We start from the raw sequence: 57,671 nt of genomic DNA, 5'->3' as shown, positions 1-57,671 counted from the left end.
ACGGCGGTGGCGGGCCCACCCGCTCGATGCTGGAGAAGGCCCGCCGCCTGCGCGACCTCGAAGGCTCGCCCAAGGTCGTGGTCGAGGCACCCGACGCGTTCTTCGCGACGGCCCGTGCCGAGCGTGACCAACTCCCCGTATGGCGAGGCGAGTTGTACCTGGAGAACCATCGCGGCACCTACACCAGCCAGGCCCGCACCAAGCGCGGCAACCGACGTGGCGAGGCACTGCTGCGTGAGGCCGAACTCTGGGCCGCCACCGCCGCCGTCCAGGCCGGCGCGCCCTACCCGTACGAGCGGCTGGAATCGCTGTGGCGGCGAGTCCTGCTCAACCAGTTCCACGACATTCTGCCCGGCTCGTCCATCGCCTGGGTGCACCGGCAGGCCGAGCGCGAGTACGCGGAGATCCACGCCGAACTCGAATCGCTGATCGGCGACGCGGTCGGCCGGCTGCCCGGAGGTCCCGCGCTCCTCAACTCCGGACCGTACGCACGCCGCGAGGTCGCCGTCGTCGCGGACGGCGTGTTCACCGGTGGGCAGCGCCTCGCGGACGGGCGCACGGCGATCCTCGCCGAGGTCGCTCCCCTCGCGTCCGGCGGCACCGCGGACGCGCCCCGGGCCGCCGTCACCGCCACGGCCCAGGACGGTGGATTCGTCCTCGGCAACGGGGTGCTGACCGTCGTCGTGGACCGGCGCGGCCTGCTCACCTCGGTCTACGACCACTCGGCAGAGCGGGAGGCGATCGCTCCCGGCGCCGCGGGCAACCTCCTCCAGCTCCACCCCGACGACCCCAATCTGTGGTCGGCGTGGAACATCGACTCGTACTACCGCGACACCGTGCGCGACCTGGACGAGGCCGAGTCGGTGACTCTCGTGGACGAGGGACCGCTGCTGGCGTCGGTACGGGTCGAGCGCGCGCACGGATCCTCAACGTTCGTCCAGCACATCGAGATCGCCGCCGAGAGCCGGCAGGTGACCGTCCGCAATGACATCGACTGGCAGGAGCGCGACACCGTGCTGAAGGCGGCCTGGCCGCTCGACGTCCACGCGGAACGGGAGAGCGCCGAGATCCAGTTCGGTCATGTGCAGCGGCCCACCCACGAGAACACGAGCTGGGACGCGGCACGCTTCGAACTGTGGGCGCACCGCTGGGTGCACGTCGGCGAGCGGCACTGGGGCGCCGCGCTGCTCAACGACTCCACCTACGGACACGACGTCCGCCGCGACACACGGGACGGCGGCGGAACCACCACGACAGTGCGGCTCTCGCTGCTCCGCTCACCGCACAGCCCCGACCCGGAGGCCGACCGCGGCCGGCACAGTTTCAGTTACGCGCTGCTGGCCGGGGCGGGGATCGAGGAGGCGATCGCCGGCGGCTACGCGCTGAACCTGCCCTTGCGCCCCGCCCAGGCCGAAGCCCGGTCCCTGGTCGAAGTCGACACCAATGACGTCGTGGTGGAGTCGGTGAAGCTCGCGGACGACCGCAGCGGCGACATCGTGGTCCGGTTGTACGAAGCGTGCGGCGGGGCGGTCTCGGCGCGCCTGTCCGCCGGCTTCCCCTTTACCGCCGCCTTCGACTGCGACCTGTTGGAGAAGCCGGATCAGGAGCTCGCACGCGCGTCAGTCGAAGGGTCCGTGGACCTCGGGTTCCGGCCCTTCCAGATCCGTACCCTGCGTCTGCGTCCCGCCGGGGAGCAGGCGACGCCAGTTGATCCATCGGGCGGCTGACCACGCCGCGTCCCCGCGTCGTACGATTCCATCGATCTGTTGCCTCCGGAGCGGCGGCTGCGCGGCACAGCCGCCGCTCGTCCGAGGCCGGGAGAGACACGTTGACCACTAAAGCGGTGAGACCCGAGAAGCGCAGGATCCGGCGCGGCACCAATCTGCCGCGCATGGGGGACTTCAACGAGTCCGTGATTCTGGACGCGATCCGCAGGCACCCGGCGGGCCTGAGCCGGGTCGAACTCGCGCAGGCCACCGGCCTGTCCGCGCAGACCGTTTCGAATATCACACGCCGGCTGCTCGACCAGGGCGTGGCCCGTGAATCGGGCAAGCAGAACACCGGCAGTGGGAAACCCCGCACCCTCCTCGAAATCGTCCCGACATCTCGCTACGCGGTAGGAGTCCACCTCGACCCCGCCGTCATCACCTGCGTCCTGGTGGATCTTCTCGGCACGGTCGTCGGCCATCGCAGCCGGCGGACCCCGAGCGGCGGTGACACGGACGGGACCGTCGCGGACATGGCCGCCTCGGTGCGCTCGCTCGTGGCGGAGTCGGGGATCGACGAGGCGCGGGTGCTGGGCCTGGGCATCGCCGCGCCGGGGCCCATAGACGCGTCCGCCGGCTGGGTGGTCGATCCTCCGGAGTTGCCCGGCTGGGGCCGCTACCCGCTCCGTGACCGCCTCAGCGAGGCGACCGGATTCCCGGCGCTCCTCGACAAGGACGTCACGGCCTCGGTCGTCGCGGAGCGCTGGGCCGGGGCTGCCACCGAGAGCCGCAACCTTCTCTTCTTCTACCTCGGCACGGGCTCCGGGATGGGGCTGGTGGTGGACGACACCGTGCTGCGCGGTGTCTCCGGAAACGCGGGCGAGGTCGGCGGACTCGGCGCGGCCTGCTCGACGCGGACGCTCGTCGACGAGGCCATCGCGCTGGGTGTTCTCGGTGCCGAGTACACGGTGCTGGATCCGGCCGACGCCCAGCGCGGTCTGGAGCGGTTGGCGCGGCTCGCCGCCGAGGGGAACGCACAGGCGGACGGCATCATCGAGCGCCTTGCCATCCGCATCGGCCGGGGAGTCTGTGCGGCGGCGACGCTCCTGGACGTCGACGCCATCGTCTTCGGCGGACCGACGTGGCTCCTGCTCGCCCACCGTCTTCTCGCGACCATCGAACCGATGGTCGCACGCTCCCCGTTCGTCAAGGCGACCCATCCGACAGCGGTCGTCTCCACCACGCTGGGCGAGAACGTGGCCGCGGTGGGAGCGGCGTCCCTGGTCCTCGACCAGGCCCTGTCCGCCCAGCCCAGGTCCTTGCTGCTGGGGTGAACCCACGCCGCTCAGAAGGCTCCGTGCCGGTGGGTACGGCAACGCCGTTCGCACGCCCTGGCCCGTACCGCCCGGGGGCCGGGCGATCGCCGGTTGAGCTGTACGCGGGGACCCTGCCGGTGGAACGCCGCCAGGGCGTGGAGGGAGATCAGACGCCGCGCTGGACCGGACCGATGAGAGTGCCGGTGGCCACCTTGAGCCTGCCCTCGGCGAAAGACGTGCCGGGGATCCGCCCGCCCGGAGCCTGGAGTGTGAACGATGCCTCGTCCGCGGGGGTGCCGCGACCGCCACTCGGAACCTGGATGTCGAAGTGCACCGGGTGGTTTGGTCCGAAAGTCACCACGGTCTCCTGGCCGCCGTAGCGGCCGGCGGTGACCCCGCTGTCCGAGCCGTGGTTCGAGAACCGCACGTCGGTGGGCGAACCGGCCAGCTCGCACGGCTCGTACCCGCTCGGCGCGGTCAGGGTGACGCGGTAGTGACGGTGCCCCGCGCTGTTGGCCGCCTCAGTGATCTTCGCGGTGTGGTTGGCCGGACGGCAGGCGGACGGGGCAACGCTCCCGCCCGTCGCCGGTGAAGCCTGCGCGAATCCCGCACCGGCGGCGCCCGCCAGCACAGTGGCAGCGAGGGTGACGGCGATCTTCTGGTTGGTACGCATCATGGCGCTCCTTGCCTTGCTCAAATGGCCCTGCGGGTGTTCACCGTCAGAACCATGGCCAGCACCATTCCTGCCCGCCCGCCCTCGCGGAAAATGTCCCAGGACGGCCACAGCCGATTCGCCCGCGCGCGGGTCCGACGTGCGAACGGACAAGCTGGCCACCGTCTTCCAAGCCGCACTCCACCTCGCCGCCATCCTGATCCGGACAGTCGATGAAGCGGCCCGGCGCACGCCTCGCAGCGGACGACCGGGCCGGGTAACGGATGTAGGTCCTGTCCGGTCGTCACTTCACGACGACCTTGCCCTTCTCCATGGAGATGTGGCCGGGGAAGGTGCGGGAGAACGAGTCCGCTCAGCGGCTCAGCGCTCAGCCGCAGTGGCGGAAGGCGTCCGTGGTGCCGCCGGTGGTGACCAGGCCGGAGCTCTGGTCGAGGACCACGATGGTGGCCGGCTGCGTCTGTCCTCCTCGGCACCTGAGGTCCGCGACGTACTGCCACCCGGGCAGGGTGCCGGAGGCGCTGACACTCAGCGAGCCCAGCGAGTACGGCGCGCTCGTGTTGATCCCGACCGCGTAGAACCGCACGACGCCGTTCGGACTGAGTCCGCTGCCGGTGGCGTACAGGTAGCCCCCCAGTTGGTGGAACGTGGTGGAGACAGACACCCCGCCGCGCGGCGTCGCACCCGGGTCCGCCAGTCGCCACGGTGCGTTGGCGTTGTCAGTGCGGGCCTGGTCGCGGCTGGCCGGTGGCACGCAGACACGGTCCGACGGCCGCGTTTCGCGCCACACGAAACCCGGCTTGCAGGTGTCCGGCCCGTAGACGCCGCCATTCGGTTCCCGGCGGGACGGGCCCAGCGTGTTCTCCGTCGTGATCTGCGAGCGGATCTGCGGCGTCACACAGACCAGGTCGGCCGGGACCGCCTCACGCCACACGAAGCCCGCCGCGCAGGTGTACGGACCGTACGGCAGGTCCGCGGCCATGGCCGAGGGACCCGTCACCACCAGACCCGTCGACAGCGCCACCGCCGCGATCAGCCCGGCCAGTACGCGCCGCAGGAAGCCGGAGCCGACTTCCCTGACGACACCGCGGGCCGTGTTTCTTCTGCCATTTCTTCCGCCAAGCATGTGTTCTCCTCGGTCGGTCCGTCAGCACAGTGACCAGATATTGGCCACTGGAGTCTCAGAACAGCGCTGAAGCGAGCTTCCGCCATTCAGCGAGGGGTGATTCAAGGGATGATGCACAGCCGGAACAGGTGATGCGCAATCGGTCGAATTCACTGGGGAGCACCGCTGGACGTCTCAATCCGGCAGCCATGCCCAGGTGTCATTCCGTACGTCGTACGAGGGCGGTGGGAAACCTACCTGTGAGGCGGTGTCATGTCGTGAGTAATGCGCTACTCACGTCCGACGACGCCGGGCCGCGGGCACGGCGGGCGGGGATCGATCCGGGTCTTGGGCGGAGAGGGGTCGGCGCTGTCGAACGCCTCGTCAAAGATCCGGTCCTGGCTCAGGCACCGGGCGATCTACGGCACCTGGAAGCGCGTGTGCACCGCCCTGCCTGGCCGGTCCGATGCTGATGAGGACCAGAGCCGGTGCCGCGCGGGGCGGACGCGGAGGAGGCCAGGGGGACGTCCGCCGATGAGCCCGCGCGGCTGCCCGTCATACCCGCCGAATCACGCGCTGCCGCCGAGGGCGGTCAGCGTCGCCTGGTAGGCCGCCTTCTTGTTGCCGTCGCGATCGAACAGCAGCGGGTTCTCCCCACTGCGCCAGGAGTCGCTGTCACGAATGCCCCATACGGTGATCCCGGTGCACCGTATGACGCTCACACACGCCCGGACGGTGTTCGCGTACGCGGTCGTCGGCGCCTGGGCGATGTCGAGTTCGGTTATCTGTACGTCCACAAGTGCCAGACCAGCGTGTGACCGCGCACGCGCTGGCCGCGCGCCGAGGCACGGTCGACGATCTGGTCGGCGGGAACGAAGTTGAATGAGCCGCGGGACCGCTCGATGGTGTCCCACTTCATCTCGTTCTCGGGCGTGACCGAGCTGAACTCACGGTCCAGGATCGTCGCGTACGTCCCGTCGCCCAGTTTGCCGGCCGCCACGGCGGTCCCGAAGTACCGTCCGGACTGGGCCGCCTGGGCGCCCAGGGTGCTCGCCTGGATCATTTCGGCGTCCGCGGCGGGCGCGGGTGCGGCGGCGACCCCGGTCGCCAGCAGCGCGGAGGCGGTCAGCAGTCCTAACGCCGAGGCGCGGGATCGGCTGCGTCGCATGGGGGGTTTCATGGTTCTCCTCGTACGGTCGGAGGCTGATTCGGAAGCGGAAGCGGAAGCGGAAGCGGAAGCGGAAGCGGAAGCGGATGCGGATGCGGTGTGCGTTGCGAAGAGGCGCGGTACGAGCCATGACATGTCGGGCGTTCCTCCTCGTGTGCGGATTCGAATCGTTTCGACAACGTCGCGCGAACTGCCGCCGGTTCTGGAGAACGGCATGGTGGACTGTCCGTCCCGCGCGGTGCCGTGACAGGCGCGGACCGCGTCGGATCGCTCGTGGTTCGAGAAGTGTGCGTTCGAAATATCGGACCCGCACCGGGGCTCCGGACAATCCGGATACGGCGGTGCCCACGCCGGTACGGGACACAGACGCCCTGCTGTCGGGCCGTTCCGGGACCGGCACGAGCCATGGGACACCAGGACCTGGACAGGTGATCGCCGCCCCTGGACGCCACCGCTGGACCGTGTGTTCCCCGCATGGTCCTCAAGCCAACGGAAAAGGCGGTACCGGACTTCTCCGGTACCGCCTGCGACCCGCGTACACGCTGAAGGCGTTCGACCTTTGCCTTTGTCGTGCCCCTCGGAGGGATGTGAACCGGCCCGCAGAGGAGGCCGGTTACGGGTGTTGTGCCGGTGGCGCCACCGGCGTCGGATGACAAGTGCGGCGGCGTTGTCCTCCGACGTGTTGCCGGCGCCCTCCTCCTGAAATCGGCTTGTCCACAGAGCGGGATCGAGAGGTGGCGCGGGCCGTGGAGTTCAGCAGGATTCGGTTCGCGGGGCGGAGAGTGCCTTCTCCAGCAGGGCGTACGGGGGGTTGTCGATGAGGTAGAAGTGATTCCCGGAGAAGCCGACCTCCTGGACGGGGACCGTGCTCAGCGCGCTCCACGGGCGGAGGTCCGTGTCGTCGTCCTGGTCGCCGACGATGGTGGTGACCGGACAGCTGAGCAGCGGCTCGGGCGCCATGGCGTAGCTGTGAAACATTCGGCCGTCGGCGATCAGATACGGCATGACCACCTCCTGGAAGATCGGGTCGGCCGCCATCTCCGCGTCGGTGCCGCCCATCCTCACCAAATCCATGAGCAGTTGGTCGGGGTCTTCCTCAGGGCCGGGGAGTGTGGGCAGCGGGGCGTCACGGGAGCCGGAGGCGAAAAGGTGCTCGATGCGGATGCCCCGGTGTTGCAGCGCCCGCGCCGTCTCCAGGGCCACGGGAGCGCCCAAGCTGTGCCCGAAGAAGGCCAGCGGAAGATCCGTCAGCGGTTCCAGCGCGTCGGCGATATCGGTGGCGAGCCGGACGAGGTCATTCGGGGGTTCCTCGTCCAAGCGGTCTGCGCGCCCCGGGTACTGGACGGCGTGCACCTCCACCTTGGTCAGCGACTGGCCCCAGGCGCGGTAGAAGGAAGCCGACCCTCCGGCGTGCGGGAAGCACACCAGACGGATACGCGCGTCGGGCCGGGCAGTGTCGCACACGAGCCAGCGCGAGGTGTATGTGGTCACTGTCCGGCTCCCTTGCGTGCGCGCTGCTGGCGAAGTCTGGCCGTACGGGCTCTGCGGACGGCTTCGGCGGAGCCTGACTCTCCCGTGTTCTTCCCCTGCTCACGACTGGCGCGGATGAACGTGACCTGTGCCGACACGGTGGATTCCTGGAAGAGGGAGACGATCGTCGGCCGCAGCCCGCAGTGCCGCTCCAGCGCCTCCTGCAACTTGAACATGGTCAGCGAATGGCCCCCGAGATCGAAGAAGTTGACGTCCAATGGCACCGTGGCCACACCAAGGACCTCCGCCCAGGCGGCCGTCACCTGCGCGGTGAGTGGATCACCGGTGACGGACGGGGCCGCGGGCGCGGGCCGGGAGGCGGGCGGCTCCGCTGCGAGTGTCCGCAGCAGCGCGCGATCGAGTTTTCCGTTGAGGTTGCGTGGCAGCTCCGGGAGTACCCGCAGTTCGCCCGGCACCATCACCGGGGGCAGCTTCTCCGCGAGGGCGCGGCGCAGCGGAACCGGGTCCGCGTCCTTCGACGAGGCGACGAAGCCGATCAGGCCCGTTCCCTGTGCGTCGGGCAGGACGACCGCTTCCTGGACGCCGGCCAGCAGGCGCAGCGTCTCCTCGACCGCACCGAGCTCGACACGGTGGCCGCGGACCTTGATCTGGTCGTCCTTCCGGCCGATGAAGTCCAGCCGGTGCTCCGCGTTCCAGCGCACGATGTCACCGGTCCGGTACATGCTTGCGCCGGGTTCGGGGGCGAAGGGGTCATCCAGGAAGGCCGCCGCCGTGGCCTCGGGACGGCCGAAGTAGCCGCGCGTCACCCCGGCCCCGCCGATGAACAACTCGCCTTCCGCGCCCGGCGGTGCGGCCTTGAGCTCGCTGTCGAGTACGTAGAGCCGAGCACCTGGGACCGGGCCCCCGATGCTGACCGGTCCGGTGTCGGTGAGGCGGTGGAAAGTGGCCCACACGGTCGCCTCTGTCGGGCCGTACTCGTTGACCAGATCCACCCCGGAGGACTGAACCGCGAAGTGCCGGTCGGCCAGGGCCTGCGGCAGGGCTTCGCCCGCCACGATCACCTGCCGCAGCGAGGCCAGTGGCGCTGTCCCGGCGCGTTCGGCGGCATCGAGCAGCAGCCCGTACAGCGTGGGCACACACAGGACGCGGTCCACGCGGTGGCGGCTGACGAGGGAGACCAGCGCTTCGGCGTCGCGCAGTTCGTCCGCGGACGCCACGACCAGGCAGCCGCCCGCGAGGAGCGTCCCCCATATACCGGCGACCGATGAGTCGAAGGCCAGCGGGGACAGCAGCAGGAACGTCGGGGTGCCCGGGTAGACCATGAGGCGGGCCTGCGTCGAGGCGGCGAGATTGCGGTGCCCGACGATGACGCCCTTGGGCTCGCCCGTACTGCCCGAGGTGTAAATGAGGTACGCCGGATCTTCCGGGCCGACCGCGGCGGGGAAGGAGTCGGAGGGGTCAAAGGGTGCGGCGTCCGGGGCGTTCGCGACCGTCACGACGGGCATCGGAAGGTCGGCCGCTCGCACCTCGGCCGCTTGCGCCGTTGCCACAACGATCTTCACCTGCGCGTCGTGGAGGATCGTCGCGAGCCGGGCAGTCGGTTGGGCAAGATCGACGGGCACATAGGCGGCGCCCGTGCCGAGGATGCCGAGCACGGACGCGATCATCGCGGCGGAGGGCTCGGCCAGGAGGGCGACCCGGTCTCCGGCACCGACCCCGGCTGCGGCGAGGCGATGGGACAACTGCCTGGCCCAGGAGACCAACTCGCCATAGGTGACGGCGACGTTGCCGCATCGCACGGCGGTCGCCGTGGGGCGGTCGGTGGCCAGTTGGGCCACCACTTCGTGAACGGGAACGAAGGGGGCTTCCGGTAGTGGTTCGCCGATGGTCGAGGCGGTCGCCTCCGGTGTCGCTCCGGCGCTGTCCTTCGGTCTGGACAGACTGGAATTCACGCGTTGTGAGGCCAGCATGAAGAGAAACTCCTCAAAGTCAGCAGTGGGATCCCTGGGGATGATGAACTCCTTGGTGTGAGTCCGCCTACTGCTCAATTGCTCGGTCAGGATCCGATGAGGAATGTGCGGTCTCTGCTGTCACGAGTGACCGCGCTGCGGTGGGAGTGATCATAGGAGGGCCGATTGGTCGACGCAATGGACCCAGGGCGGTTTCAAAGGGATCGGTGAGCGACTCGAACCAGGCGACCGGACCACGGACTTGGTCTCGTGCACCACCCCCGTCCAGCGCTTCCGGCCGGAGTGTGTCCAGGGCGGGCACGGTGGTGAGAGATGATGGCGGGACGAACACGGCACCTTCGTGGATCTTGAGGAGAGCTCCGTGCTCTCGGCGTCACCCGCGGAGACCGCACGGTTAACGGCATCTGTTAAGTTGTGGCCTCCACGGACAGGATGCCCGTAAGTCACAATCACCGCTTCGGCCACTTACGCATCCGCCTGATCCTGGGGGACCCATGCCACTCGCCGCCCTGAGACGCGTCGCCCGGGAAACCGTCTCCGGTCTGCCTCGGCAGTTCTGGTGGCTGTGGATCAGCACCCTCGTGAACCGGCTCGGCACCTTCGTCGTCACCTTCATGGCCCTCTATCTCACGGTCGAACGCGGGTATTCGGCCTCGTACGCCGGTCTCGTCGCCTCCCTGCACGGGCTCGGCGGGGTCGTGTCCGCGCTGGGGAGCGGAGTGATGGCCGACCGTCTCGGCAGGCGGCCGACCCTTCTCATCGCGCAGTCCGCCACCGCCGGCTCCATCGCGCTGCTCGGCTTCATGCGCGGCCCCGTGGCCATCGCCGCCGTCGCCTTCCTCGTCGGCATGGCCTCCAACGCCTCCCGGCCCGCCGTTCAGTCGATGGTGGCCGACATCGTCAGGCCCCAGGACCGGGTGCGGGCCTTCTCGCTGCACTACTGGGCCGTCAACCTCGGCTTCGCCGTCGCCTCCATGGCCGCCGGGTTCATCGTCGAGTTCAGCTATCTCGCCGGATTCCTCATCGAGGCGGGGATGACGCTGGCGTGCGCGGTCATCGTCTTCCTCAAGGTGTCCGAGTCCCGGCCCATGCCCAAGGCCGAACAGACAGAGGACGGAGTCAACCTCGGGACCGTGCTGCGGGACGGGCGGTACATGGCCGTCGTCGGACTGTCCTGCCTCGTCGCCATCCTCTTCCAGCAGGGCAACGTCGGACTACCGGTCGCCATGGGCCGCGCCGGGTTCACGCCCGCCGACTACGGCCTGACCATCGCCGTCAACGGCATCCTGATCGTCGCCCTGCAGATCCCGGTCACGCGCTTCATCGAACACCGCGATCCGCGCGCGCTGATGATCGCCTGCTCGCTCCTCGCGGGGTACGGCTTCGGACTCACCGCCTTCGCCGGGTCGGTCGGCTTCTTCGCGCTCACCGTGTGCGTGTGGACGCTCGCGGAGATCGGCTACACGGCGACGCAGGCGGGGCTCGTCGCCCGGCTGTCACCCGCTCAGGGGCGCGGACGATACCAAGGTATGAACACGCTGGCGTGGTCGGCCGCCATCCTGATCGCCCCGCTCATATCCGGCACCGTCATCGACCACTTCGGCCCGGAGTGGCTGTGGGGGTTGTGCGCGGTCGTGGGGACCTTGGCGGGGATCGGGTTCGGCGTCCTCATGCGGCGGCTGTCGGAGGCACGCACGCCGGCCGCGGCGGTTCCGGACGAGGCCGGGCCGGAGGTCCGTAGTGCCTGAGACCCGCCGCCGGCCGGGACCACATCACCAGCGCCTCCGCTCTGCCGGCCAGGCCCTGAGCAAGCCGTCACCACGTCGGCCAGACATGCCCCCGAACCGGAACACACCTCCAAGGACTCACTCAACCTGACAACGCCCGGCGGCCGTCTGACTCTCAGCGCCCCTGCGCGACGAGGCGCACGGTGGCGTGCGCCGGTCCGTTCACCGCGATCGAGCGCAGCGGCTCCATGTCTCCAGTCGGTTCGATGACGTCGACCAACTCCACAAGTGTCTCCAGGAGCATCCGCATCTGGTGGCGGGCCATGGAGCCCCCGATGCAGACGTGCTCGCCCGTGCCCAGGGCCAGATGGCGATTGGGCTGTCGGCCGAGGTCGAACCGGTCGGGTTCCGTGAACACCGACTCGTCCCGGTTGGCCGAGGGGATCCACAGCACGACGCGGTCTCCGGCCGCGATGCGCCGGCCTTGGACGACCGTGTCCACGGTGGCCGTCCGCATGCTGTGCGTGGCGCTGCTCGTCCACCGCAACAGCTCCTCCACCGCGGTCCTGACGAGCGCGCCGTCACGCTCCCGTACCAGCCGCTGCCACTGCCGCGGATGTGAGCCGAGGGCGAGGACTCCCGCGGCGATCGACAGACCGGCGTTCTCCGACGCTCCGACGAGGTTCTCGACGCCCAGCAGGATCTCGGTCTCGGTCAGCAGGTCGCCCTGCACCTCGTTGTTGACGAACATGCCCATCGCGTCGTCCGCGTCGATCTCCATCCGCGCGTACATCATGTCGATGAAATAGCGCATCAGCGCCACGTGGCTGGTGAGGGGTTTGCCGGACTCGAACGCCTCCGTGCTCCACCGCAGCAGCTGCTCGCGGTCGTCCGGCTCCACGCCGAGCAGCCTGGCGATGTTGTGGCTGGAGAGCCGGGCCCCGATGTCGTGAACCACGTCGCAGGTGCCCTTTTCGATGGCGAGGGTCACTACCGAGCGGATCTCGGCGCGCATCTCGTCCGCCATGGAACGGGCGCACCGTTCGGTGAACCGGTCGGCCACCTGCCCGCGCAGGGCACGGTGCCTGGGCGAATCGGTCAGGGCCATGGTCAGGCCGCTGCCGGGATCCTCCCCCAGAGCGGTCGGCCGCAGCAGGACGCCCTGCGCCGAGCTGAAGACGGCCGGATTCTGGTACGCGTGCCGGATATCGTCGTACCGAGTGAGGGACCAGAAGCCCGGTAGGTCGCCCGGCTCGTGCCAGTGCGCCGGGGCGTGCTGTCGCATCCAGCGCCACAGCTGGTGCACCTCCCCGGAGGCGTGCAGGTCCGGGTCGTTGAGGTCGGCAGGGGTGTACGCGGATACGGTCATGACGCAGCTCCCGCGGCGATCAGGGCAAGACGGTCATGGAAACCCTTGAGCAGCGTCAGCGCGGTGGTCTCGACGACGGCCTCGCGCCGGAACGAGAGCACCGCGTCGAGTGCGCCGTCCTCGTCCGGCCACACCTCAAGGTGCAGCTCCAACGGGAGGGCGGCGTACGGCTGGCGCAGATGCGTGGCGGCGACGCCAGGCAGGTCGAGCCGGGGTGGAGTGTTGTCCTGCAGAGCGAAGAGGGACTGAAAGCCCGGCGGCCGCCCGGGCGTTGCCGGCCTGAGGCCCTGTGCGAGGTCGGCGAAGGGGACTTCGCCGCGGCCGAAGGCCTGGTGGACCAGCCGGCCGACCTCCCGGATGCCGTCCCTGCCGCCGCCCACCGCATCGCCGCGCAGGCGCACCGGCAGCATATTGATGAGGCAGCCGATGGCCTGCTCCAGCTCCGGGACGGTGCGCTCGGCGACGGGCACGCCCACCGCGAAGTCCCGCTGCCCGCAGACCTCGGCCATGGTGCCCGCCCAGGCCGAGAGGAGCACCACGAAAAGGCTCCCGCCGAGCGCCGCGCCCCGCGCGTCGAGACGGGCCGCCACCGCCGCGGGAACAGTCACGGAGAGATGTCCGATTCCGGTCTCGCCCGGGTCGGGCCGTTCCGGCCAGCGGATCTGAGGGACGTCCTGGAACTCCGCCAGTATCCGCTCCATCCGCCCCGCCGAGTCCGTCATCGTCGCGGCTGCCGTCATCAGTCGGGCCCGCTCGGCCAAGGTGGGCGGGGCGGCCTGTGGCGCACGTCCGGCATAGGCATCGGAGAGGGCACGAGCCAGGACTGATTCCGACCGGCCGTCGAAGGCGATGTGGTGGACCAGCAGCCCGAACAGCCACCCCTCCGTCTCGGTCACCGGCACCAGCGCGGTGCGCCACAGATCGGCGTCCTGAGGTTCAAGGGGCTCGTCGAAGAGCTGCCGCAGCGCGCCGACCGCATCGTCCACGGTCGGCTGGGCGGCCAGGAGCTCCAGGGGCGGGGCGGGGATGTCGGTGACCTCGGCGTGAGGAGTGGGATCCACTCGGAAAGCCGTACGCAGCACGTCGTGCCGCTCATGGACTGCGGCGATGGCCGCCTTCAGGGCGTCCTGGTCCAGTCTGCCGTTGAGGTGCCACGTCATCAGGCAGTATCCGGAGCGGTCCTGCGGCGCCGTCAGATGGCGGGTGAGGAAGACCAACTCCATGGCGGTCAGCGGGATGTCGCCGGTAAACGTCGGCACGGCATCCGTGCTCGGAGCCGACCGGAGCCAGGATGCCAGTTCTTCGGCCGACGACCGCTCGTACAGGACCGACAGGGGTACAGGCCGCCCCACCCGCTTGACGATGCGTGTACAGGCGCGGGCGGCTTGCAGCGAGGACCCTCCCAACTCGAAGAACGGCGTGTGCGGTGGCACGGTTCGGCTGCCCAGTACGGCGGCGAACTCCTCGGCGACCAGACGGACCAGCGGGTCGTCGACGGGGCCGTGGCCGTTCTCGTCGGGCGTCTCGGGCACGCGTGCCAGCAGGGCACGGTCGTCCAGCTTGCCGGTGCCGGTCAGCGGGAAGGAGTCGACAAAGACCACGGCGACGGGGCGTTGGTACGCGGGCAGGTGCTCGGCGAGGATCGCCGGCACGTCCGGCGGTGCACCACCGGACCGGCTCGGCACGCAGAAGGCCACCAGTTCGAGGACGCCGTCGAGTTCCGTGCGGCGCGGGACCACGCGGCAGCGGGCCACGTACGGAACCAGGCGCTCGATCTGCCGCTCCACCTCGGCCGGTTCGACGCGGTGGCCCCGGATCTTCACCTGCCGGTCGAGCCGCCCGCGGTACTCAAGGATCCCGTCCTCGTTCAGGATGCCCAGGTCCCCGGTGCGGTACAGCCTGGCCTGCTCGCCGTTGATGTCGATGTGTGTGAACTTCTCCGCGGTGAGAGCCGGTTCACCGAGGTAGCCGAGGGCCAGGCCGTCGCCCGCGACGCAGATCTCCCCCGGCTCGCCGGTCGCACAGGGGCGGTTGCCCTGGAGGACGAAGACGGAGGTGCCGGGTACCGGCCGGCCCAGCGGGATGCCGCCGTCCCGGGTGCAGTCCGCGGGGGTGATGCGGTGCGTGGTGGTGAACACCGTGCTCTCGACCGGACCGTAGCCATTTATCAGGGCCGTATCGGGGAATCGGTCGAGGAAGCGGCCCACATGCCGCTCGGACAGGCGTTCACCGCCGATCATGACTTGGGACAGGCCGCTCAGCGCCGCCAGGTCCTCATCAATGATCAGGTTGAACAGACTGCTGGTCAGCCACGCCGTGTTCACTCCGTGGTCGGCCACCATCGCGCGCAGGGCCTCGGCCGTGAGGAACGGCTCCTCGATCAGGACGCAGGTGCCGCCGTTGTACAGGGCGGACCAGAGTTCGAGGGAGAACACGTCCCAAGGCAGCGCCCCCGCAAGGGGGATGACCGTATCCCGGTCGAATCGCGCGAAGGTGCCCTCCCGGAACAGCCGTGCCGTCGCCCGGTGCGGAGTGACCACCCCTTTGGGCTGTCCGGTGGTGCCCGAAGTGAAGAACACGGAGCATGCGTCGGAGCCCTGTACCGTCACCGCGGGGCGGGCCGGACTCTCCCCCGTACCGCCCTCGTCCGGTGTCCACAGCGGCGCGGACAGCCCGGCGACCAGGCCTGGCCGGGTGACGACGAGAGGCGGCCGGAGCTGGTCGATCACCGCCTTGAGCCGGGTGGGCGGCCAGTCCGCGTCGAGCAGCGCGTAGGCGGCGCCGAGCTTGAGAACGGCCAGCAGTGTGACGACCAGGTTGACGGAGCGCGGCAGCAGAATCGGGACGAGATGCCCCTGTTGGACGCCGGCGGCGGCGAGTCGGCGGGCCAATTCCTCGGCGAGGGCGTCCAATTCGCCGTATGAGACCCGTGCGTCCGGGGCCAGGAGGGCTATGTGCCGCGGCCTGGCGTGGGCTTGTGCGGCGAAGACGTCGTGTAATCCTTCTCCCGGTGCGCCCCCAGTAACTTCTGCGGCCCACGGGGCACGCGACTGCAGCACCTCGACTCCCTTCGGATTCCTAGAAAATGAGGAAAGATGGAGTGCAACATCAAGAGCGCATGATATTGCCACGCATGACCGCATCGTGCAGGCATGACCCTGCGTAAGGTGACCCAACGAGGCACGGACTACCCATCGCTGGGACGAACGCCCTGACCGCCGCCCAGGCACGCACGCCTATTCGCGCGGCCTCTTGGGAAGCGACGATGGCCCGCCGCCGGAGTCAACCACACCGCTCAACCGCGAAGATCCCCGCCTCCTTCGGGACAGCGGACTGTGCCAGTATCACAGGGCGGTCCAAGGAAACACCTATGGCCGCTCACGCGCCACCAGCGCGACATCGGATGACATATCCGTTTCCAACGGAATGATGGGAGACGTTGTGACGAGTCGGGATCGCTCCTTGGATATCGCGGTCACTGGTATGGCAGCGCGTTTCCCCGGCCCCCGTGACCTCGACGCCTGGTGGGATTCCCAGCTCCACGGGAACGTGCACAGCAAGCGGTACACGCGGGAGGAGCTACTGACCGCCGGAGTTCCCGCCACGTTGGCCGCCGACCCGGACTACATACCCGTACGCGGCCATCTCGACGACTGGGACCGCTTCGACCACGACTTCTTCCAGATCCGCAAGCGTGAGACCGAGCTGATGGACCCTCAGCACCGCTGGATGCTGGAGGTGGCCTGGAACGCGCTTGCGGACGCGGGTGTTGTGCCCCACGACGACACGGCGGTGACCAGTGTCTACGCGTCCATGACGGGCAGCGGCTACATGCGCGCGATAGTCCGCGGCACAAACTCCGATCCGGGCCTGCTGGACGATCTGATCCACGGCAGCGAGCCGGACTTCATGGCGAGCCGTATCGCATACAAAATCGGGCTGAAGGGGCCTGCCTTCGCAGTACAGACGGCGTGCTCCTCCTCACTGGTGGCCGTCCATCTGGCAGTGCAGGCCCTGCTCAGCGGCGACTGCGACCAGGCACTAGTGGTGGGGGCCGGGTTCGATTACCCCCAGGCGGGTTATCTGCACACGCCGGGCGGAGTGCTGTCCGCCGCGGGTGTGTGCCGGACGTTCGACCGGGAGGCGGACGGGGTGATCCCCGGGTCCGGTGCGGGTGCCGTAGTGCTGCGCCGGCTGTCGGACATCACCGAGGACGACCCCGAGCCGTACGGTGTCATCCTGGGCTCCGCGATCAACAACGACGGGAATGCGAAAGCCGGTTACTACGCGCCTTCCACCGCGGGGCAGGAACGCGTCATCGGCGCCGCCCTGAACGCGGCCGAGGTCGACGGCGGGTCCATCGGTTATCTGGAGGCCCACGGCACCGGCACCCGCATCGGCGATCCGATCGAGTGGGCGGCGGCCGCCACCGCCCTGCGCAGGGCCGGAGCCCGGCCGGGCAGCGTGGCGGTGGGTGCCCTGAAGGCCAGCGTCGGCCATCTCGACGCTGCCGCGGGGGTCGCCGCACTGATCAGGGCACTGCTCGTGGTGCGCAACGGCATGATCCCGCCCGTCGCGGGATTCACCGAGCGCAATCCGCTGCTTGAGACCGAGAACTGCCCGCTGTACATACCTACCGAGGCGATCCCATGGACCGGTGAGCTTCCGCGGCGCGCCGGCGTGAGCGCCTTCGGCATCGGCGGCACCAACGCGCATGTCCTGATCGAGCAGGCGCCGCCGCGGGAACGTACCGCTGTGGAGGCAGGGGCCCCGCCCGAGCGCCTGGTCCTGCTGTCCGCGGCGGATCCCGGGGCCCTCGACCGCATGGCCGACGATCTGGCGGCCCATCTCCAGTCGCACGACCCGGATCTCGGCGAGGTCTGCGCCACCCTGGCCAACGGTCGCCAGGCCCTGAGCGAACGCCTCGCGATCACCGGCCGGACGAGTGCCGAGGTCGCCGAGCGTCTCGCCACCCGGTCCGGGGTGTCCCGGGGCACCGCGCCGGGGACGGGCCCCGCCCCGGTGCTCTTCCTCTTCCCCGGCGGGGGTACGCAGCGCCCCGGCATGGCCGAGCCGTTCACCGTTCTTCCCGGGTTCCGCCGGGCGCTCGACCGGTGCCTCGCGGCCTTCGCCACCCCGCAGGCGGAGCGGCTGCGGCAGGCACTGTACGACCCGGACTTCCCCGCCGCCGAGCTGAACCGGCCCGCGCTGGCCCAGCCGGCCCTCTTCACAGTCGGCTACGCGGCGGCAACAGCCCTCCAGGACCTGGGGATCCGGCCGACCGCGGTCTGCGGGCACAGCTCCGGCGAGATCACCGCGGCCGCTGTCGCCGGAGTCTTCCGCCTGGAAGACGCGGCCATGTTCATCACGGCGCGCGGCCGGTCCATGCAGGACTGCCCGGAGGGCGCGATGCTGGCCATCGGTACGGACGTGAAGTCGGCCGTGGCACTCGCCGAGGAGTGGGGTCTCAAGCTCGACGTGGCCGCGGTCAATGGCCCGGACTCCTGTGTGCTGGGCGGGCCGGCCGACGAGGTCGATGAGTATCAAAGACGCCTCGGCAACACGTTCTTCGTACGACGCCTGCGCTACAGCCACGCGGGCCACTCCCGACTGATCGAGCCCGCGCTGCCCGCGCTCGCCGAGGCGATGTCCCGGATCGAGCTCCGGCCGGCGACCCTGCCGATCGCGCTCAACGTCTCCGGCCGGGTCGTCGCGGCCGGTACCGAACTCCCCCGCGACATGTTCGTGACGCAGGTCCGGCAGTCTGTGCTGTTCGGCGACGCGCTCGACGCGCTGGCCGCGCACCTGCCGGGCGCCTTGGCCGTGGAGATCGGTCCTGGGCGTCCTCTCTCACCGATGGCGGAGGCGGCCGGAATCCCCACGGTCGCCCTGGACCAGATCAGGGACGCGTCGCAGTCCACAGCGCTCAGCGGCGTCGGCGCCCTGTGGACTCTGGGGCAGCCGGTCGCGCCGGCTGATCTGACCGGCGATGGCCGCAGAACGAGGCTGCCCGGCTACTCCTTCGCGGGACCTTCCTCGGTGGCCCCGGAGGCACTGATGGCACCTCAAGCGCTCGCCTCGCCCGCGTGGGACCCGAAGCGCCCTCCGGCTCCCACGCCGCTGCCCGAACAGCCGGAACCCAAGAACCCGGCCCCGGTCGACCCGGCGGAGGGGGTGATCCGGATCTGGGCGGAACTGCTCGGCCGTGACGATATCCCGGCGGACGCCGACTTCTTCGCCCAGGGCGGCGACTCCCTGCTGATCACCCGGCTCATCCGCAGAGTGAACAGCGAGTTCGGGATCCGCGTCCCGGTACGCGAGATGCTGACCCAGCGGACGCTGAGTGGACACGTCGCAGTGGTCCGCCGGGTCTGTGGCGAAGCGGATGCGGCACCCGCCGGCGCCTCTTGAGATCCCCAACTCCACTATCCCGGCTCAGCGTCCGGGTGCTGAAGAAATGGTCGCCCACCCGACGTCCCCGCTCCCGGACGAGCGCGCGCGTCCTGCGCCGCTGATGCCGGACGGCGGCCGTGAACCGCACATGCCTGCAAGCCTATAGCGGGAATTAAACGGGTAAGCCCGACATGAATCACCATATCCGCCACAATCACCCGCCACACCCGACGGCGACAAATCCCGAGCCTGCACCGCGAACGGACTGAAACTTATTCATCATCCAACGTGATGACCGTCACATGGAGGCATATTTCGTGGGCGTGATCACGGTGTTAGATTAATCCCCGCCAGTCGCATGACAGAAATAGAAGATAGGGGCGCCTTATCAGTGTTCGGCGAGGGATTTCATGATCGTTTTCTTGGTTCTCCGTGAATACTCCGCGGGTGCCGCCCTCGCCCGGGCTCCAGAATAAGATAAGTCATCCGAATTTCCGAACGCACAATATACCGAAATTGGTGCCCCTGAGTGAAGACTGCCTTTTTTATCGAGAGTAACATGTTGGACTACGGCCCTGAAGGCATGCGACTCGCCAAGGAAAATGGTTTTCGAGCTCATTTTGTCGCCCGCGATCCATCGGAGTACGAGAAGTTCCCTCTGAACCCGGTCAGCATTGCCGATACCCACAGCGTGGTCGACACCCATGACCTGGTGAAGCTCATGCATTTCTTCACCGACCACGCGCCGGACGCCGTGATCGCGTTCGACGACTACCGGCTGGTACAGACAGCCGTGATCGCGGAGCGGCTCGGCCTGCCGCACGCCCCGGTGGACGGCTTGCTCAACTGCCACTTCAAGGACCGTTCCCGCAGCCTGACGAAGGGCATTGGACGCTCCGTGGCGGCGGCACGCGTGCCGCTGGACGAGCCGGGCGACACGTCTCCACTCGGGTACCCGTGCGTAGTGAAACCGGTGGACGACAGCGGCAGTACCGGGGTCCGGGTCTGTTCGTCCGACCACGAGTACCGCACGGCCCTGCGTACCATCGCCGCCCACCCGGTCAACCTCCGCGGCTACCGCCGCGCACGGTACGCCCTGGTGGAAGAGTTCATCGACGGACCGGAGTTCACGGCCGAGTTGATGTGGGACGACCGCACCGACGACTGGCGGTTCCTCGGATTCACCAAGAAGTTGATGGCCGAGCTCCCCTTCCGGGTCGAGCTCGGGGCCATGTTTCCGTATCACTTCGGGACGGCCGAGGAGGACGCTCGCATAGCGCGGGTGGTTGTCGACTGGCTCACCGCGGTGGGACACCGCCGGGGAGCCGCCCATGTCGAGTTCAAGATCGTCGATGGCGTACCGGCGCTGATCGAGATCAATCCGCGGCTGGGCGGCGACCAGATCCGTGAGTTGATGCGGCTCACCGTCGGGCATGATTCCGTGGACTTGTATACGCGTCTGCATCTGGGCCTTCCGTCCGGCGAGTCGGTCGGCGACGCCCGCGGCGGCTACGCGACAAGCCTCTATCTGACGCCCCGGCGCACCGGACTGATCACGTCCGTGACACCCCCGTCCGAACTGCCTGCCGGAATCGTCCGCAGCACCTTCACCTCGGGACCCACACAGATCAACGGGGTGGTCGACAACGGCGACCGCCTCGGCCATGTCATCTCCTGGGCCGATGAATTCGATACCTCACTGGCCGTCGCGGAGGCATACCTTTCCCGGGTGGAAGTCAAGTACGCCTGACCCGGGGGCGAATGGGAAACCGCCGAAAAATCGGACGGGCAAGCAATTATCTGAGGGGAATTCTTGCTGCACGACTCCATTGTGGACTGTATCGGCGGCACCCCGATGGTCCACTTGAGACGCCTCTTCCCGACGGGACCGCAGGTATTCGCCAAACTCGAAATGCTCAATCCTGCGGGAAGTGTCAAGGACCGTACCGCGCGGCACATCATCGAGACCGGCATGCGTGAGGGCCTCTTTCATCCCGGGACGCACATTGTCGAGAGCACTTCTGGAAATTTCGGTGTCGCACTGGCCATGATGTCCCGGATCCATGACCTGCGCCTCACTCTGGTGGTCGATCCGCACATCACATCCAGCAACCATGCGATTCTGAAAAGCTACGGCGCGCAGGTCGAGATGATTGACGGTGCGGCAACCGGAGGCAGCTACCTACCCGCGCGCATCGCACGCGTGAAAGACATACTGGCCGCTGATCCCGCGGCAGTCTGGATCAACCAGTACGCCAACTCCCTGGGGCCTGATGCGCATTATCGGAACACCGCGGAGGAAATAGCCAAGGACCTGCCGAGCCACCCTGACTATCTGGTGGTCGCGGTGAGCACAACCGGCACGTTGAACGGCCTGGCACGCCGGCTGAAGGAGTACTCCGAAGGGCTCCAGGTGATCGCCGTGGACGCCGTCGGATCGGTGGTGTTCGGCAATCCTCCCGGACCGCGCCAACTTCCCGGGATCGGGTCGAGCCGAGTGCCGGAACTGCTCGACAAGAGCCTCGTCGACCGTGTCGTCGAGGTGACGGACGAGGAATCGATCGAGGCCTGCCATGACTTGTTGTCCAAAGAGGCGATTTTCGCCGGCGGGTCCTCCGGATCGGTCATCGCGGCTATCCGGAAAATCCTCCCCTCCATATGCCCCGCATCCTCCGTCGTCACCCTCTTCCCCGACCGGGGAGACCGGTACATAGACCTGGTCTACGGCGCGGCGACCTCCGAGGGCCTGCTCGCCGGGATGCCGGCCGGAGACAGCGATTCCCTCGCGGGCGCGAGGGCGGGTTCGTGACCGCCCGGGCGCCGGCCGGTGCCGCCGGCACTGTGCCGTCCTCATCGGAGCGAGCCCTTTCGGCAGCCGGTTCATCACCCGCCTTGGCAGGTCGTACGGCGTCCTGGTGTGTGACCCGGAAATCGCCGACCGGCCGGCCTTCCTGAACGCGGTTCTCGAACAGCCGGACACCGTGGGCGCACCGCGCCTCAACGCACTACCAGGGGAAAGGGCTCAAGTGAAGCCGGACCGAATCAGGATTCTCGACCGCGCCACAGTGACGCACTGCCTGGCCGAGATCGATCCCGTCAGTGTGGTCGAGTCCGCGGTGTGCGAGCACACCCTGGGCCGCTCCGACCTGCCCGCCGAGGGTTACATGGCCTGGGAGAACTCCGCCGGCGCCTATACCCGCTCGGTGGCGATGCTCGGAGGCGTACAGCAAGGCGGGAGCATGGCGTACGGCATCAAGCTGATCAATGCCTCGGTGACCAACCCCGCCCTGGGCATCGAGCGTGCCGGCGGCTTCACGGTGCTTTTCGATCCGGAGACCGCCCGCCCGGTCACCCTGATCGAGGCCGGACACATCAGCGCTCTGCGCACTGCCGCATACACGATGTCCAGCCTTCGCACGCTCGGCCCTACGGACTTCAACGCGGTGAGCATCATAGGATGCGGCACCATCGCGGCCATGCACGCGAAGCTGCTCGTCCAGTATTTCCCGGCAGTCCGAGAGCTCCACCTGTACGACATCGACCCCGCCCGGACGGCCGCGCTCGGCCGGGATCTCGCAACACACTGCCCGGATTTGAAAGTCACCGAGCACCCGGACGTCGAGTCGTGTGTGAAGGCGAGCCACGTGGTTGTCACACTGACGGTATCGTCCGAACCGTACATTCCGCCCGGCTGGTTCGCCCCGGGGACCTTCATCGCACACGTGTCGCTCGACGACGTGATGCCGGCCGTGTTCCTGGAGGCTGAGGCGATCTACGTCGACGACATCGACCTTGTGCGGGACAACCCTCGTCGCGTCCTCGGATCGGTGATGCGGGCCGGCGACGTGGTGGCCGACACGGAATCCTCGTCCGCCCACGGGCACGCCCTGGCAAGGCGGTACGGAGAGATACTGCTCGGCCGCGAAGAAGCGATTCGCCCTCAGGACGGCCTTGTCGTGAGCAACCCCTTCGGCATGGCGATCCTCGACGTGGCCGTCTGCCAGGAGGTGGCCGCACGGGCGGAGGCAGCCGGTCTGGGAACAGTCGTCGATCTCATGGGTGATCGAGAGCGGTCGGACGCGTGAACCTGTTCCAGCCGGAGCCGGACATCGAAGAAACCGGAGGCGAAACGATGACAGATCAGACGGCCGTTCGGGCTGACGGGCTGCGCCCTCCGCGCAGTCTCATCTCTCTGCACGACCTGACACCTGAGGAGTTGCAGACGCTCGTCCGTCGCTCCCGCGCCTGGCACGAGAACAGACGCCCCAAGGAGCGCCCCCTGCGGGATCTTGTGGTGGGCACGCTGTTCAGCCACACCTCGACGCGTACCCGGACGGCTTTCACCAGCGGTGCGGTACGGCTCGGCGGTACCGTGATCGCCTTCGGGCCCAACGACCTGCAACTCGCCACGGGTGAGTCACTGTCAGACACCGGCCGCATCCTGGGGGGAATGCTCGACGCCCTGGTCGTGAGGAGTTCCCTCGGTGAGAATGATCTGCGCGAGCTCGCCGGCACAGCCTCGATACCCGTCATCAACGCGATGGCGCGCGAAGAGCACCCGACCCAGGGCCTCACGGACATCGCCCTCCTCTCCCATCGCTTCGGTTCGCTGCGGGGGCTCCATCTCGTCTATCTCGGTGAGGGGAACAACACGGCCGCAGCGCTTGCACACGGCCTTGCGCTGATCCCCGGAGCCGCCCTCACCCTGGCGACGCCTGCCGGGTACGGGCTCGACCCCGCGGTCCTCGTTCGAGCCCAGCAGACGGCGAAGGAGTGCGGCAGCAAGGTCGTCGAGGTGCACCGGGTCGACGGTATCGACGGCGACGTGGACGTCGTCTACACGACTCAATGGCAGACCACCGGGACCAGTAAGAGCGATCCGGACTGGCGGACGGCATTCACGCCGTTCGCCGTCGACGAGCGTCTGATGGCGCGATGGCCGGATGCCTTCTTCATGCACGATCTGCCGGCCCGCCGGGGCGAGGAGGTCACGAGTGGCGTACTCGACGGGCCCCGGTCGCTGGCCTGGGACCAGGCGCAGATGAAGCTGGCCAGTGCGATGGCCGTACTCGATTGGTGCCTGACCTAGTGCCCCTGCCGGCACTAGCCTGCCTGCCGCCAGGGCCGGTTGTGCGGTAGGTGCAGGGGGCTCCCGTCATGGCCTGCCCCCTGACGGGTTGTCCCCGGTCCGGCGCACCGGCTCCGGGTGGAGAGGTTCCGGCCGACCACGGACCTGGACCGGGAGACCCGACCGGAGACTTCGCCGGATACAGCGTGGTCACCCGGTCAGGCGGTCATCAGGCGCCGCAGGTCCGTCACGTACTTGCGGATGAGAAGTGGGGACAGGCGCGGCACATCCCGATCCGGTCCGATGCCGGCCTCCTGGACGGCCTCCCGGAAACGGACCGACGGGACATCCGAACCGGGTACAGCCTCTCCCGGTTCCTGGAAGCCTCGCAGCAAGGGAAGGACGGAGTACTGGCGCTGTGCCTCGGGCAGATTGCGCAGGGCGGCTTCGACGCGGACGAGCCAGTCACCGTAGCCCGCGATCCGCTCGATACCGTGGCCGTCCTCGATGAGCCAATCCACGAACGTGTCGAGTGAGATGCCGTCATCGTGCGGGTTCACCAGGCTGAAGGTCCGGTACCCGGAGGTGCTTCGTCCCAGCGTGACGACCGATGCCGCGGTGAAGTCGACGGGGAGGCCGTCGTAGTGGGCCCGCGGCCCCTCGCCGCTGTCGGTCCGGTAGAAGGAGTCCGGGGCCACGCCCGTCGCGAGGAGACTGAACAGCAGTCGGCTGAACGTGTCGTGCACGTTCAGCTGCCCGGTGTACCGGCTGTGCGCGAGGATCATGTTGGAGCGGAACACCGTCACCGGCAGGTCGCACAGGTCGTGTGCCTCCCGCAGCAGCACCTCCCCGGCCCACTTGCTCGTCGTGTACCCGCCGGCGTACCCGTCATCGACAGGCTGGACCGGCAGCGCGGCGCGCACGTCGGTGTCCTCATCGAGAGGCTGTCCCCTCCGGGATCTGGAGACGGCCACGCTGGAGATGTACGTGAACGGCTTGAGCCGTTTCGTCAGGGACAGCCGGATGAGCTCCGCGGTTCCGAGGACGTTGGCGTCGAACAGGTGGCGGTAAGGCAGCACGTGGTTCACCAGGGCGCCCGCGTGGACGATCAGGTCCACCTCACCGGTCAGCCGTTCCCATGTCGCCTCGTCCAGGCCCAGCCGTGGCTCGGCGATGTCTCCTGCCAGCACTTCCAGGTGCTCTGCGGCCAACTCCTCGAAAGTACGCGTCAGTTCGGAGTCGTCGCTGCCGAAGGCATCGGCCAGTCGCTGTCTGGCGGCGTCCGGGGCCTTGCCGCGGACCACGACGATCAGCTTGCCGTCGGCCGGGGCCAGCCGATGAAGCCACTCAAGGGTGAGGAAGCGCCCCAGGTATCCGCTCGCGCCGGTCAGCAGAACACGGCGTGGCTCCCCGGCAGGGCGCGGGAGGTGGCGGGCGCCGTCGAGAGTCGCCGCATCGATGAACCGGCCCAGGATGAGGTCCTTGGCGTGCGTCTCGGTGGCGTCCTCGCCGTGCACCGACGCGAAGGTGGGGCGCGTCGCGGTGGCCGTGCGCTTGGACTCGACGTAGGCGGCCAGCTGCCGCAGGTCGTGCGCGGGGCTGATGATGACGTCGACCGGTACCCGGACACCGAAGGTGTCGTGCAACAGGTTCGACAGTGAGACCGCGGACAGCGAGTCGCCGCCGAGGTCCCGGAAGTGCGCGGAGGGACTTACCTCTGTCATCGAGCCCACCAGCATCGCCCGCGCGGCCCGCTGGACCGTTTCCAGCACCGGCTGGTCGCGGCCTGTGCGGCGCAGGTCAAGCAACTCCTGGCTCTCGTGCGCCGAGATCTCGGCGTACAGCTGCTCCAGTCGCTCGCCGTAACGCTCCACGAGCTTGGGCCACAACAGCTTTCGCTGGTCCGACAGCAGGCCGTTGGCCTGGCTGAACGGCTCGGCCTCCAGCAGCAGACCCCTGGGGATCTCGTACGAATTCAGGCCGGTGTCCTTCGCGATCCGCTGGAGCGATTCGCTCAGCAGTTGTTCGAGACGTTCCCGGTCGTCCCCGTACCGCCGCAGGGCATCCGGGGTGGGCACGACGACAGCGAGCAGGTAAGAGCGCTCGCTGTTGCCGTAAAGGAAGATCTGCCGCACCAACGGGCAGGCGGCGAAGATCGATTCCAGCCTGCCGATCGCCACGAACTCGCCCTGGGACAGCTTCAGGACACTCTTGCGGCGGTCCACGACGGCGATACGGCGTGGACCGAGCTCCGCGACGATGTCACCGGTCCGGTAATAGCCGTCCTCGTCGAAGAGATCCGCCGTCAGCTCGGGCTGCTTGTAGTAGCCGGGTATGCCGTCGGCCTTCAGCAGGAGCTCGCCGCGCGGGTGTGGCGCGTCGGTGCGGAAGTAGCCGAGCTCGGGCACGTCGACCAGCTTGTAGTCGATCACCGGCGGGCACAGCAACTCGCCGTTGACCGCGATGCCCGGGACCTCCGTGGAGCCGTACCCGTTGTGCAGGGGAACGCCGAGGACTGCCTCGGTGAACTCGGTCAGTGTGGCGGACAGCGGCGCGGAGCCGCAGCTGGCCGAGCCGACGCGCCCTCCGAGGACGTCCTCGCGGAGCTGCTTGCGCACCTTCGTCGCGGCCCGCTCCGGGTCGGTGCCCGCGGAGGTCCGCCGGTCCAGCTCGCTCTGGTAGAGCTGGTGGAGCATTTCGCACACGCGCGGCACGAGGTACAGCTCGGTGGGCCGTACGAGAGCGATGTCCTCGAAGAATGTCGACAGGTCACTGCTGGCGGTGAAGCAGCTGGAGCCGCCGCGGGCCAGTGCGTTCGTCAGCAGGAAGTGGCCCGCGAAATGGCTCAGCGGCGTGTAGTTGATGGTGACCGTGTCCGTGGCGGTCCGCTTCGTCCGGTCCTCCCACATCACCCTGGCAAGCCGCTCGGTGTACATCGCGCCCTTCGGCGTTCCCGTACTCCCCGAGGTGTAGATGAGCATCGACAGGGGATCCTCGTCGTCGCCGGGAATGTACAGCGGCGCCTCGGGCAGGCCCGCTCCGCGGTCGAGAACCGCCGACAGGGCGACAAGCTCCACGTCCCGTCCGGCCTCGGCCAGGCTGTCGCGGGCGGCGGCGAATCGCTCCGCCTGGTCCTCGGCGCGCGGGTGATAGTCGAACACGAGCAGCCGCTGGACTGAGGGCGTGCGCAGGGACAGCTCGGTCGCGGTGTCCAGTCGCGCGATGCTCGCGGCGACGAGGACCGGCTCGGTCTCCGCCATGACGGACGTCAGATTCTCGGTCGGTGAACTGATCTGCAACGGAACGTTGACGGCGCCCAGATAACCGCACGCCAGGTCCAGTGTCGCGTAGTCCCGGCTGGCGAAGCCGAGGAGGGCCACACGGTCGCCCGCGACGAGAGGGCGCTGCGGGTGGTGGTGCCATTCGCTCGCCACCGCGCGGATACGGCTCCACAGCTGCCTGTAGGTGGTCATTTCGTAGCGCGGCAGCAGACGGGCCGAAACGCGCCCGGTCCGGGCGTCCCGCACGAACTCCCTCGCACGCTCACCGACGGCGGGCCGGTCCTGATAGCGCTCAAAGGCATGTGCCATTACTTGCGCGAGTCGCACTGTGATCTCCGCGTCGCATAGTTGGCGGACTTGTCTGGAGACAGCCGGCCTGTCGGCCTGCGGCTTCCCCTCGCCGGGCGTCGGCGGGCCGTTTCTCCAGGGCGCGACATTCTACAAGTGCTGCGTAGTCAGCGGGTGTTACAGAACCCGGTGACCCAGGCGGTGATTTTCAGCCGGGCCTGTGCACGGATCGGCAAGGGAACATCACGCCACGCGGGGGTTCGTATAAAGCGTCCCCTCGGACCAGATGTAACGAGTCCCGCCCCAACTGGCCGCTGACTCGACGTCGGGAAAGAAACCCCGTCCCTCCAGGTTCGCGCTCGTGTTGCACAACACGGGTACTCCGCTGATTTCCGCGTAGGCGGCGAGGATACGAGCGGTGTCGGTGTCCTGAGTCGACGCGATGGTCTGGAGCCGAGCGGTGCCGTCCAGGTGAACGACCGCCGGGACGCGTTCGGCCCAGCCGGGCCGCATGCGGTGCTCGAAGATCATGTAGGGGTCGGGCGTGCCGGGGGCGAAGACCTCCGGCGCGCGGTCCTCCAGGCAGATGGGCGCGACGGGCCGGTACGGGGCTCGGTTCTTGATGTCGTTGAGCCGGTCCTTCATCCGGGTGTCGGTCGCGGGCGCCAGGATGCTCCGGTTGCCCAGAGCGCGCGGGCCCAGCTCCGCCCGGCCGGAAAGGACGACCACTGGTTCGCCCTCGGTGTGCAGTAGGGCGGCCAGCCGCCGTTCGTCGCAGGGCTGTGCCCGCCACCCGTCGGGAAGTGTGCCAGTGGTGATCCGCGGTCCGCTGTAGACATCCCACTCCAGCGCCGTCCGGCCGCGCCGGAACATCTCGCAGGCCGCTGTTCCGATCGCCGCCCCCGCGTCGTTGGGGAAGGGCGGGACAAAGACCTCCTGAAAGACCTCGCTGGCCCGAATCGCGGTGTTCCACTTGATGTTGAGCGCGCAGCCGCCGCCGAGTACCAGGTTGTGGCCGCCGTCCGGGAAGCGGCTCCGCACCGCCGTGGTGAGCCGCGCGAGCAGGTGGTGGCCGATGTAGGCCTGATAGGTGGCGATGAGGTCCGCGTTGGACAGGCCCGGCATCAGCTCGTCCCTGTTCGCGGCGACCTTGTCGCCCAGCACGCCCACCTTGTCGACGGGAAGGTCGCGGAACTCGGCCATGAGGTCGTCGAAGACGGCGAAGGCACCGGTCTCGACCCGGCCTTTGGCCGCGTACGCCATGGCCTTCCCCGCGACGGAGAGGTGCTGGCGGATGTACTTGTCGGACGTAACGTCGTCGGTGTTGAGCAAGTACGGTTCGAACCGCGAGCAGAAGGCCGCGAAGCTGCCTCCTAAGACGGGCATCAGGGCCTCGACGAAGGTCACCTCACGGGTCGCGGCTCGCACCTGGTAGAGGCGCGGCGTGATGAGGCCGTCCCAGACCACGACGAACGCGTCTTCGCCCCTGGCGGCGAACGGGCTTGAGCAGTACGGGCCGATGAGATGGTTGGCGACGTGGGTGTAGCCGGCGTAGTTGTCGAAACCATGGCCGCTGAAGGTGTGGCGTTGCAGCGGCCCGTCGTCGCCAGGGCTCTCAAGGTACGGTGCGACCCGGAACTGTACCGGCAGGCCGCCGGCGTTCACCTTGACGGCGGGCTCGCCCGCGGCGTCTTTCGTGTACCAGCCGTCGACCACGAACTGGTCGATGTCGGCGGGTGACAGACCCTCTGCGGCAAGGATCTCCGTCACGCGTTCCAGGTCTCCGAGGGAGCTGTAGCGTTGGCCGTTGTTCAGCTTCTCGATCTCGTAGCTGAAGAGAAGGCGACCATCTTCGATGACGGCGACCCCGCCGTCGTGCGATGCCTTAATCCCGCATATGAGCATGTGGTCAGCCACACCTTTCCGGCCGCATAGCAGCCCGAGCGTTCAAGGAATTTCATTCACGCGCCATTACGGGACAGCCCTTGGCGGCGGTTCAGCCGTACCGGCAGTGAGTGGAGCCCGCGAATGATCGTGCTGGTACGCCACCTCAGTTCCTCAGGGTCGACCGCGAGCCTCATGGCGGGGAACGCGTCGAGCAGGGCGCCGAACGCCACCCGCGCCTCCACCCTGGCCAGCGGCGCCCCGAGGCAGTGGTGGATGCCATGTCCGAAGGCCAGATGGCCGCCGTCAGTGGGCCTGCGGACGTCCAGCGAATGCGGATCGTCGAAGCGCTGTGGATCACGATTGGCGGAGGCGATCGCCAGCAGTACGAAGTCGCCGGCCGGGATCTCGACGTCACCGATGGTCAGGGACTCCGTCGCACACCGGAAGGAGGCGTGCTTCAGCGGGCTCTCCAGCCTCAGGAATTCCTCGACCGCGCCGGGGAGGAGGGACCGGTCCTCGCGCAGTGCCTCCCATTGGTCCGGGTTCCGCATCAGGTGGAGCGTGCCGTTGCCCAGGGCGTTGAGGGTGGTCTCGAAACCGGCGATGAACAGCAGGTAGGCCGTCGAGACCAGTTCGATCTCGGTCAGCTGGTTGTCGACGTCGTGTGCCGAGACCAAGGCGGCGAGCACGTCGTCGGTGGGCACGCGGCGTTTGCGCTCGATGAGTTCGCGAAGGTACTCGACCACCTCGGTCGTGGCGGTGGCGGCAGCTTCGGGGGAGTCGCCGGAGACGAGCGCCTTGGACCAGGACTTGAAGTTCTCCTGCTCCTCGATCGGCACACCCAGCAGCAGACAGATCACCCGGATCGGCAGTGGAAACGCGAAGGCGTCCAGCAAGTCCACCGTGTCGTCGTCCGGGAGGGCATCGATCAGCCCGCCGGTGATCTTCTCGATCTCCGGCCGGAGCACTTCGATGGCGCGGCTGGTGAAGGCCTTGCTCACGAGCTTGCGCATCCGGGTGTGGTCCGGCGGGTCGGAGTTCAGCATGTGGCTGGAAATGGCCGGTGAGAAACCGGCACGTCTGTTGCTGTCCGGCTCGTTCTGCGCGAACAGCCTGTCCATCCTGTTCAGATCGGTGCTCAACCGGGGATCCGCCAGTGCGGAGCGCACCGCCTCGTATCCGATGATGAGCCAGACCGGCAGTCCGCCGCACACGGGGACTCCGGGAGGCATCTTCACCCGGTGCGCCGAGCCTTCGGCGCTGAGCTTCGCGTACACCGAGTAAGGGTCCTGCACGAACGCGTCGTCGAGTTCCAGAGGGGTGGAATCCTGATCCATGGGTGCATCCTCGAAAATGTTGTTGGTTTCACGCGCCGAACGAGGCGGGAGAATCGCTGTGACTCGCGCCCCGGGCCGCGGCATTCACCGCTGCGTCCGGCCGCACGACGCCGGTTGCTCCTGGGGTGAACATCTCGGCGACCAGGAAGGCCAGATCAAGCGCCTGGCCTCCGTTGAGGCGCGGGTCGCACGCCGACTCGTATCCGCGGTGCAGGTCGTCGAAACCCAGTTCGGCGCCGCCGCCGACGCACTCGGTCACGTCCTCGCCGGTCAGCTCCACGTGGAGTCCGCCGGCGTGGGTGCCGAGCGCCCTGTGCACCTCGAAGAAGCCGGCGACCTCGGCGAGGATGTCGTCGAACCGCCTGGTCTTGTGCCCGCTGGGCGCCTCGAAGGTGTTGCCGTGCATCGGATCGCACACCCACACCACCGGCGCGCCGGAAGCCGTGACCTTCTCCACGAGCTGCGGCAGCAGGTACCGCACGCGGTGCGCCCCCATGCGCACGATGAACGTCAGCCGGCCCGGCCGCCTGTCAGGGTCGAGGCGGTCGATCAGGGCCATCGCCTGCTCGGGCGTGGCGGCAGGGCCCAGCTTCACCGCGATCGGGTTGTCGATGGTCGCGAAGTAGGCGACGTGGGCGCCGTCGAGCTGTCTGGTGCGGTCGCCGATCCACAGCATGTGGCCGCTGCCCGCGTACCTTCGGCCGGAACGCGGGTGGTAGCGGGTCAGCGCGGCCTCGTAGTCGAGCAGCAGTCCCTCGTGGCCGGCGAACAACTCCGTGGTGCGCGACGGATGGCCGCCGCCGCACGCGTCTTCGCGGGACAGTGCCTCGCCGATTCGACCGGCGAGTTCGCCATAGCGTTCACCGGCAGGCGAGCGTGAGACGAAGTCCTGGTTCTCCTCGTGCAGTTGGCGCAGGTCGGTGCCGCCATGGGCGTATGCGCGCATGACGTCCAAGGTGTAGCGCGAAGCGTCGTACATCCGAAGCAGCCGGGCCGGGTCCGGCCGTCGTTCGGCCTGGCTGAAGCCGATGCCGTTCACCGCGTCGCCCCGGTAGACCGGGAGCGTGCGCCCGTCGACGGTCTCGGTCTGCCGGGATCGGGGCTTCGCGTACTGCCCGGCCATCCGGCCCACCTTGACCACCGGCACCGCCGACGCGTACGTCAGGATCACGGCCATCCGCCGCAGGAGGCGCAGTTTGCTGTGAATCGCCTGTGCCGAGAGGCGGTCGAAACGTTCGGCGCAGTCGCCACCCTGCAACAGGAACGCCTTGCCCTCTGCCGCCTGGGCGAGTCGTGCGGTGAGCGTGTCGCACTCCTGTGGCGTGACCAACGGGAGCAAGGCCGCCAGGTGATCCGCCACATCGCCGAGCTCAGCCAGGCTGGGCCACTCCGGCCGCTGGTGGGCGACGAGTGTCCGCCAGTGCGCGGCGGCTTCGCCGGTGAGGGTCAACATGATCTCCGTCCGCTTCTCATGGCTCAACGGTGCGGGGCCGTCAGCGGGACCATCTCGACGAGGTCGTGGCCGATGCCCAGGTCGTCGAGCAGGAGCTGCAACGGTCCGGTGTCCCGCGCGGGCACGGGACGGGACGCGGCCCACTCGCTCAGCTGACCGGTGTCGATCTCGAAGCCGCCCTGGGCCGCCACGGTCACCCAGGGGTCCAGGTCCGCGGAGCGGAACGCGGTCAGCCCGGTGACGAGTGCTTCGCGGAACGTCCGCTGCTGTGCGCCGTCCAGGCTCCGGTAGAGCGAGCCGCACAACGCGCGGAACACCACCGCGTGTCCGCTCTCGTCCCGCCGGTGCAGATCGGTGGTGATCCGGTTCATCGGCTGGATCTCCTGGGCGGTGGCGAGTGTGGAGAGGAACCCGCTGATCGTCGTCTCGGCGGCCAGGGAGAACGCGATGTCGACGATGTCGCGGTCGAACCCGGACAGCCCGGCACGGACCGCGTCCAGTCCCTGGACGACCGACCAGACGCCCGGCGCGAACCGCACGTCCGCCAGGTCGCGCCGTCTGCGGGTGACGCCGACGGCGTTGTGGCACATCAGGATGTGATAGTGCTCATCGATGATCGTCTGGTGCAGGGCGTCGACGGCGACATCGTCACGGCGGACGGGGATCCGTTCCTGGAGCATCAACCGGCAGGCGGGCAGGATGATCTCGTCCTCGATGGCCGCGGTCTTGGCGTTGTAGGCGATCCACGCCGCGGACAGGATGCGCTCGCGAGCGTCCCGGTCGAGCCGGTCGGCACCCGGCAGGCCCAGCACCGGGACGAGGTGTTCGGGGAAGTCCGGCAGCGCCGCGTCGAAGTGCCCGTCGAGGTCGAGGTCGTCCTTCTTGACGGCCACTCGCTTCCCCCAGCGGAGCGTCAACTGCACCAGCAAGTCACGCTCGTACTCGGGCACTTCACGTGCCGCGGTCATCGGGAGACCTCCTTCATGGCTTCACCACAGGAATCAGGGAGGCGCCGGCCGGAACGGCGAGCGCGGCCAGACGCGCGAGTCCCCGCACCCGCCCCTCGTCCACGAGCCAGGAGCCGATGACCATCACCGTCCCGGCGGCGTCGGCCGTCGGCCTTCCGCCATCGGCGTCCCACCACCGGCGGACGCCCTGGGCGGTCGCTGTGCTCGTCGCTCTGTTCATCGTTGGGAGCCGCCCACGTCCGACACCGCCGACGCACGCCAGGCGCGGAGCGACGCTGCCGCCTTGAGCAGCATCTCCTCGTACTCTTCATGCGGGTCGGAGTCGAGCACGATCGCCCCGCCCGCTCCGATGGTCAACCGGTCACCGACACGGACCGCGGTGCGGATCACGATGTTCAGGTCCGTGCCGCCGGAGAGGCCGAAGTAGCCGAGGGCGCCGGAGTAGACACCCCGGGCCTCCGTCTCCAAGCGGTCGATGATCTCCATGGTGCGCAGCTTCGGCGCCCCGGTCATCGACCCGCCTGGGAAGCACTGCCGGGCGCAGTCCATCGCGCTGACCCCGTCATTGAGCCGTCCGCGAACAGTGGAGACCAGTTGGTGCACGGTCTCGTAGCTCTCGACGGCCAGGTACGGGTCGACCTCGATGCTGCCCACCTGACACACCCGGCCCAGGTCGTTGCGCAACAGGTCGACGATCATCAGGTTCTCGGCCTGAGTCTTGGCGCTTGAGGCGAGGGTGGCAGCCAGTTCGGCGTCGCGCACCGGGTCGGCGTCGCGAGGGGCTGTGCCCTTGATCGGCTTGCTGGTGACCGTGCGGTCTCTCTCGATGCGCAGGAACCGCTCCGGCGAGGAGCTGAAGACCGTGACGGCGCCGAGGCGCAGGAGCGCGGCGTACGGTGCCGGGTTCGCCCGGCGCAGCCTCAGGTAGAAGGACGTGTCGTCGTCATGGAACGGCATGTGCAACTTGTTGGTCAGGCAGATCTCGTAGCTCTCGCCCCGTTTCAGCTGCCGTTGGCACTCCGTGATGTCCGCCAGGTACTGGCTCCGGCCGCGGCCGAGGTATTCCTCGGCATTCGGGGGCGGACCGGCGGCAGGTTCGCGCGGCGGCTCGGCGTCGGCCGGGTTCAGGCCCATCAGGAGCGCGGACGTCCGTTCCACCCACTCCTGCGCGTCGCGCCGGGTCTTCTCGTCGTGGACGGCCACCACGTAGGTCAGTCCCTCCTGGTGGTCGACCGCGATGACGTGATCGGCGAACATCCAGATGGCGTCCGGCGTTTCGGCGGTGTGGCGGGCCGTGGCCCCGCATTCGGCCTTGAGTTCGTAGCCGAAGTAGCCGACGTAGCCGCCGGTCAGGTCGAAGGGCAGGTCCGAGCCGGGGACGCGCCGTTCGCTTAGCCGCTGTTCGAGGACGTCGAACACGCTGCCGGTGACGATGTGGACGCCGTTCGCATCGCGCACTTCCACTGTCCCGCCGCCGGTGCGGTAGGTCAGGACCTCGCTGAGCGGACCTGACGTGTCGCCGAGGAACGAGAACCGGGACAGGCCTTCCTCCACCCGGCTGCTGTCCAGCCAGAAGCAGTACGGGATGTTGTCGAAGAGCTTGAGAAAAATGGCCTCGGAATCGGCAGCGGTCGACACGACCGTGCTGATGATTCCAAGTCCCTCGACCGCGCCGGCCGTGTCGTCGGACCGTGCGGAGACGGTGTCGGCGACGGCGACGGATGGCCGTTGTCCGTGCCCCGTCCGGTGGGTCAGTTCGGCGAAGTTCCGCAGGATCTCACGCCCGTGCTGGGAAGCGATCGACTCGGGGTGGAACTGCACGCCCCACTGCGGCAGATCGCGGTGACGCAGCGCCATGAGCACACCGTCGTCCGCCCACGCGGTGGCGACGATTTCCTCGGGCAGGGGCTCCCGCACACACAGCGAGTGGTAGCGAACCGCCACGAATTCACGCGGAATTCCGGCGAACAGCGGATCTCCCTCGTGGGAGATCTTGGCGAGGTGCCCGTGTCTCGGTTCGGGCGCGGCGACCACCGACGCTCCGGCCAGGTGCGCGATCATCTGATGGCCGAAGCAGACGCCCAGCACGGGCAGCGTGGTGCGGCGCAGCAGGTCGCCGAGGAGGCCGACGTCGCGGGGGTTCCGCGGCCGTCCAGGGCCGGGTGAGACCACGATGTTGTCGAAGTTCTCCAGCCGCAGGCTGGACAACATCGGGTCGTCGTTGACCATGACGACGGGCTCCTGGCCGTTGATGTCGGCGATCAACTGGTACAGGTTGAAGGTGTACGAGTCATAGTTGTCCAGCAGCAAGGTACGCATCATGGACCGTCCAAGATTTTCCAGAGCGCCTGGACGTCGCCCGCTTCCAAGGTGATCCCGAAGATCTCCTCGGGAGCGGAAAGTATCTCGTCCACATCGAGTTCCCGGAAGGTCGCCGGCTCCGCGGGACGTATTTCCGTGAGAGTGCTGCCGACGAGGATGTGCCTCACTTCGGGCTGTGTGCGCTGGAGGACCATCCGGTGGTTGAACGGCGAGCGCGGATGCGTGAGGCAGAAGTGGTGGAGGAGCTCGAAGTCCGACGGATAGCGCACGTCCGTGGTGAAGCCGTAGAGCTCCGCCGGTCCCTCCGGCCGCAGGAACCGCAGCACGTGTTCACCGGTCGGCTCTCGCACGAGATCGAACGACCAGTCGCCGTCCAGCCGCGCGTTCTCCGCGAGCCGAATCGGCTCGTGCGGCCCGTAGCCACCGAAACTCACGTCGTGGAGCCAGCGTTCGCCGTCGAGCTCAACGCACAGGGCCACGTGCAGGGCCGGCCCGAACTTGCTCCCGGTGCGGATCCGCGTCCTGCCGGCGAACGCCGTGAACGTGAACCCGATGCGGTCCAGCACGGCCGCCATCAGCACGACCTGTTCCAGGCACCAGCCGCCGCGGCCCTGCCGGACGATCTTCTCCTGGACGCTGTCCAGGTCCAGCGGCACCACCGTGCGCCCGAGCAGCGCGTCGAGGTTGTCGAAGGCGATCGCGTCGACGTGGGCGGTGTGCAGGCCCCGCAGCGTGGATAGGTCCGGAGCCACGTCGCCCTGGTAGCCCACGCGGGTCAGGTAGGCGTCCAGGTCGACGCCACTCCCCTGCCACATCGAATCTGTCACACGCAGCTCATCCTTCATGTGAACTGCCCGGCGACCACGGCCGCGAGAATGATCCAACCGAAGTGAGTGTTGGCGACGAAGGCGTCCCAGCACGATTTCGGATCATCCAGGTCCACACGTACGACCAGATGGGACAGGAAGATTCCCGCGAGCACGACGATCAGGTAGAACGCCCACCCCACGGGCGTCCGGGAACCGGCCCACAGCACGCCGCCGACGCTGAGCGCGACGAAAATCGCCAGCCACGCCTTGGTGGCCTTGCCGAAAAGCAGAGCGGAAGACCTGACACCGATGTTCCGGTCGTACTCCTTGTCCTGATGGGAGTAGATCGCGTCGTGAATCAGGGTCCAGAAGGCCCCGCAGGCGTACAGGCCGTACACCGCGAGCGGGTAGTCGAAGCTCCCGGTCACCGCCGTCCAGCCGATCAGCACGTAGACGCTCATCACCAACGCCAGGAACGCCGAGGGCCAGAAGAAGATGCGCTTCATGTAGGGGTACGCGACGATCAACGGGTACGAGGCCCCGACGACCAGGGCTGTCTCCACGTTCGCCACCGCCAGGACCAGCAGTGCGGCCACGGCCTGTGCGGCGGCGAACAGGAGTGCGTTCCCGACGCTGATCGTCCCCGCCGCGACAGGACGCGACACCGTGCGGGCGACTTGAGCGTCGACGTCCCTGTCGACCACATCGTTGACCGCGCAGGCCGCGCCGCGCACCAGCACCGCGGCGACGGCGACAACCACCAGCGCCAGCAGGTCTGGTCGCTGCCCGGAGGCGAGGACGCCGGCCCACAGCCCTGGAAGCAGGTAGAGCACGTACCCCGTAGGCCTGTCCAGTCGCATCAACAGGAGATACGCGCGGACTGAATCCGGGCTCTTCGTGACTACGCCCGTAGATATCTTGTACAGCATCAGGATCCAATCACCATGTCACCGGAAGCTGGATCAACCCGCCGATCAGCGTGTTGTGGCGCAGCCTCAGCTCCTTCACACCGACAGCCAGACGCATGGTCGGGAATCGTGCGAGGAGCTGGGTGAGCACCACCCGCAGCTGCATCCGGGCCAGCATCGCGCCGACGCAGTAGTGCGCACCGTGCCCGAACATGAGGCTGCCCGTGGTGTCGCGAGTGACATCGACCCGGCCGGGGTCGGCGAAGGCCGTCTCGTCGTGGTTGGCCGCGATGATGTTCAGCAGCACGAAGTCACCGGTCCGGATGGTAACCCCGTCGATCTCGAAGTCCGTCAGCGCATAACGGGGCATGCCGCCGTTGTGCGGGTTCGGCATCGACATCCGCAGGGTTTCCTCAACCGCGCCGGGGATGAGACTCGGGTCGTGCAGCAACGCCTGCCACTGCTCGGAGTTGACCAACAACAGCGACACACAGGTGCCGATCCGGGCCACCGTGGTCTCATAACCACCGAACAGCAACAACGCCGTCAGCCCGATGACCTCATTGTCGTTGATCCCCTCGGTCGCGCAGATCCTGGAGATCACGTCATCGCCCGGATTTCGCCTTTTATCAGCGACAAGTTGTCTGCAATAGCCGAACAACTCGCCCAGCCCCTGCTTGGACCTGACCGGGTCCCCGACGTTGGCGGCGTCCTGGGTCCAGCCGCCGAACTGGTCCTTGTCCTCCTGGGGCACGCCCAGCCACTCGCACATCACCTGAATCGGCAGCGACAGCGCCAACGCCTGGCGCAGGTCCACCGGTGGCTTCTGCCCGGCCAATCCGTCCAGGAGTTGCCCGGTCAGTTTTTCGACGTAGGGCCGCAGCGCCAGCATCCGCTCGGGTGAGAAGTGCGGCTCCAGCAGCGCACGCAACCGAGCGTGGTCGGTGGCGAAGCCGCCCAGCAGGCCGGCGAGAAGCGCCGACCCGCTGTCCTTCGCCGCGGCCTCCGGATCGGGATGGGAGCGGCTGAGCCGGTCGTCGTCGAGCAACTGCCTCACCCAGGCATGACCGGTGACCAGCCACGCCTCGTCGCCCTCGGCAGTACGAACCCGATGGACCGCGCCCTGGGATCGGAGCGTGCGCAGCCCTGGCGCGAGTTGCAGCACATTCGTCTGCTCGAAAGGCAATTGAGCTGGGGTACTCACTGACGGCCTCCGCCGGAATCGAGGTTCGGACCACCTTGTCGAAGACGATCACGACGTACTGGAGCTCGTCGCCCCGGTGTCCGTCGAGGAATGAGGAAGGCAGACCTGCCGGCCAACCCCCATGCGGTGGGCGGAAAGTCGCCCAGCGGCGGGTTGATCGGGTCCTGGGTCTTGCATGGGGTTCGCGAATTGCACCACTGAAAATCACTGTGCTGGATATGTGCTGGATATGTTGCGTAAATATCTCTCAGCCCTTGCCCCACCTCGCCGCGCGGTGAAACCTCGGCGAACTGTCGATGACGAAGGCTTGCGCAAAGCTCATGATCACCCGACACCACTACAGGTCAATACGTAGGCAGCTCCCGCGTCTACGCGCAATCCGAACCTGGAGTGATGCACCGTAATTTGCGTGACCGTTCCGACCGCCATCCTGTAACGGCCTCTCCAGTCGTGTCAACGACGCGGCGTGAGCATCTTCGACTTTAGGAAAAACCCCAAAGAAGACGGCGTAAGGCCTGGATTGGACTACCTTGCGGAATGATAGCCGCTGGGCGGCACCGAGGCCGTGTTCGAGTCCGGTCATTAAGCCGGCACCCAACGGCGGACAAGACTTCCCGAGAAGGACTCGGTCTCTGCCGACCCGCGTGGATACCCTGTTCGGCAACGCGAGCCAGGCGTTCCGACGCGGACGTCATGGCACGGAACGGAGTGGGAATGAGTGGCGGTAAGCGCGGTGTGCGTCTTCTCCGCGCACGGCGTCTCCCCGCAGGTACGGCAGAACGCGGACCACGAGGAGGTCGAGGGCACCTACGGGCACGCTCCCGACCGGACGGTCGTCGTCGAGACGGTCACCGACGCGGAGCCAGTGGACCTTCCCCCCGACATCACACCACATCGCTGATCATTACCGGGAATGGTTCACTGAAAGGTTGAGAGGCGGAATGGCTATGTCAGTTGATTCTGGGCAATTAGATGAAGACAGGTCGTTCGACCCGTATGGCGCACATCGCGACGACCCGTATTCATTTCTGGCCGACATCGGCGAGACGGAGCCGGTGTTCTACGCCCCTTTGCTCAACGCGTGGTGCGTCACCCGGCGCGAGGACATCGTTGCCGTGCTACGAGACGACCGGAACTTCTCGGCGCGCGACCACAACCCCCGCTCCGCGGTCGCGTTGCCCGAGGACGTGAGCCGGATGCTCCGCACGTGGCGCGGTGCTGGTGCTCTGGCCGTCGGCTCACTCGACCCTCCCGAGCACGCCAGGATCAGGGAAGTACTCAACGTCGGGTTCACGCCGGCCAGGGTCAGAGAGTTCGAACCCACGATCCGTGCGATCGCCGCCGACCTCGTCGAGCGGGCCGCGGTCGCGGCGGAGTTCGACTTCATCACGGCGTTCGCCGTTCCGTACTCCCTCGAAGTGATCTGCCGGCGCCTTGGGATCCCGGACGAGTACCTCGACCGCTGCCGCACATGGTCCGAGCAACGCATCGAACTCATGATGTTGCAGCGCTACACCGATCCTGACCGGCTGCGTGAATGCGCCCGCGGGCTGATGGACTTCGGAGCGTTCGCCCGGTCACTCGTGCAGGAGCGGCTCGCCTCACCGCGGGACGACCTGATCAGTGAACTGCTCCACGACGGCAAGGCAGGCCACACGCTCACCGCCGACGAGGCTGCTGTCCAGGTCCCCACACTGATCTTCGCGGGACACATGACCTGTGCCGAGGCGCTTGGCACGATCGTCTACCAGCAGCTTCAGTCACCCGGCGGCTGGGCCGAGGTGGTCGACGGGACGATCGCCACACGGGACCTTGTCGAGGAGGGGTTGCGGTTCGACAGTCCGCTGGCGGGCATGTACCGGAGCGCGGTCCATGACGTCGTGGTCGGCGACGTCCACCTGGCCGCGGGGAGCCGACTACTTCTGCTGTACGGAGCGGCCGGCCGGGACAGTCACTCCCCCACATGTCCGGCCGGGTTCAGTCCAGGCAGTGGGTCCGCCGCTCATCTCGCGTTCGGCCACGGCATCCATTTCTGTCTCGGAGCCGGATTCGCCCGCCTGCAACTGGAGATCGCGATACAGGCCATCGCCACCAGGATGCCAGGCCTGACTCTGGCACCAGGGCTGCCGCCACGTCACCGGCCGGTGTTTCCGCTTCGAGCGTTGACCGAGTTGCGGGTGCGGCAGCGGGGACGGGAGAGTACTGGTTGAAGCAGCTCAGCGCGCGTCGCCCACGCCGGGTACGCTGCCGGCCGCAGCCGGCGGCCGGCAGCCGGGACAGGAACTCGACGGTGTCCTTACTTGACGTGACAGACCATGACCAAGAATGGCTCACTGTTCAGGAAGCGTCAGGAAGTACCTCGACCTCAGCCTTGCGCCATGGGACGCCGAGCCGAAAACCGGGGACGGCGCCCGCGGTCACGCGCGGACCGCGGTCAGGAAGAGGTAGCCGCTCTCCGGGGTGACCGCGGACAGGCGCATGAAGTCGATGAGCGAGGTGGCCTGTTCCTTGCCGACCAGATCGACCAGCTTGTCGCGGACGGTCTCCACGGCGTCGGCCATGCGGGCGAGGGTACGGGAGACGTTGTCGCTGATGTCACGGATCTCCACGTCGACGAAACCGTTGGCGGCCAACGCCGTCCGGTATTCGTCCACAGTGCCCAAGGAGCGCACCGCGTAGTTCTCGCAGATGTGGTCGAGGACCACGCGTCCCTCAGGGCTGACCGGGCCGCGCTCGATGACGTCGGCGATGGCGAGGCGGCCGCCGGGGCGCAGGACGCGGGCGGTCTCGGAGAGCACCTGGCCGCGGTCGGGCATGTGCCACATCGACTCAAACGCCCAGGCCGCGTCGAACGAGCCGTCGGGGAAGGGCATGTCCATCGCGTCCGTGAACTGGAACGTGGCCCGGTCGGCGAGCCCAGCCGCGGCCGCGAGTTCCGTGGCCCGCGCCACCTGGACGTGGCTGACGGAGATGCCCAGAACGCTCACGTCACAAGCGCGGACGAGCCGCAGCGCGGGATGGCCGATGCCGCAGCCGATGTCCAGGACCCGCTGGCCGGCCTGCGCCGCGATACCTGAGATCATCAGGTCGGTCAGGCGGTCAGTGGCTTCCTCGATGGAGCTGTCGTCGGCGTCATTCTCCCAGTAGCCGTAGTGTTTGTTGGGGCCCCACGCGGAACCGTAGATCTGACCGATCCCGTCGTACATGCCGGCGACGTCGCTGGGAGCGGGAAACTGCTCAAGCGTCATGAGGAACTCCGTGTTGTTGTGAAGGTGGCGGGAAGTCGGCGGCGGTTCAGCCGTACCGGCGGTGAGCCCGCGAATGATCGTGTCGGTACGCCACCGCAGGTCCTGCGGGTCGACCGCGAGCCACATGCCGGAGAACGCGTCGAGGAGACCGTCCTGGAATCCGGCGGTCACATCGAAAGGCCGGCGGAAACCCGCTGCGCTCGGCTGGGCAACCCCAGCCGAGCGCCTGCGTGATCTACTGACAACCACTGACAACCAGGTAAGCCATCAGGTGTCGCGAGGACCCCGGGAATCCGCCGGCATGTTCTTTGCTCACTTCAGCTCGAAGCGCAGGAAACCCAGCCGCAAGCCCCCTGATTGCCATTCAGCGCCAAGCGCCTGGTTCGCCATCAGAGATATCCTCAGCTGCCTGCGGTCAACTGCTGAAAGGCCGCTGTCACTGTCCAGTACCGCCTTCGTCCAGGCGGCACTCTCCTCCCAGAACGGCAAGGTTTCTGACGTAGCGTCGACGTCATCGACCAATTCGAAACCCGCGGACTGCGCGGCTTCTGCGTAGTCGAGCACCGTAGCCGGTTTTGTGTAGAAGTATTCGGCCCACACATCGGCCCCGTGAGGGCGTGTAAGGAATACTTCCTCGATGCACACACTCCCGCCCGGACGAAGCACACGCGCCAGCCGCTCGAACCACAGAGGACGGTTGAAATATCCGCTGCTCTCGATTGCTACTGCCGCGTCGTAGGAGCCGTCCAAGGGGAGATGCATCGCATCACAGACCAGTGTTCGGACATTCCCGCCCACACCGCATTCCCGCGCGAACCCGTCAACTATCGGCGCGTGTTCCGGCGCGTTGGTGACCGCCGTGACGTCGGCGCCGTATTCCTGTGCCCAGAAGAGCGAGCCCCCGCCAAGACCGCAGCCGACATCCAGGACCCTCCCCGACAGCCGGTGTTCAGCGCCCCAGATCTTGGCCGCATACCGCAGCAAACCCTCTTGATGAAGCCGTATGCTGCGGCGAATAGCGTCCGGCGTCGCATCGTGAGCATTCAGTGGCGATTCAGAGGAAGGGTAGTAACCCACATGATAGTGAATCCTGGGTCCAGGCCCGTATTTGCGAACAAGCCTAGCCGTCTTGTCGTCGTAGTATTGGCCAACTATTCTTACCTCATCCTGGGGCTCCAGCGCTGCTTGAGGTGAACTTGAAAGTTCATCCAGATTTGACACGGTCACTCCTCCAGAGCTCGGATGCCGAGGCAAGTAGGCGATCCATGAAGTGGTTTGCGGCACGAGTGGGCCGGGCTGGACGGTTATACCAGCCTTGATCCGAGATTTGCTGCCATAACAGCGCCTCGTTCGAAATGCAGAGTCGCCCTCATGATCCGGAATCTTGAGTCGCCCTGAAATTGAGTGGCAGCTATTTGATTCCATCCTGGAGGACACCCCTGGTCGTGTCAACGACGCGGCGTGAGCATCTTCGACTTTAGGAAAAACCCCAAAGAAGACGGCGTAAGGCCTGGATTGGACTACCCTGCGGAATGATAGCCGCTGGGCGGCACCAAGGCCGTGTTCGAGTCCGGCTATTAAGCCGGCACCCAACGGCGGACAAGACTTCCCGAGAAGGACTCGGTCTCTACCGACCCGCGTGGATGCCCTGTTCGGCAACGCAAGCCAGGCGTTCCGACGCGGACGCCATGGCACGGAACGGAGTGGGAATGAGTGGCGGTAAGCAGGTCCTGCTGGCCGAGCCGCGGAGTTTGTGTGCCGGTGTACGCCGAGCGATAGCCATCATCGACCTCGCGCTGGAACAGCACGGCGCGCCGGTCTACGTCCGCAAGGAGATCGTGCACAACCACTACGTGGTGCGCGAGTTCCAGCGCCGGGGTGTCCGGTTCGTCGACTCCGAGCAGGAGGTGCCGGAGGGCGCGGTGTGTGTCTTCTCCGCGCACGGTGTCTCCCCGCAGGTGCGGCGGAACGCGGACGCACGCGGTCTGGACGTGCTCGACGCGACCTGCCCGCTGGTGGCCAAGGTGCACCAGGAGGCCCGCCGGTTCGCCCGCGACGGGCGGACGTTGCTGCTGGTCGGGCACGCGGACCACGAGGAGGTCGAGGGCACCTACGGGCACGCTCCCGACCGGACGGTCATCGTCGAGACGGTCGCCGACGCGGAGGCACTGGACCTTCCCCCCGACGCACCGGTCGCCTATCTCACCCAGACCACGCTCTCGGTGGACGAGACCAGGGACATCATCGCCGTGCTCCAGCGCAGGTTCACCGACCTGCGCGGGCCCGCCACCGACGACATCTGTTACGCCAGCCAGAACCGCCAGGACGGCATCAGGGCCATCGTGGACCGGTGCGACCTGGTGCTGGTGGTCGGTTCGACCAACTCCAGCAACTCGATCCGGATGGTCGAGGTGGCGCGCAGGCTCGGCGGCAGGGCCGAACTGGTGCCGGACGTCACCCACTTCGACCCCACGTGGCTGGCCGGCGTGAACACGGTCGGCGTGAGCGCCGGCGCGAGCGCACCGGAGATCCTCGTCGACCAGCTGCTCGACCGGCTCGCCGAACTGGGTTACGCGGACACGTCCGTAGAACGGGTGGCGACCGAGGACATCGTGTTCTCCCCGCCCACGCGGCTGACCGGAGTGGCGGACGCGCCGTGACCGATCGAGAGCGGGCGACCCCTGTCGCCGATGGCGCCGGCGAGGACTCTGTTGGCGAGAGCGCGTCGGCGGTGAGCCGCGTCGGCCGTCGTTCCGACCTGTCCGACCAGCCGCGGCCACCACATGCCATGAGGGTCCTTCCAGGCGTCAGCCGGCACACGAGGCCATCGGCCCGAATGACCGAGAGGGCGGCCGCGGCCGCCCACCACGCCCGGTGAGGAGCACTGTTCGACATGGCGCTGCTGGAAACCGTGCACGACCCGGCGCGGCTGCGTGAGCTGACCGCCGGGGAGCTCCGCGACCTCGCCGGGGAGATCCGCGCGTTCCTGATCGAGCGGGTCTCCGCGACCGGGGGACACCTCGGGCCCAACCTGGGTGTGGTGGAGCTGACCATCGCGTTGCACACGGTGTTCGAGTCCCCGCGGGACCGGTTGCTGTGGGACACCGGGCACCAGTCCTACGTCCACAAGATCCTCACCGGCCGCCGGGCCGGGTTCGACCGGCTGCGCAAGTCGGGCGGGATCTCCGGCTACCCGAGCCGGGAGGAGTCCGAGCACGACCTGGTGGAGAACTCGCACGCGTCCACCGCGCTGTCCTATGCGGACGGGCTGGCCAGGGCGGACGCCCACCTCGGCCGACGCGACCGGGCGACCGTCGCGATCATCGGCGACGGCGCGATGACCGGCGGCATGGCCTGGGAGGCGCTCAACAACATCGCGGGCGGGCGGGAGCGGCCGCTCGTCATCGTGCTCAATGACAACCAACGCTCCTACGCGCCGACCGTCGGCGGGCTGGCCGAGCACCTGGCCGACCTGCGCGCCGGGCGCGGGCCGGGCGTGTTCGAACAACTCGGGCTCGGCTACCTCGGCCCCGTCGACGGTCACGACCTCTCCGCCGTCCAGGACTCCCTGCGCCATGCGGTCGCACTGGGCGGGCCGGTGGTGGTGCATGTGATCACCGCCAAGGGCAAGGGATACCGGCACACCGAGACCAACGACCTCGACCTCGGCCACGCCGTCAAACCGATGGACCCGCGTACCGGGCAGGCGCTGAAGGCGTCGCCCCCGTCGTTCACGTCGGTGTTCGGCGAGAAGCTGGCCGAACTGGCCGAGCGGCGCGACGACCTGGTGGCGATCACGGCCGCGATGACCGAGCCGACCGGGCTCCTGCCGCTGCAGCGCAGGTTTCCGCACCGGGTGATCGACGTCGGCATCGCCGAGCAGCACGCGGTCACGATGGCCGCCGGGTTGTCCATGGGAGGCGTGCACCCGGTGGTGGCCATCTACTCCACGTTCGTCAACCGCGCGCTCGACCAACTGCTCATGGACGTCGCGCTGCACCGCCGCCCGGTGACGTTCGTCCTCGACCGGTCCGGCGTGACCGGCGACGACGGGCCGAGCCACAACGGCATGTGGGACCTGTCGGTGCTGCAGGTGGTGCCGGGGCTGCGGATCGCGGCGCCGCGGGACGGCACCCGGCTGGCCGAACTGCTGGCTGAGGCGGTGGCGTGGCACGACGGTCCGACACTGCTGCGGTTCCCCAAGGGCCCCGCCGGTGAGGACCTGCCCGCCATCGCCACGTTCAACGGGATTGACGTGCTGCGCCGCTCCGGCCGGCTGGACGTGCTGATCATCGCGGTAGGTGCGCTGGCCGGGCTCGCGCTCACCGTCGCCGACGGTGTGCGGGCACAGGGCATCGGGGTGACGGTGGTGGACCCGAGATGGGTCACGCCGGTCAACACCGCGCTGGCAGACCTGGCCCGCCGCCACCTGCTCGCGATCACGGTCGAGGACAACAGCCGCGCGGGCGGTGTCGGTTCCGCGATCGCGCAGACGCTGCGGGACGCCGATGTGCACACCCCGCTGCGCGAGTTCGGCATCCCGAGGCGGTTCCTCAGCCACGGGTCCAGGGCCGAGGTGCTCGCCGCCTGCGGGCTGACCGCGCGGAACATCACCAGGGCCGCGGCGAAACTGCTGACCGGCCTCGACACCGCACCGGCAGGTATCGGGGCCCCCGACACTCGGCCGGTTCACACAGGGGAGGAACGATGACGACCGTCGCTTTGGGAATGCCCTCGCCACGAAAGGAGGAGGTCACGCACGCGGTGGCCACGCGGCGGACCTCCCGCCGGATCATGGTGGGCACGGTGCCGGTCGGCGGCGACGCGCCGGTGTCGGTGCAGTCGATGACCACCACGCCCACCGCGGACATCGACGCCACTCTGCAGCAGATCGCCGAACTCACCGCGGCCGGCTGCGAAATCGTGCGAGTCGCCGTGCCGTCGGCGGACGACGCGGCCGCGCTGCCGACGATCGCACGCAAGTCGGGGATCCCGGTGATCGCCGACATCCACTTCCAGCCCAGGTACGTGTTCGCCGCGATCGACGCCGGCTGCGCCGCGGTGCGGGTCAACCCCGGCAACATCCGCCAGTTCGACGACCAGGTCGGCGCGATCGCCCGCGCCGCCAAGGACGCGGGCGTGCCGATCCGGATCGGCGTGAACGCCGGGTCGCTGGACAAGCGGTTGCTGGACAAGCACGGCGGGGTCACCCCGGAGGCGCTGGTGGAGTCGGCGTTGTGGGAGTGCTCGTTGTTCGAGGAGCACGGCTACACCGACCTGAAGATCTCGGTCAAACATCACGACCCGGTGGTGATGATCGAGGCGTACCGCGAGCTCGCCGGCCGGTGCGACTACCCGCTGCACCTCGGCGTGACTGAGGCGGGCCCCCGGTTCCAGGGCACCATCAAGTCCGCGGTCGCGTTCGGCGCGCTGCTCGCGGAGGGCATCGGCGACACCATCCGCGTCTCGCTCTCCGCACCACCGGTCGAGGAGGTCAAGGTCGGCGCGCAGATCCTGGAGTCGCTCGGGTTGCGGCCACGGGGACTGGACATCGTGTCGTGCCCGTCCTGCGGCCGGGCCCAGGTCGATGTGCACACCCTCGCCGAGCGGGTCACCGCGGCACTTGAGGGGTTCCCGGTGCCGTTGCGGGTGGCGGTGATGGGCTGTGTCGTCAACGGACCTGGCGAGGCGCGCGAGGCCGACATCGGTGTCGCCGCCGGCAACGGCAAGGGCCAGATCTTCGTCAAGGGCAAGGTGATCCGCACGGTCCCCGAGTCACAGATCGTGGAGACCCTCCTGGCCGAGGCCGCACGCATCGCCGAGGAGATGGGCGTGGACGTCGAGGCGTGACCGGCCGTACCCGGTCCGACGACGAGAGGAGAGGTCTTCCATGACGAACCCGACGAGCTTCACGGAGACTGGCTCGTCACAGTTCAGGGCGTGGCCCGCGCACTCGTGGCCGGTCAGCGCCTGACCTCCGGCCTGACCAGAAGGAGCGAGACAAAGCAAACGTCCGGGAAACATGACACAGAACGCAGTCCGCGCATGGACGTACGGATGACGATCTCGCGAACCACCGAGCGTTAATCCAACGTTTCACACGCCATGCGCGGGGGCCACGAATCTGTTCGCAGAATCTGGAGGACGAACGCCCTCGAAACCAACGAGACACGATTCGGCGCCTGCAGCTTGTCGGACATGACGCGGACGTGATAGTCAATGGTCTTCGAACTGAGGTGCAACTCTCTCGAAAGTCGCCCGCTGGAGAAGCCGGCCGCGACACCCTCCAGGATCCTGCCCTGGACCGAGCTGAGAGCCCAGTCACCGACCGGCTGAGACACTTCGCAGCGGTGCTGATCATTAACCATGGCACCCATCCATTCCGTACAGCCGGCCAGGCCAGGACCGTAACCGGAGAAATACAGAGCGAGAAGTACTTGAATAAGATCCTAGGTGGACCCCTCACTCTTTGTCACTGATGCGCCGTCGCAACCCGTCAATTTCTGTCCACCTCGGAATTCCTTCCAAATTTTGAGGAATTCTGACCTTGTTCGTGACGTGTGCCGGGGAATGGCGCCGGCCGACGAGCTACGACATGAAGATCATCAGTTCCCGCGCATCCAACCCCGGGGAGGAGACTCAGCCCTGTGTCCACAGCGGAGCAGCGTCGAGGAACGGCCGTAACGAACTTCGCGCGCGATACCAAGACCGCGGCGCCGGCAGAGCCGGATGCCCAGATTCAGACCCTGTACGAGGACCTGAGCAGACTGCCTGCCAGCGCACAGCTGGACGCGATCCTGTGCCTGCTGGAGGCGGCCAGGCTGATGCTGCCCACGCTCACCCCCGCGCGTGGCGAGCTCGCCGGCGATGACCTCGACGACATCCGCGCGGCCATGCGCGCCGCGTCGCTCTCGATGCGCAGCTACCTGTGGCGGACCGGTGACAACGATCCGGTGGACCGGAAGTGAGATGGCCGAGCCGCCACAAGAAGTGGCGGCTCATCTGTTCCGCGCAGGGCGACCCCCACCCGGACGACACAGTGGAGAAGAAGCCGGTTGAAACAACTGACTGACGAGGCGCCAGTGTTGGTTGTACGTGCGCGACGCCGGCGTTGGAGGCCGCGCGGACGGCCGGCTGTCAGCTGCGTGCCGCTGAGGCTCGCAGTTGGGTCGCGCCGCGCAGGTCAGGCAGGAAGGTCATGGCGATCGCCGCGCAAGCCATGAAGCCCGCGCACACCAGCAGACCGGCACCGAACCCCGCGTTGACAGCCAGCACACCCAGTGTGAGCGGAGCGAACGCGGACACGCCACGCCCGAAGTTGTAGCAGAATCCGGCACCGGTCGTCCGCACCCTGGTCGGGAACAACTCACCCATGTACACACCGAAGACGCCTGCGTAAGCGGCGAAGAAGGCGAACATCGGACCCAGCCACAGCAACGTCGTGCGGTCAGCGGCGACCACGTACAGCGGCAAGGTCAGCGCCACACCGGCCAGTGACAGCACCAGTGCGTACTTGCGGCCGATCCGGTCGGCGATCAGCCCGAAGACGTTGTAGCCGATGAACATCCCGAGATTGAGCACCGTCATGAACACCGCGACCGTCGTGGCCGGGATGCTCTTGTCGGTCTGCAGATAAGTCGGCAGCCACGTGGACGCGCCCCACGCCCCGAACATCGCGAGCGTTGCCACGGTCGCACCGAGCAGAGTGTTCTTGCGCAGTTCCGGAGCGAAGATCTCCGTCACCTTCACCGGCGTGGTCTTCTGCTCAACCCACTCGGCCGACTCACGGAAGAACAGTCCGACGACGACCAGCGGGATCACCACGCCCACCCCGCCGATGAAAAACAACAGGCGCCAGTCCGGCAGCAACGCACCCGACAGCACCGCGGCAACCACCCCGCCGATCGGGAACGAGCTGAGCACGAACGCAACCGCACGGCCACGTTGCGCGGCCGGCCAAGTCTCGACCACGTAGGTCGACACCGCTCCCCAGACCCCTCCGAGTCCCAGACCCGCCACGAAACGCAGCACCAGGAATATCGTGAAACTTTGAACCACCAAGATCGCCGCGGTGAACACGCCGAACACCGCGAGCGAAACCATCAACGCCCGTTTGCGGCCGTAGTTGTCGGCGAGCCAGCCGACAGTTACGCTGCTCAGCCCGATCCCGAGCAACGTCGCCGTGGCGAGCAGGCCGCCCTGTGTCGTCGTGAGTCCCAGATCGGCTCGGATCACGGGCAACGTGTACGACAGCAGCAGGATTTCCAGCGCGTCGAACATGTAGGCCACGAACGAGCCGATGAGTACAACCCATCTCTTAGATCCACTCAATCGAACCAGTCCATTCAGCCCTCAAGTTTCTCCGCTCGGGAGAACGAATGCTAGGCGCCCGCGCTGGGTTGATCGTGGCTCAGCTCCGATTTTCCGCAATTCGCGGAGAACTGTCCGAGAACTCATTAACATCGGCCACCGCTCACAGTCCGCTGTGGAAGCGGCGACGCGCGGCCGGCTACGCGCCGTCCCGCACGGCGATCGCGCACACCTGGTCATCCATGCAGGGCCTCGGCGATCAGCGCCGCCGTCAGCATCTGCGCGCCCCTGCCACTGGTCGGGTCGCAGCCGGTGACCTCTCCGATCCGCCTCAGGCGGTAGTCCAGCGTGCTGCGGTGGATGAACAGGCTGCGGGCCGCCTTGTTCCTGCTGTAGTCGGAGTCGACGAAGGCAGTCAGCGTCTCCCACAGGACCTTGTGCGCCCGAAGCGGCCTGATCACCGCGGCCAGGTTGGTCCGCACCTGCTCGTGCAGCGTGACCGCGTACTCGACCAGCACGTCCGAGATCGTGTAGGCACCGCTCGGGCGCAGTCCCGCCACCACCAGCCTCAGCACGTAGGACGCCTCGTTGAACCCATCGACGAGGCGTGCCCTGTCCCGTTCCGCAGTCGCGAGCCAGCCCCTGCCACCAAGACACTGGGTCAGCCTCGTCACCGAGCATTCGCCGCTGCCCAGACCGCCTGCCGGGATGAAGAGAACGACGTTGCCGTCCCGGTGCGTCAGCAGCGTGTCCTCTCCCGCCACCGCGCGTAACGCCTCCGCCTCGCGGCCGGGCTCCGCAAGCCTCACCACGGCGATCAGGTATCGAGGAGTAAGCCCTTCGAGCACGTCTGCGGGCAGCGGATGACCGTCGGCGAGGTCGCCTGCCAGATCACGCGAGACATCCGCAGTGGTTTTTTGCTGGTATCCGTCGAGGAAGTCCTGCAGCAGGCGACCCCCGGAGCGCGCGATGGCGGCCAGTCTCGGATCACCTGCCGCCGCCTTGGTCAGCAGCTCAACCAGCTCGTCCGGCTCGTCACCGGTCCACTCCTGCCCTGCGGCCCGCACCTTCGCCCTGAAGTCAGCGACCCTGTCCTCCTCCGGCGTCGAGCGGAGCGCCTCGACCGGAGATAGCGACCTGCCTATCATTTCGGTCATTTCTTCGCGATCCCCTTCATGGACTCGGAGCCTGGCCGCAGAATGTACACACCAGCCAAAAGAATCACTTCCCTATTTTCCGGGCAACTCGGCAAAGGGATCGGTGAAGGCATCGGTAAAAAACCCTAGGACACGCCCCGGCGCGGCACAAGAGTGTCTTATGCGCATCTGGGGCCGAGCGGTGGCCCGTATCGCCGCACGCAAACGGGCGTTCCCCTCTGCCGGTGACGATCGGAAAAGAGTGGTCGGAGCTTCGGCATTGAATAGGTTGGCGTATTCCGCCGAGCGGGGAACAGGCGGGACGTTGCCCGTATACGTCATTTCGAGGACCGATTGACGCCCGTTTTCGGGCCCCTGACGAGCCATGCCGTACGGGCGCGGTGACGTCGTCGCGCCGGAGCCGACTGGGCCCGGTGACCGAGGAGTCGCGCTGTGACCTGGGTCTGTCCAGCGTGACCGCGTGCGGCCGTACTGCCGCGATGGCGTCCGGCAACCCCAACCCTCTCCCGGATGTTCGACGGGCTCGGTGTCGAGGGTGTTTCCAACGGCGCCGAGCCCAAGTAGTTTCTGGCTTCGAAGACGGTCACGTCGAACACACAGCAGGTGTCAGCCACGCGATCCGACTCGCTCAGGGCGCCGGCGGTGGTGATGACGCGTCGGGCAACCCCCGGCCGGGCTTCGGTGGAGGCGGGCAGTTGAGGCAGAGGCGCAGTTGGCCGGAGGGACATCCGAACTCGGAGGTCGGCGCCCGGTTCATGCGGGTAGTCTCCTTTTTCCATCGCCCATCGGTCACAGAATCCGCCAGGCAGTCCGTGAGGAAATTCCAGATGAATGAGGGTGGCTATGGAGCAAATCTACGACTACGTCATCGTCGGCGGCGGAACGGCCGGCGCGGTGCTGGCCGCCCGGCTGTCGGAAAACCCTGAAGCCCGTGTGGCCCTTCTGGAGGCGGGAGCCGGCGGGGGCCCTGCCATCATGTCGGATGCGAACCCTGAGGCAGCGGTCGGTCTCTGGGGATCGTCCGTGGACTGGAACTACACGACAACACCCCAGTCAGGTACCGAAAACACTGTTCATACCTGGCCCAGAGGGCGGGTACTGGGCGGTTCCAGCAGTATCAATGGCTTGACTCACCTGCGCGGCCACGCATCAAGCTACGACGCCTGGGAGAAGCAGGGCGCCGTTGGCTGGAACTACCAGGAAATGCTGCCGTTCCTCATGCGCAGCGAGCGGGCGGGAGGCAGGGATCCGCGCTTCCGGGGACAAGCGGGTCCCATGACCATCGAGGAGCCGCCCGCCGCCACTCCTCTCGCGCAGGACCTCCATGACGCGGCGGTAGACGCGGGCTACCCGCGCTGTGAGGACGGTAACGCCCCCCAGGCCGAAGGGGTGTTCTGGTCCGAAAGGAATGTCGCCCGAGGCCGCAGGCAGAGCGCCGCGGACGCGTATCTGCTTCCGGTGCTCTCACGGCCCAATCTCACCGTCGTCACCGACGCACAGGTGCGGCGCCTCCTGATGGCCAACGGCCGATGCGGAGGTGCCGAGTACGTTCGGAACGGCAAGCCACACACCGTCCACGCCGAGCGGGAAGTCGTGCTGAGCGCGGGAGCCATCGGATCTCCGCAGATTCTCATGCTCTCCGGCATCGGCCCCGCCGACCATCTGCGACAGCTAGGGATCCCGGTTCGTGCCGGTCTCCCCGGTGTAGGCGCCAACCTGCACGACCATCCCCTGGCCTGGACCTCCTACGGGGTGAAGAAGTCCCCGGTACCTGGCCCCTCGCGGCAGGCGATGCTCCTCGCACGCACCGACCGGGACAGGGACCCCGACATCCTGATGAGCTTCACGCCCGTGGCGCTGAAACCACGATGGGCAGGTGCCCAAGAGGGCTTCTCGATCCTCTTCGGCCTCGCGACCCCCACCAGCCGGGGCAGCGTGCGCCTGCGCAGCGCGGACCCCACCTCCTACCCTCTCATCGACCCCGCCTATTTGACCGAAAGTGAAGACTTGGCCCGTATGGTCGCCGCCTTGCGCATAGCACGGCACATCGCGCGGGCCGACGCCTTGGCAGCCTGGCGTGACGACGAGATCCTTCCTGGCCAGGAGGTTGTCACCGATGAAGAGTGCGGTGCGTACATCCGTCACACCGTCGGCACCTATTTCCATCCGGTGGGCACCTGCCGCATCGGAACGGATGACGAGGCTGTGGTCGACACGGCCCTGCGGGTCCACGGTATCGACGGCCTGAGCATCGCCGACGCCTCCGTGATGCCCTCGATTGTCTCGGCCAACACCAACGCGGCCGTACTGGGCATCGCCGAGCGCGCGGCGCACTTGGTCGCCACCCGCGCAGCGCGCTGAGGCGGGGATCGGCGTGCCGTGCGAAGCTCCCCCGGTTCTCGCCAGACCCGTTGACCGGTGATTCCCGCTGTCACGGCCTCTCCAAAGTTGGCCGTGGATCACGAGGTTGAGAAGATTACCGCCTGGCCTGTGGGGCTCGTAAAGTCATCGCTGCGGGTGATCAGCGGTGTCCATGGTTGTCGGTGGTGGCTGGGACCCTGACCGGATGATCCTGTCCTGGATCATCAGCGTGGTGACGATGACAAGTGCCATTTACGGCAAATGGGGCGCCGGCCTTTACGCGGTGTTCACCAGCTGATTCGGGCTGCCACCGGCAGGTGGTCGCTGCCGGTGGCGGGCAGCACCCACGAACTCTCCGGCTCCACGCCTCTGACCAGGATCTGGTCGATCCGCACCACCGGGAACTCCGCCGGCCAGCTGAAGCCGAAGCCATCCCCGGCCGCGTCCTGGGCCGAGCGCAGCCGCGAGGTGATGTCGGCGAACGCGCGGTCGTCCATGGTGCCGTTCAGGTCGCCGAGCAGCACCACCCGCTCGTTCTGCTCGGCGGCGACAGCCTTGCCGAGCGCCTGCGCGCCTCTGTCCCGCTGGGCCGTCCAAAAGCCCGCCCGGGGATTCACCCGTGCGGACCCCAGGTGGGCCACATACACCGCCAGCGGACCCCGGTCCGTAGCCACCGTGGTGCGCAGCGCCCGGGTGTAGGCCATCTTGATGTCAACCGGCTTGGTGTCCGCCAGCGGCCCGTAGTCCATCTTGATGTCGACCTGCTGGGTGTCCGAAAGCGGCAGCTTGCTCCACAGCCCGACCGTGCCCTGCACCGTGTGGTACGGGTACGCCTTCGCCAGCCCCTTCTCGTATGTGCCCCGGGCCTGCTCGGTCAGCTCCTCCAGTGCCAGCACGTCCGCACCGGAGGCGGCCAGGTCGTGGGCGGTGCCGGCCGGGTCGCGGTTGTCGGCGCCGACGTTGTGGCTGGTCACGGTAAGGTCGCCGGCCGGGTGGGACTTGTCGCTGAGCAGCCCGCCGAACAGGTTCAGCCACACCGTGACCGGCAGCAGCAGCGCGGCCACCGCGGAGGCGGAGCGGCGCCACAGCGCCCCGGCCAGCAGCACCGGGATGAACAGGCCGAGCCACGGCAGGAAGGTCTCCACCAGGCTACCGAGGTTCCCGATCCGGTTCGGGATCTCCGCGTGCAGCAACATGAACAGGCCCAGCAGCAGCGCCGACGCCGCGAGCACCAGGCCGCGCTTCCAGGGGCCCGGCCGGGAGGCGGCGCGTATCGCCCGGTGGATGCCCGCGCGCGGGGTCCCGGCGCCGGCTTCCCGGCGGATGCCCGCGCGTCTGGTACCGGCGCCGGTATCCCGGCGGCCGACGCCGCCCTGTCCGGTCTCCGCCGTGTCCCCCTGCGTCATGGCCCGTCCTCGCTCACTGGTGATCGCTGCCACGACGGCTGTCGGGCCGACGGCAAGAAGCCGGCGAATCCGGTGGGTCGTTGTTCGTGCCGGCGGTGCGGTTCGGTGCATGCCACCAGTCAAGGTGGCTCGGTGTTGCCGGCATGTACGTGTTTTTCGATACGCCGACGATATGCGCCGACTCGTAGCATCACGTACATGCGTGTGCTGATCGTCGAGGACGAACCCTATCTGGCAGAAGCCATCCGCGACGGCCTGCGCCTGGAAGCGATCGCGGCCGACCTCGCGGGTGACGGCGACACCGCGCTGGAACTGCTGAGTGTCAACACCTACGACATCGCCGTCCTCGACCGCGACATTCCCGGACCCTCCGGTGACGAGATCGCCAAACGCGTCGTCGCCTCCGGCAGCGGCATGCCGATCCTCATGCTCACCGCTGCCGACCGCCTCGACGACAAGGCCACCGGGTTCGGGCTCGGCGCCGACGACTACCTCACGAAGCCGTTCGACCTCCGAGAACTCGCGCTCAGACTCAGAGCACTCGACCGCAGACGTGCCCACAACAGGCCGCCTGTGCGAGAGATCGCGGGTCTGCGGCTGGATCCGTTTCGCAGAGAGGTCTACCGGGACGGCCGCTACGTCGCGCTGACCCGGAAGCAGTTCGCGGTGCTCGAAGTCCTCGTCGCGGCTGAAGGCGGTGTCGTCAGCGCCGAGGAACTCCTGGAACGTGCGTGGGACGAGAACGCCGACCCGTTCACCAACGCGGTGCGCATCACTGTTTCGGCACTGCGCAAGCGTCTTGGCGAACCCTGGATCGTCGCCACCGTGCCAGGCGCCGGCTACCACATCGGCACGCGACCGGAGGCCGGAGACGAGGGAGGAGACCGTGGATAGAGCGCCCGGATTGAGCGTTCGACTCAAACTCACGCTCAGCTACGCCGGATTCCTCATGCTTGCCGGCGCCCTGCTGCTCGCAGCCGTGTGGGTGTCCCTGCTGCGTTTCATGCCCGACATGGGAACCAGCCCTGCTGGGCCGCTGAAGCGCTCCGACTTCCTGCGCGTCTTCGCGCCGACCGGGGGCGCGGGGCTGGTCTTCCTGCTGGTGTTCGGTCTCCTGGGAGGATGGATTCTCGCCGGCCGGATGCTCGCCCCCCTGACCCGCATCACGGACGCCACAGGCATGGCCACGAACGGATCGCTCTCCCACCGGATCCGGCTACCGGGCCGCACAGATGAGTTCAGCGAACTGGCCGACGCCTTCGACACGATGCTCGCACGGCTCGAAGCACACGTCGCCGAGCAGCGGAGATTCGCGGCCAATGCCTCTCACGAGTTGCGCACCCCGCTGGCGGTCTCGAAGGCGCTTCTCGACCTGGCCCACACCGATCCGAACCGCGACATCGGCGAACTCATCGACCGCCTCCACGCCGTCAACACCCGAGCGATCGACCTCACCGAGGCGCTGCTCCTGCTCAGCCGCGCCGAGCAGCGGTCCTTCACCCGAGAGCAGGTCGACCTGTCCCTCATGGCGGAAGAAGCCACCGAAACGCTCCTCCCCCTCGCGGAAAAGCATGGCGTCACCATCGAGACCCGCGGCGACATCACCGCCACGGTCGGATCGCAAGCGCTTCTGCTGCAGTTGGCCACGAACCTCTTGCACAACGCGATCGTCCACAACCTGCCTGAACAGGGCACCGTGTGGGTCAACACCGGCGTCCGCCCCAGGACTGTGGTACTCACCGTCGAAAACACTGGCGGGAAGCTCAGCCCACAGCTGGCCTCGACACTCACCGAACCATTCCGGCGCGGCACTGAACGGGTACACACCGACCACGCAGGCGTCGGCCTCGGCCTGACAATCGTCAAAACCATCACCCACGCACACGACGGAACACTCACCCTCGCCCCGCGCTCCGCCGGCGGGCTCCGCATCACTGTGGAACTGCCCGCCATAGCCCCGCACTCCGACAGGCAACGAACCAGTGACCACCCGTGTGCCAACGGCGACTCGTCATTCAAGGCGCGGAGCGGCTACGGCGTGCCCACAGCGCCGTAGCGTCCCACCTCCACGGCTGTCGTCCCCTCTGGGCACGTTCGGAGGATCGGGCAGACCGTCACCTCGTAAGGCCAGGGCGATGCGCGTCAATCACACCTGCGGACGCGGCACGTTCCTCCCGCCGACCCGGTAACGGTCAAGTATCCGGCAGTCGCTCACACGGTAGCGACGGCGCGTAGCGCGGACCACTGCAGGCCGGCGAAACCGGCGACGGTCAGCGCCTGCAACGGGATCCAGACGGCGCCGGCGGTCGTCGGCTCGAACCAGAGCACGAGCGCGGCGATGCTGAGGACGGCCCACAGCAGATTCGAGTCGACGACGAGCTTCACGGGCAAGTGCGGCGGCTGCCGGCGGGAGGCGAGAAAGCCGACTCCGGCCCCGAACAGCGCCAGAAATACGCCCAGTTCGACCAAGACGGTGGCGTCGACGCCGATAAGCCGCCCGAGAGGGCCGGGTGCCGCAACGTACGCCAGTCCGTTGACGCCGGTGACGACGGCGTCGAGAGCGAGGAACCGGCGCATCATCGTCTGCGGATCGGTAGTACGGGAGATGCCTGCGAGCAGGGTTGCGGACATGGCGGATCAGCCTCCATCGAGGTCGTACGGGCTGGTGAAGCCCGGAGCTCGGACGGAGTGCGCCGCCCGAGTTCCGGTACCGCAAGGGTGCCGGGCGAAGCGAGAGGCGTCGATTACG

42 protein-coding genes and 1 pseudogene (1 of these 43 only partly in view) are annotated in these 57,671 nt (G+C 67.8%); 19 read left to right on the top strand and 24 right to left on the bottom strand.

The features are described 5' to 3' along the window. A protein-coding gene (locus ACFRMN_RS13770) for an alpha-mannosidase (RefSeq protein ID WP_383018118.1) crosses the window boundary here: on the top strand, positions 1-1,727 show its 3' portion. The gene continues 1,393 nt to the left of window position 1, outside the view; the window shows 1,727 of its 3,120 coding nt (coding positions 1,394-3,120); the start codon falls outside the window, past its left edge; the stop codon is at positions 1,725-1,727. A gap of 164 nt (positions 1,728-1,891) precedes the next feature. Further along, positions 1,892-3,040: an ROK family transcriptional regulator gene (locus ACFRMN_RS13765; protein ID WP_383018483.1), complete on the top strand. Its 1,149-nt coding sequence runs from the start codon at positions 1,892-1,894 to the stop codon at positions 3,038-3,040. 148 nt (positions 3,041-3,188) lie between these two features. On the opposite strand, the gene ACFRMN_RS13760 is transcribed toward ACFRMN_RS13765, so the two are convergent. The 3 genes and pseudogenes from ACFRMN_RS13760 to ACFRMN_RS13750 form a co-directional block, all read right to left on the bottom strand. Beyond that, a complete protein-coding gene (locus tag ACFRMN_RS13760; RefSeq protein ID WP_383018115.1) occupies positions 3,189-3,698 on the bottom strand; it encodes a DUF4232 domain-containing protein in 510 nt (169 codons plus the stop codon). Between the two features lie 364 nt (positions 3,699-4,062). Next, on the bottom strand, positions 4,063-4,818 hold the full coding sequence (locus ACFRMN_RS13755) for a hypothetical protein (RefSeq protein WP_383018112.1): 756 nt from the start codon (positions 4,816-4,818) through the stop codon (positions 4,063-4,065). Positions 4,819-5,372: 554 nt separating this feature from the next. Beyond that, positions 5,373-5,977, bottom strand: a pseudogene (locus tag ACFRMN_RS13750) (endo-1,4-beta-xylanase); the annotation flags it as partial. Here ACFRMN_RS13750 and ACFRMN_RS13745 point away from each other — a divergent pair. After that, positions 5,976-6,212, top strand: coding sequence for a hypothetical protein (locus ACFRMN_RS13745; RefSeq protein WP_383018109.1), 237 nt, complete (start codon positions 5,976-5,978; stop codon positions 6,210-6,212). The pseudogene ACFRMN_RS13750 and the gene ACFRMN_RS13745 overlap by 2 nt on opposite strands. Before the next feature lie 506 nt (positions 6,213-6,718). Here the strand turns inward: ACFRMN_RS13745 and ACFRMN_RS13740 are convergent. Continuing rightward, the gene (locus ACFRMN_RS13740) at positions 6,719-7,456 is read right to left on the bottom strand and encodes a thioesterase II family protein (RefSeq protein WP_383018106.1); all 738 of its coding nucleotides are present in this window, start codon (positions 7,454-7,456) and stop codon (positions 6,719-6,721) included. After that, on the bottom strand, positions 7,453-9,426 hold the full coding sequence (locus tag ACFRMN_RS13735; protein ID WP_383018103.1) for a non-ribosomal peptide synthetase: 1,974 nt from the start codon (positions 9,424-9,426) through the stop codon (positions 7,453-7,455). The genes ACFRMN_RS13740 and ACFRMN_RS13735 overlap by 4 nt, the downstream gene beginning before the upstream one ends. 494 nt (positions 9,427-9,920) lie before the next feature. Here ACFRMN_RS13735 and ACFRMN_RS13730 point away from each other — a divergent pair, with 494 nt between their 5' ends. Next, on the top strand, positions 9,921-11,174 hold the full coding sequence (locus tag ACFRMN_RS13730) for an MDR family MFS transporter (protein ID WP_383018100.1): 1,254 nt from the start codon (positions 9,921-9,923) through the stop codon (positions 11,172-11,174). A 154-nt stretch (positions 11,175-11,328) separates the two neighbouring features. Here ACFRMN_RS13730 and ACFRMN_RS13725 read toward each other — a convergent pair whose 3' ends face one another. Both ACFRMN_RS13725 and ACFRMN_RS13720 read right to left on the bottom strand, forming a co-directional pair. Next, on the bottom strand, positions 11,329-12,522 hold the full coding sequence (locus tag ACFRMN_RS13725; protein WP_383018096.1) for a cytochrome P450: 1,194 nt from the start codon (positions 12,520-12,522) through the stop codon (positions 11,329-11,331). Further along, entirely contained in the window at positions 12,519-15,581 is a 3,063-nt protein-coding gene (locus ACFRMN_RS13720; protein WP_383018093.1) for an amino acid adenylation domain-containing protein, read from the bottom strand. Before ACFRMN_RS13720 ends, ACFRMN_RS13725 begins: the two co-directional genes overlap by 4 nt. A 367-nt stretch (positions 15,582-15,948) precedes the next feature. Between ACFRMN_RS13720 and ACFRMN_RS13715 the strand changes: the two genes are divergently transcribed. The 5 genes from ACFRMN_RS13715 (at position 15,949) to ACFRMN_RS13695 (ending at position 24,004) form a co-directional block, all read left to right on the top strand. Beyond that, a complete protein-coding gene (locus tag ACFRMN_RS13715; RefSeq protein WP_383018090.1) occupies positions 15,949-18,933 on the top strand; it encodes a type I polyketide synthase in 2,985 nt (994 codons plus the stop codon). 673 nt (positions 18,934-19,606) lie between these two features. Next, positions 19,607-20,665, top strand: coding sequence for an ATP-grasp domain-containing protein (locus tag ACFRMN_RS13710; RefSeq protein WP_383018087.1), 1,059 nt, complete (start codon positions 19,607-19,609; stop codon positions 20,663-20,665). Between the two features lie 63 nt (positions 20,666-20,728). Beyond that, a complete protein-coding gene (gene sbnA / locus ACFRMN_RS13705) occupies positions 20,729-21,724 on the top strand; it encodes a 2,3-diaminopropionate biosynthesis protein SbnA (RefSeq protein ID WP_383018084.1) in 996 nt (331 codons plus the stop codon). 106 nt (positions 21,725-21,830) lie between these two features. Further along, positions 21,831-23,000: an ornithine cyclodeaminase gene (locus ACFRMN_RS13700; protein ID WP_383018081.1), complete on the top strand. Its 1,170-nt coding sequence runs from the start codon at positions 21,831-21,833 to the stop codon at positions 22,998-23,000. Positions 23,001-23,047: 47 nt separating this feature from the next. Continuing rightward, on the top strand, positions 23,048-24,004 hold the full coding sequence (locus ACFRMN_RS13695) for an ornithine carbamoyltransferase (protein ID WP_383018078.1): 957 nt from the start codon (positions 23,048-23,050) through the stop codon (positions 24,002-24,004). Between the two features lie 197 nt (positions 24,005-24,201). On the opposite strand, the gene car is transcribed toward ACFRMN_RS13695, so the two are convergent. From car to ACFRMN_RS13645, 10 genes are all read right to left on the bottom strand, one after another. Then, a complete protein-coding gene (car, locus tag ACFRMN_RS13690) occupies positions 24,202-27,591 on the bottom strand; it encodes a carboxylic acid reductase (RefSeq protein WP_383018075.1) in 3,390 nt (1,129 codons plus the stop codon). A 204-nt stretch (positions 27,592-27,795) separates the two neighbouring features. Further along, on the bottom strand, positions 27,796-29,457 hold the full coding sequence (locus ACFRMN_RS13685) for a carbamoyltransferase N-terminal domain-containing protein (protein WP_383018072.1): 1,662 nt from the start codon (positions 29,455-29,457) through the stop codon (positions 27,796-27,798). Positions 29,458-29,513: 56 nt separating this feature from the next. After that, entirely contained in the window at positions 29,514-30,776 is a 1,263-nt protein-coding gene (locus ACFRMN_RS13680) for a cytochrome P450 (protein ID WP_383018069.1), read from the bottom strand. Positions 30,777-30,804: 28 nt separating this feature from the next. After that, the gene (locus ACFRMN_RS13675) at positions 30,805-32,229 is read right to left on the bottom strand and encodes a class II 3-deoxy-7-phosphoheptulonate synthase (RefSeq protein WP_383018066.1); all 1,425 of its coding nucleotides are present in this window, start codon (positions 32,227-32,229) and stop codon (positions 30,805-30,807) included. Positions 32,230-32,252: 23 nt separating this feature from the next. Further along, the gene (locus ACFRMN_RS13670; RefSeq protein ID WP_383018063.1) at positions 32,253-33,197 is read right to left on the bottom strand and encodes a diiron oxygenase; all 945 of its coding nucleotides are present in this window, start codon (positions 33,195-33,197) and stop codon (positions 32,253-32,255) included. A 13-nt stretch (positions 33,198-33,210) separates the two neighbouring features. After that, on the bottom strand, positions 33,211-33,417 hold the full coding sequence (locus tag ACFRMN_RS13665; protein WP_383018060.1) for a hypothetical protein: 207 nt from the start codon (positions 33,415-33,417) through the stop codon (positions 33,211-33,213). Continuing rightward, the gene (gene pabB / locus ACFRMN_RS13660) at positions 33,414-35,516 is read right to left on the bottom strand and encodes an aminodeoxychorismate synthase component I (protein WP_383018481.1); all 2,103 of its coding nucleotides are present in this window, start codon (positions 35,514-35,516) and stop codon (positions 33,414-33,416) included. The genes ACFRMN_RS13665 and pabB overlap by 4 nt, the downstream gene beginning before the upstream one ends. Further along, positions 35,516-36,346, bottom strand: coding sequence for an arylamine N-acetyltransferase (locus ACFRMN_RS13655; RefSeq protein ID WP_383018057.1), 831 nt, complete (start codon positions 36,344-36,346; stop codon positions 35,516-35,518). Before ACFRMN_RS13655 ends, pabB begins: the two co-directional genes overlap by 1 nt. A gap of 14 nt (positions 36,347-36,360) precedes the next feature. Beyond that, a complete protein-coding gene (locus ACFRMN_RS13650; RefSeq protein WP_383018055.1) occupies positions 36,361-37,188 on the bottom strand; it encodes a UbiA family prenyltransferase in 828 nt (275 codons plus the stop codon). Between the two features lie 79 nt (positions 37,189-37,267). Next, a complete protein-coding gene (locus ACFRMN_RS13645) occupies positions 37,268-38,422 on the bottom strand; it encodes a cytochrome P450 (protein WP_383018052.1) in 1,155 nt (384 codons plus the stop codon). A 736-nt stretch (positions 38,423-39,158) separates the two neighbouring features. On the opposite strand from ACFRMN_RS13645, the gene ACFRMN_RS13640 reads away from it, so the two are divergent. Both ACFRMN_RS13640 and ACFRMN_RS13635 read left to right on the top strand, forming a co-directional pair. Then, positions 39,159-39,341 carry a hypothetical protein gene (locus tag ACFRMN_RS13640; protein WP_383018049.1) on the top strand — a complete coding sequence of 61 codons (183 nt, stop codon included), beginning with the start codon at positions 39,159-39,161 and terminating at the stop codon, positions 39,339-39,341. Between the two features lie 46 nt (positions 39,342-39,387). Further along, on the top strand, positions 39,388-40,650 hold the full coding sequence (locus ACFRMN_RS13635) for a cytochrome P450 (protein ID WP_383018046.1): 1,263 nt from the start codon (positions 39,388-39,390) through the stop codon (positions 40,648-40,650). Positions 40,651-40,857: 207 nt separating this feature from the next. Here ACFRMN_RS13635 and ACFRMN_RS13630 read toward each other — a convergent pair whose 3' ends face one another. Further along, positions 40,858-41,859: a methyltransferase domain-containing protein gene (locus ACFRMN_RS13630; RefSeq protein ID WP_383018043.1), complete on the bottom strand. Its 1,002-nt coding sequence runs from the start codon at positions 41,857-41,859 to the stop codon at positions 40,858-40,860. Positions 41,860-42,000: 141 nt separating this feature from the next. After that, positions 42,001-42,909 carry a methyltransferase domain-containing protein gene (locus ACFRMN_RS13625; RefSeq protein WP_383018040.1) on the bottom strand — a complete coding sequence of 303 codons (909 nt, stop codon included), beginning with the start codon at positions 42,907-42,909 and terminating at the stop codon, positions 42,001-42,003. Between the two features lie 488 nt (positions 42,910-43,397). Here ACFRMN_RS13625 and ispH point away from each other — a divergent pair, with 488 nt between their 5' ends. The 3 genes from ispH to ispG all read left to right on the top strand — a co-directional run bounded on the left by ispH (position 43,398) and on the right by ispG (position 47,538). Next, positions 43,398-44,348, top strand: coding sequence for a 4-hydroxy-3-methylbut-2-enyl diphosphate reductase (ispH, locus tag ACFRMN_RS13620; protein ID WP_383018037.1), 951 nt, complete (start codon positions 43,398-43,400; stop codon positions 44,346-44,348). A gap of 233 nt (positions 44,349-44,581) precedes the next feature. Then, positions 44,582-46,399 carry a 1-deoxy-D-xylulose-5-phosphate synthase gene (locus tag ACFRMN_RS13615; protein WP_383018034.1) on the top strand — a complete coding sequence of 606 codons (1,818 nt, stop codon included), beginning with the start codon at positions 44,582-44,584 and terminating at the stop codon, positions 46,397-46,399. Beyond that, positions 46,396-47,538 (top strand): flavodoxin-dependent (E)-4-hydroxy-3-methylbut-2-enyl-diphosphate synthase, encoded by a 1,143-nt coding sequence (gene ispG, locus ACFRMN_RS13610; protein ID WP_383018031.1) that lies wholly within the window; start codon positions 46,396-46,398, stop codon positions 47,536-47,538. The genes ACFRMN_RS13615 and ispG overlap by 4 nt, the downstream gene beginning before the upstream one ends. A 233-nt stretch (positions 47,539-47,771) precedes the next feature. On the opposite strand, the gene ACFRMN_RS13605 is transcribed toward ispG, so the two are convergent. Next, on the bottom strand, positions 47,772-48,056 hold the full coding sequence (locus ACFRMN_RS13605) for a LuxR C-terminal-related transcriptional regulator (RefSeq protein ID WP_383018029.1): 285 nt from the start codon (positions 48,054-48,056) through the stop codon (positions 47,772-47,774). Between the two features lie 279 nt (positions 48,057-48,335). Here ACFRMN_RS13605 and ACFRMN_RS13600 point away from each other — a divergent pair, with 279 nt between their 5' ends. Further along, on the top strand, positions 48,336-48,656 hold the full coding sequence (locus ACFRMN_RS13600; RefSeq protein ID WP_383018026.1) for a hypothetical protein: 321 nt from the start codon (positions 48,336-48,338) through the stop codon (positions 48,654-48,656). Positions 48,657-48,825: 169 nt separating this feature from the next. Here ACFRMN_RS13600 and ACFRMN_RS13595 read toward each other — a convergent pair whose 3' ends face one another. Then, complete coding sequence (locus ACFRMN_RS13595) at positions 48,826-49,977, bottom strand: MFS transporter (protein WP_383018023.1); 1,152 nt, start codon at positions 49,975-49,977, stop codon at positions 48,826-48,828. A gap of 257 nt (positions 49,978-50,234) precedes the next feature. Continuing rightward, positions 50,235-51,155: a PucR family transcriptional regulator gene (locus ACFRMN_RS13590; protein WP_383018020.1), complete on the bottom strand. Its 921-nt coding sequence runs from the start codon at positions 51,153-51,155 to the stop codon at positions 50,235-50,237. An 843-nt stretch (positions 51,156-51,998) separates the two neighbouring features. On the opposite strand from ACFRMN_RS13590, the gene ACFRMN_RS13585 reads away from it, so the two are divergent. Then, on the top strand, positions 51,999-53,516 hold the full coding sequence (locus ACFRMN_RS13585; protein WP_383018017.1) for a GMC family oxidoreductase: 1,518 nt from the start codon (positions 51,999-52,001) through the stop codon (positions 53,514-53,516). A gap of 166 nt (positions 53,517-53,682) precedes the next feature. Next, positions 53,683-53,814 carry a hypothetical protein gene (locus ACFRMN_RS13580; protein WP_383018014.1) on the top strand — a complete coding sequence of 44 codons (132 nt, stop codon included), beginning with the start codon at positions 53,683-53,685 and terminating at the stop codon, positions 53,812-53,814. Here the strand turns inward: ACFRMN_RS13580 and ACFRMN_RS13575 are convergent. After that, a complete protein-coding gene (locus ACFRMN_RS13575) occupies positions 53,804-54,922 on the bottom strand; it encodes an endonuclease/exonuclease/phosphatase family protein (protein WP_383018011.1) in 1,119 nt (372 codons plus the stop codon). The two genes, ACFRMN_RS13580 and ACFRMN_RS13575, sit on opposite strands and share 11 nt — an antisense overlap. Before the next feature lie 198 nt (positions 54,923-55,120). Between ACFRMN_RS13575 and ACFRMN_RS13570 the strand changes: the two genes are divergently transcribed. Together ACFRMN_RS13570 and ACFRMN_RS13565 are read left to right on the top strand one after the other, a co-directional pair. Further along, positions 55,121-55,816 carry a response regulator transcription factor gene (locus ACFRMN_RS13570; protein ID WP_383018008.1) on the top strand — a complete coding sequence of 232 codons (696 nt, stop codon included), beginning with the start codon at positions 55,121-55,123 and terminating at the stop codon, positions 55,814-55,816. Continuing rightward, positions 55,809-56,978, top strand: coding sequence for a sensor histidine kinase (locus tag ACFRMN_RS13565; protein WP_383018005.1), 1,170 nt, complete (start codon positions 55,809-55,811; stop codon positions 56,976-56,978). The genes ACFRMN_RS13570 and ACFRMN_RS13565 overlap by 8 nt, the downstream gene beginning before the upstream one ends. 155 nt (positions 56,979-57,133) lie before the next feature. Here the strand turns inward: ACFRMN_RS13565 and ACFRMN_RS13560 are convergent, their stop codons facing one another. Then, entirely contained in the window at positions 57,134-57,553 is a 420-nt protein-coding gene (locus tag ACFRMN_RS13560; protein ID WP_383018002.1) for a hypothetical protein, read from the bottom strand. Positions 57,554-57,671 lie beyond the last annotated feature (118 nt).

Source organism: Streptomyces sp. NPDC056835, assembly GCF_042789485.1.
GTDB lineage: Bacteria > Actinomycetota > Actinomycetes > Streptomycetales > Streptomycetaceae > Streptomyces.
This window is presented reverse-complemented; position numbering and strand designations above follow the sequence as displayed.

Bases quoted from the DNA above. Each gene is read 5' to 3' on its own strand.
- ACFRMN_RS13665 (WP_383018060.1), bottom strand. From the start codon at position 33,417: ATGAACAGAGCGACGAGCACAGCGACCGCCCAGGGCGTCCGCCGGTGG.
- ACFRMN_RS13635 (WP_383018046.1), top strand. From the start codon at position 39,388: ATGTCAGTTGATTCTGGGCAATTAGATGAAGACAGGTCGTTCGACCCG.
- ACFRMN_RS13585 (WP_383018017.1), top strand. From the start codon at position 51,999: ATGGAGCAAATCTACGACTACGTCATCGTCGGCGGCGGAACGGCCGGC.
- ACFRMN_RS13765 (WP_383018483.1), top strand. From the start codon at position 1,892: ATGGGGGACTTCAACGAGTCCGTGATTCTGGACGCGATCCGCAGGCAC.
- ACFRMN_RS13560 (WP_383018002.1), bottom strand. From the start codon at position 57,553: ATGTCCGCAACCCTGCTCGCAGGCATCTCCCGTACTACCGATCCGCAG.
- ispG (WP_383018031.1), top strand. From the start codon at position 46,396: ATGACGACCGTCGCTTTGGGAATGCCCTCGCCACGAAAGGAGGAGGTC.
- ACFRMN_RS13670 (WP_383018063.1), bottom strand. From the start codon at position 33,197: ATGACCGCGGCACGTGAAGTGCCCGAGTACGAGCGTGACTTGCTGGTG.
- pabB (WP_383018481.1), bottom strand. From the start codon at position 35,516: ATGCGTACCTTGCTGCTGGACAACTATGACTCGTACACCTTCAACCTG.
- ACFRMN_RS13615 (WP_383018034.1), top strand. From the start codon at position 44,582: ATGGCGCTGCTGGAAACCGTGCACGACCCGGCGCGGCTGCGTGAGCTG.
- ACFRMN_RS13745 (WP_383018109.1), top strand. From the start codon at position 5,976: ATGGTTCTCCTCGTACGGTCGGAGGCTGATTCGGAAGCGGAAGCGGAA.
- ACFRMN_RS13725 (WP_383018096.1), bottom strand. From the start codon at position 12,522: ATGACCGTATCCGCGTACACCCCTGCCGACCTCAACGACCCGGACCTG.
- ACFRMN_RS13730 (WP_383018100.1), top strand. From the start codon at position 9,921: ATGCCACTCGCCGCCCTGAGACGCGTCGCCCGGGAAACCGTCTCCGGT.
- ACFRMN_RS13755 (WP_383018112.1), bottom strand. From the start codon at position 4,818: ATGCTTGGCGGAAGAAATGGCAGAAGAAACACGGCCCGCGGTGTCGTC.
- ACFRMN_RS13575 (WP_383018011.1), bottom strand. From the start codon at position 54,922: ATGACGCAGGGGGACACGGCGGAGACCGGACAGGGCGGCGTCGGCCGC.
- ACFRMN_RS13605 (WP_383018029.1), bottom strand. From the start codon at position 48,056: ATGGTTAATGATCAGCACCGCTGCGAAGTGTCTCAGCCGGTCGGTGAC.
- ACFRMN_RS13675 (WP_383018066.1), bottom strand. From the start codon at position 32,229: ATGTTGACCCTCACCGGCGAAGCCGCCGCGCACTGGCGGACACTCGTC.
- ACFRMN_RS13760 (WP_383018115.1), bottom strand. From the start codon at position 3,698: ATGATGCGTACCAACCAGAAGATCGCCGTCACCCTCGCTGCCACTGTG.
- ACFRMN_RS13685 (WP_383018072.1), bottom strand. From the start codon at position 29,457: ATGCTCATATGCGGGATTAAGGCATCGCACGACGGCGGGGTCGCCGTC.
- ACFRMN_RS13590 (WP_383018020.1), bottom strand. From the start codon at position 51,155: ATGACCGAAATGATAGGCAGGTCGCTATCTCCGGTCGAGGCGCTCCGC.
- ACFRMN_RS13680 (WP_383018069.1), bottom strand. From the start codon at position 30,776: ATGGATCAGGATTCCACCCCTCTGGAACTCGACGACGCGTTCGTGCAG.
- ACFRMN_RS13650 (WP_383018055.1), bottom strand. From the start codon at position 37,188: ATGCGACTGGACAGGCCTACGGGGTACGTGCTCTACCTGCTTCCAGGG.
- ACFRMN_RS13695 (WP_383018078.1), top strand. From the start codon at position 23,048: ATGACAGATCAGACGGCCGTTCGGGCTGACGGGCTGCGCCCTCCGCGC.
- ispH (WP_383018037.1), top strand. From the start codon at position 43,398: ATGAGTGGCGGTAAGCAGGTCCTGCTGGCCGAGCCGCGGAGTTTGTGT.
- ACFRMN_RS13735 (WP_383018103.1), bottom strand. From the start codon at position 9,426: ATGCTGGCCTCACAACGCGTGAATTCCAGTCTGTCCAGACCGAAGGAC.
- ACFRMN_RS13570 (WP_383018008.1), top strand. From the start codon at position 55,121: ATGCGTGTGCTGATCGTCGAGGACGAACCCTATCTGGCAGAAGCCATC.
- ACFRMN_RS13715 (WP_383018090.1), top strand. From the start codon at position 15,949: ATGATGGGAGACGTTGTGACGAGTCGGGATCGCTCCTTGGATATCGCG.